The organism is Catellatospora tritici, from assembly GCF_019083965.1.
GTDB lineage: Bacteria > Actinomycetota > Actinomycetes > Mycobacteriales > Micromonosporaceae > Catellatospora > Catellatospora tritici.
Genome location: NZ_JAHRCY010000005.1, coordinates 115,343 through 171,723, shown reverse-complemented (window position 1 = coordinate 171,723; position 56,381 = coordinate 115,343). Strand labels below are relative to the sequence as shown.

Sequence of the window (56,381 nt, the reverse complement as noted above, 5' to 3'; positions counted from 1 at the left end):
GTGCCCCGGCTTCGTCGACACCCCCATGCTCAACGTCCTACGACCCACCCTCGCCGAACAGGGCTACCCCCTCATCACCCCCGACGACGTCGCCACCGCCATGGACCACGTCATCGACACCGGCACCACCGGCGGCGCCTGGGCCCTCATCCCCGGCCAACCACCCCTGCGCTACGAATACCCGCCACTGCCGCCATCGCTGATGCCCGACGGCAGCCCCGCCCCCGACCTCAAACTGCCCCCACCGCTCATGCCCACCGGCAGCCCACACACCCGGGGTTGATCCACCCGGCAACGGGGTACGACACCCGTATGCCCGACAGTGTCATGGTGTTCGCCCCATCGCCGCAGCTCACCGTCACCATCGAGAAAACCGGCGACGACGACGAGATCCACCTCCACGCAGGCGGCCAAGGCGTCTGGGTCGCCCGCATGATCCGCTCCCTCGGCGTGCCCGTCCGGCTCGTCTCCGCCTTCGGCGACGAGACCGGACACGTCGTACGCACCCTCATCACCGCCGAAGGCCTCGAACTCGCCGCCACCGACACCACCGGCGGCAACGGTGCCTACGTCCACGACCGACGCGACGGACAACGCAACGAACTCGCCCAAGCCCCCGGCCACACCCTCACCCGCCACGAACAGGACGAGCTCTACGGACTCGCGCTCGCCGAAGGCCTACGCGCCCGCGTATGCGTCCTGGCCGGCGTCGCCGACCCCCGCGTGCTACCCCCCGACACCTACCGGCGCCTGGCCATCGACCTGCGCCGCAACGGTGCCCTCGTCATCGCCGACCTGTCCGGCGACTACCTCGACGCCGCCCTGGCCGGCGGCCTGGACGTGCTCAAGGTCTCCCACGAGGAACTCCTGCACGACGGCCGTGCCGCCGACGACAGCACCCCCGCCCTACTGGCCGCCATGCGGCAACTGCAGGCCGAAGGCGCCGCCGCGATCGTGCTCAGCCGCGCCGACCTACCCGCCCTCACCCTGCTCGACCACCACCTGCTCGAAGTCAGGCTCCCCCGACTCGAACCCGCCGACCACCGCGGCGCCGGCGACTCCATGACCGCGGGCCTGGCCGCCGTCCTGGCCCAGGGCGGCGACATGCGCACCGCCGTACGCACCGGCGCCGCCGCAGGCGCCCTCAACGTCACCCGCCACGGCCTGGGCACCGGCCGCGCCGACGCCATCAACCGCTTCCTCGACACCGTCCAGCTCAGAGACCTGCCCGACGAACCCGCCACCGGACACCACCCCGACAGCGGCCGCACCACCCCACAGGAACTCGCCGGAAAGGTCAAAAAAGCATGAAGCGGACACTGATCACCAACGACGACGGCATCGACGCCCCCGGCCTACACCAACTCGCCGCCACCGCCGCCGACCACGGACTCGACGTCATCATCGCCGCCCCCGCCCGCGACTCCAGCGGCGCCAGCGCCGCCATGAGCGCTGTCGCCCAAGACGGCCGCGTCATCATCGAAGAACGCGTCCTGCCCGGCCTACCCGGCATCCCCGCCTACGCCGTCACCGGCACACCCGCACTCGCTGCCCTACTCGCCGGCAACGGCGCCTTCGGCGACCCCCCACAGATCGTCCTGTCCGGCATCAACCGCGGCGCCAACGCCGGACACGCCGTCCTACACTCCGGCACCGTCGGCGCCGCCCTCACCGCCGCCGCCAACGGCTGCCGCGGCCTGGCCATATCCCTCGACATCACCGACGGCGACGACACCACCCGCCACTGGGACACCGCCGCCCGACTCGCCCTCGCCCTCGTCCCCATCCTCGACGACCTACCCGACAGCACCATCCTCAACCTCAACGTCCCCGACCGCCCCACCAGCGACATCAACGGCCTCTGCCGCGCCCGCTTCGGCCGCTTCGGCCAAGTCCAGATGCGCATCGCCGAACGCGGCAGCGGCTACGTCCGCACCGCCCTCGAAGACACCGGCGCACGCCTCGAACCTGGCACCGACATGGCCCTGCTCGCCGACGGCTACGCCACCGTCACACCCATCCAGCCACTGGGCGAAGCACCCGTCCAACTACCCGGACTGGCACACCTGCTCGCCACCGCCAGCTGAACCCGAGCCGCCAGAGACCCCTCGTCCGCCACGTCCCCGGGACGCGGCGGCGGCCACGGCCGCGCCGCCGGGCGCACCGGCGAAGGCAACGGACTCGGCGCCGGAGTCGGCACCCCCGCGCCCGGCACGACCGCCAACACAACCACGGCGGTCAGCGGCACCCACAGCACAGCACCATCGTCGCGCGCCCACCCACCCGCCCGCCACAAAAGCCGGATTCCGCCCCCCGCCACCCCGACATTGGGAGGATGAGAAACAACCAGCCCCGCGCCGCAGGGGGGAACCGCACATGACCGACCCCACCGAACAGTTCTTCACCGAACTGGTCGCCCATGGCCGCCACCCGCTGCTGGAGACCACCACCGGCACCATCCGCTTCGACCTCACCAGCACCGGCCGCACCGAACACTGGCACACCCGCATCGACAACGGCCACGTCCAGGTCACCCGCGGCAGCGACACCGCCGACTGCGTCGTGCGCGTCGAACGGACCCTGTTCGACGGCATCGTCACCGGACGCGTCAACACCATGGCCGCCACCCTGCGCGGCCAGGTCGAAGTCGAAGGCGAACTCCACCTCGTCGTCATGCTGCAACGGCTGTTCCCCGGCCGCCCCGACAAACAGCCACCCGCCAACACCGGCAGCCGGAGGGAAACCCGATGAGCATCGGCAGCGTACGCACCCTCGACGGCAACACCTTCGTCGTCAGCGACACCCGCGGCGACATCGAAGCCCACCCAGACGAACCCACCGGCCTGTTCTCCTGGGACACCCGCTTCCTGTCCCGGTGGATCCTCACCGTCAACGGCCGACGCCTCACCCCGCTGTCAACCGACGACCTGCACTACTTCGAAAGCCGGTTCTTCCTCGTCCCCGCCACCGGCACCGTCTACGTCGACGCCACCCTGTCCGTCATCCGCCAACGCGCCGTCGTCGACGGCCTACGCGAAACCCTCACCATCCTCAACCACGCCGGACAAGCCGCCGACCTCACCGTACGCATCGACGCCGGATCCGACTTCGCCGACCTGTTCGAAGTCAAGGACCACCTCAAGAAGAAAGGCAAGTACTACACCCGTATCACCGACAACCAGCTACTGCTCGGCTACGAACGCGAAACCTTCCGCCGCGAGACCGTCATCGTCACCGACGGCGCCGACCTCGACGACCAGGGCCTCACCTACACCGTCCACCTCGACCCACACGGCATGTGGACCACCGAGATCCAGGTCTCCCACAGCATGTGGGGCTGGGCCGAACACCAGCGCGTCGTCTCCAGCAGCCAACAGGCCCACTCCCGCCGCGGCATGGAAGACGACCTCGCCGCCTGGATGGAGGACGCCCCCAAACTCGAATGCGACTGGGAACCGCTCAAACACACCTACCGGCGCAGCCTCATCGACCTCGCCGCACTGCGCTTCGCCCCCATGACCTCCGGCGTACGCTGCCTACCCGCCGCCGGCCTGCCCTGGTTCATGACCATGTTCGGCCGCGACAGCATCCTCACCAGCCTGCAGGCCCTGCCGTTCGTACCGTCCCTGGCCGCCACCACCCTGCTCGAACTCGGCGCCCGCCAAGGCAGCCGCCTCGACGACTTCCGCGACGAGGACCCCGGCAAGATCCTGCACGAGATGCGGTACGGCGAACTCACCGCCTTCGAGGAACGCCCCCACTCGCCCTACTACGGCTCGGCCGACTCCACCCCGCTGTTCCTCATCCTGCTCGACGAGTACGAACGCTGGACCGGCGACACCGCACTGGTCCGACAGCTCGAATACGAAGCCCGCGCCGCCCTCAACTGGATCGACGAATACGCCGACCTCACCGGCACCGGCTACATCTGGTACGAACGCCGCAACCCCGAAACCGGCCTGGAGAACCAGTGCTGGAAAGACTCCTGGGACTCCATCTCCTACCACGACGGCCGCCTACCCGGCTTCCCCCGCGCCACCTGCGAACTACAGGGCTACGCCTACGACGCCAAGATCCGCACCGCTCGCCTGGCCCGCACCGTCTGGAAGGACCCGGCCCTGGCCGACCGGCTCGAACAGGAGGCCGCCGACCTCAAACAACGCTTCAACCGCGACTTCTGGATCGAAGACGGCCAGTACTACGCCCTCGCCCTCGACGCCGACGGCACCAAGGTCGACACCCTGTCGTCCAACATCGGCCACCTGCTGTGGAGCGGCATCGTCGACCGCGGCCGCGCAAAGGCCGTCGTCGGCCACCTCATGGGGCCCCGCCTGTACTCCGGCTGGGGCATCCGCACCCTGGCCGAGGGCGAGGAACGCTACAACCCCGTCGGCTACCACGTCGGCACCGTCTGGCCCTTCGACAACTCGTTCATCGCCTGGGGCCTGCGCCGGTACGGCTACCGGAACGAAGCCGCCCGCCTGGCCGCCGGAATGCTCGACGCCGCCGAATACTTCGACGGACGCCTGCCCGAAGCGTTCTGCGGCTACCCCCGCGACGTCACCAAATACCCCGTGCCGTACCCGACCGCGTGCAGCCCGCAGGCCTGGTCCACCGGCACGCCGCTGCTGCTGCTCGGCACGATGCTCGGCCTGCAGGCCGTCGGCAACCACCTCGTCGTCGACCCCGCCCTGCCCATCGGCATCGGCCACCTGGCACTGCTCGACGTGCCCGGCCGCTGGGGCCGCCGCGACGCGTACGGCCGCGGCCGCGTCCAGGTCCGCGCCACCGACCGCCGCAAACTGCGCCCACAACTGTCGGGCCTGGAAGACGTCGTCGCCCGCCGCGAGCAGTGAGCCGAACTCGGCTCCGCACCCGCGGCGGCTCCGCGCCACGTTGATCGTCAACCGTGGTCGTCTTGTCGGCCACCGGCCCGCGTTCCAGCCGCAGAGCCTGTTCAACGCCGCCTGATCGGCACTTCCGGCGGTGTGCGGCGGAGTTCGGCGGGCCGTCCGGCCCCCCTGATATGTCGTCGCCCGAAGGGCGTCCTCATCTGGTTTAGATGTTTGGGCCGCTCCCCTGGACCGTCACAACCCCTACGGCATCCTAGGATTGTCGAACGGGGTTGTGCCCAGCGGCGGGATCGCGCGTCAGCGTTTCTGCGCGCGGTAGAACCTGAGCAGGGCCGTGATCCGGCTGTGGTCGGCGGCGCGGTTGAGTTCGTCGAGCAGTCGATCGGGACACAATTCGTAGAGTTCGCCCCACCAACGGCGCGCCCTGTTGTCCCAGATGCGGTAGCCGCCGGGCACTCCCCGGGCCACGTATCGCCTCCGGCTCATGCCGAAGGAGCTCAGGGCGGCCAGCCCGGTGGTGGCGAGCGCATTCGGGACCTTTCGGCAGGACGTCTTTTGGCATGTCGTCGCCCGAAGGGCGTCCGAACATGGGTTGATCTGCGAGGGCCCCGAAACGCCACTCCCTGTATCGCATCCTAGGAATCTGGGATCATCTTGAGCCTTGGCAGGAAGCATCCGGCCCGACACACTCTCTGGGTGCAGCTGCTTACGGGGCGCCCATGGTGGTGGTTGGCCGGTGCGACCGGGCTCGCGCTCGGCCTTGTCGCGTTCGGAGTCGACGAGATCCCGCAGCCCGGTGACCGCTTCGCCGAGATGCTGTTCAGCACCACGTTCGTATGGGGTGCGGCCGCGCTGGTGTGCGGCTACCTGTCGCACGATGCCCTACGAGCGGTCGCCACGGCCACCGGCGCGCTCGCCCTGGCCACGGTCAGCTACTACCTGCTCGTGCTGCTGGTGTCCCGCCGATGGGCGGGCGGGATGCTGGAGGATGGCAGCTCGGCAGACCTGTACGGGATCATGTCGATCGGCCGGGCCACCGTCGTATGGCTGGCCGTCGCCGCCGTCGTGGGTCCGGTCATGGGCTGGTTGGGTCACCTCGTGGCCGGCGGATCGCGGCGCACCGGCGCGCTCGCGGCCGGGGTGGCGTTCGGTGCGCTCGCGGCGGAGAGCGCCCACCTGCTGTGGACGTACCCCATGTGGCTCACGGTCGGGCGGGAATACCAGGTGCAGTACGCGATCGCGGCGCTGGGCCTGTGCCTGGCCGTGCTGACAACGGTCGTGTTGCTGCGGCGACGCCCCGGTGGTGTGGCCTGGCCACTGTTCCTGGTATGCGCAGTGGTCACCCTCGTCGGGGCGGTGCTGGCGTGGCAGGTGCTCGAGGCCTGGCGCAACGTCGGGTTCGAGGCACTGGACGCGCCGGTGCCGCGCCTGCTCGGCAGGTGACGGCGCGGCAGGCTACGCTGCGCTGCGATGTCCACTGCGAACGCCGAACCCGAGCTCACCCGGCCCTGCGCCCACTGCGGCAAGTCCGTGCCGCAGCGCGCCGCCGCCGGGCGTCCCTTCCGCTACTGCCGCGACAACGACGGTGCCTGCCAGGCCGCCGCCCGCAACTCACGGCTGCGCCACCGCAACTCCCCCGGCCTGGCCGGGCAGGTCGCCAAGGCGTACGAAGTGGTCGAACGGCTCGAACAGGTCGCCGAGACGCTGGTGGAAGCCCTGGAGATCGAGCTCTCCCCCGCCGGGGTGGAGCGTCAGCTCGCCGAGGTGCGCGCCGAGGCCGCCAACCAGGTCGCCGTCGCGCACACCGAACGGGACGAGGCCCGCGGCGACGCCGACCGCGCCGCCAAACAGGTCCACGAGGCCGTCGACGCCGCCGAGAAGACCCGCCGGCAGGCTGAGCAGCAGGTCCGCGAAGCCCGTACCGCCGCCGAGGCGGAAGTCGCCGCCGCCCGCGCGAAAGCTGAGGAGCAGCGCGAACTCGCCGAGCGGGCCGCCACCGCGGCCACGGCCGCCAATGATGCCGCGCAGGTCGCCAAGACCGACCGCGACCAGGCCCGCCGCGACCTCGCCGCCGCCGAGGCGCTGCGGCAGGAGGCCTACCGCGACCGTGACGCCACCCGCGCCGCCGCCGACCAGGTCCAGGCCGCGTTCGACCTGGCCCGCGCCGCCGCCGAGGAGGCCGGCCGCGAGGCCGAGGGGCTGAAGGTCGAACTGACCCGGGCGCAGCAGCAGACAGCCGCCGCCGAGGCGCAGACCGCCACGGTGCGGCAGGAGTCCGGGCGCCAGGTGGAGGAGCTGCGGACCGAGCTGGCCCACCTGCGGGCCGCGCTCGCGGCGCAGCAGTCGGCGACCGCGCTCGCCGAGCAGCAGGTGCAGCAGCGGCTGACCGACATCACCGTGCTCACCGCGCAGCGCGACGGCACGCAGGCCGAGGCGGCCGCGCTGCGGGCCCGCGTCGACGAGCTGACCGGCCAGGTCGGACAGCTGGCAAGTACGCTCACCCAGCTCACCGCCAAGCTGACCATGCCCGCCCAGGCCACTCCGGCCGCCGAGCCCGCCACGGCCTGAGCAACGCAACACCGATCTCAGTTGGTACCTGGCCCAGTTTGCCGCGATCATGGGTCGGTGAGTCGGTACTTCCAGATCGGTGCGCGGGTTCTGTGGAATCCGTCGAACAACGTGGCCGAGTTGTTCGCTCGTACGGCCGAGGTGATGTCCGCGCTGGTGGACAAGCCGACCGGCATGCATGACCTGGGCCAGGACGAGTACGAGATCGACCTGCCGGTGTTCGAGGCCTTCGTGGACACGCTGGCGCGCCGGTATCTCGGCAGCAGCCACCTGGTGCTCCGCTCGCTGGTGGAGGGATTCCTGGCCACCGCCATCGTCATGGTGGAGCGGGCCGAGGGCGGCCTGCCCGCGCTGACGCAGTCGCACGAACTGTTCCCGCGGGACATACAGGTAGGACCGACGGGAACGATGCCGCTGGGGGACGTGCGGCGGCTCCGGGACCTGGCCGACGACGTCGCGCGGGCGATGCCGCGCTGACCGCGCTCACCTGCGCCGGAACGTCGTGATGAGCCGGAGCAGCACGAAGAACAGCAGCGAACCGGCGAGCCGAGGTAGGCGAGCACGAACCGGTCCTGGGGGACGGGCCACGCACGGCGTCCCAGTCGGCAGCGGCCGGGAGGCGCTGCCCGGCTTCGCGGGCGAGCCAGGCCAGGTCGGTGGCGGCGGTGCGCAGTTCGGTGTTCGACGAGCTTGGCCACCCGCTGACCCGCACCCGCGTCGCGCAGGACGCGGTCCAGCTCATCCCCGCCATCCTCCCCCGCGACACGAAAGGCGTTCACGGTAGCGGTACGAGTCATCAGCGGGCAGCCGGACCCGGGGCGCGCGTACCGCCTACAGTGGGCGGATGCGTGTTCCTCCGCTGCCGCGGCCGAGTGCTCCGATCACCGAACAGGAGCTGGCGAAGGTGATGATCGGGGCGCCGAACAGACTCACCGGCCCGGTCGTGATCCACGACTATGACCCGTCGTGGCCTCTGCTGTACGAGCGTGAGCAGGAGCGGATCCGGGCCGCGCTGGGTCCGCTGGCGCTGGCGGTGGAGCACGTCGGGTCGACCTCGGTGCCGGGGCTCGCGGCCAAGTTCCTGATCGACGTGGACCTGATCGTGGCCGACCCGACCGACGAGGACGCGTACGTGCCCGCGTTGGTGGCCGCCGGATACGTGCTGCGGGTGCGCGAACCGGACTGGTACGAGCACCGGCTGCTGAAGGGCTTCGCCCCGGAGGTGAACCTGCACGTGTTCGGCCCGGACTGCGACGAGCACCTGCGGCATCTGATCTTCCGGGACTGGCTGCGGTCGCATCCGGAGGACCGGGACCGCTACGCGGCCGAGAAGCGGCGCATCGCCGCACTGCCGCTGGAGTTCATGGCGCAGTACGCCGACCAGAAGACCGACGTGGTCGTGGACATTCTGCGCCGGGCAGGGCTCACGGCCCGCTGACCGTCGGTCGCCGTGGGTTCAGCCGGGCCGCGGGGGCAGGGCCGTCGATGCGGTATCAGTCGGCCAGGCGGAAGGCGAGTTCGGTCTGCCACTGGCTCATGTCGGGCTGCTCCATCGGGTTGGTGTGGTAGAGCTCCAGGCGGGCGGTCCAGCGCTCGCCGTCGGGGGTCGCGGTGGTGTCCCAGCGCAGGCCCTGCTGCTCGGCCCAGGCGAGCACGGCACCCGTGACGCCCTCCAGTTCACTGGGGTGTCCCCGATGGGTCACGGTGACGTACCGCCCGGCGGGCAGGACCGCGCCGAACACGTCCCCGTCCCCGGTGATCTGCTCCGCGACCGGGACGCCCGCCTCCATCTGCAGCTCACGGTCCATGTCGATGACGTTGTACTTGAGGAACGGCGCCCCGGCCGGGGCGATGCCCCGGGCGGCCAGCCAGCCGATGAGCTGAGGGATGCGGTCGGCGATCTCCGGGATGGTGTTCATGGTGACGGTCCGCTTGATTCCCGCGTACGGCTGGGCGGCCCGGTCGGTGATGGCCGGGTGCACCGGCGGCGTCGAGGTCATGGCTCGATTGTGGCGGCTGGGCCCGGCCCACGCAGGGCTGCGGGCAGCGTGGCGCGCAGGTCGGCGATCACTGCGAGGACTTCTTCGCGGTAGCGGTCGGTGGACATCCAGCCCGGCACGCGGCCGTACGGTCCCGGCCAGGCGTCGTCGACTGGACCGCTGCCGCTGCGTGCCCGCACGCACCGTTCGATGGTGTCGAGGTGTCGGGCATGGAACGCCCACACCGTCCGCCCGTCGCGGCAGCGTCGCTGCAACCACAGCGGAAGCCCGAAGTCAGCGTCGACCTCTGGGTCTTCGCCGCGTGTGTACACATAGCCGGGGGCGGGCTCCTCGAACGGCGGGCAGCTGCCGGTGCAGACGAGGCGGCGCCGGTCATACGGATCGGCGGACGGTTGCCTGCTCGTGAGTGCCGGGGCGGCGCAGTCCGGACGCGGGCAGACGACCACGGTGCCGGCCAGGTAGGCACGCCAGCCGTTGGAGTCGGGCTGGGCCGCCTGGTGGGGATGCTCGGTGCGGCCGTGGTGTTCGCGCAGGTAGCGGCGCCACTGCGACAGTTTCGGCGCGGCCTGGAGCGGATCGTCCAACAGCCAGATCAGGTATCCGGCGCGTTCCCGGGTGGTGGGATCGCCGGACTCGTGCAACTGGACCAGTCGGCTGTACAGCGGTTCGCGGGGCAGGCGGCGCGCCAGTCTGGCGTAGTACTGGTCGCGTACCCGCTGCGGACGTGCGGCGGCCAGCACGACCAGCTCGGCCAGTTGCGGCAGCAGGTGCGCCGGCAGCTCGTGGATGTGCCAGGCGAGTCTGCGCAGCCAGGCTTTCTTGTACCCCCAGCGCTTGGCGTGCCAGGTCCACTCGTTCGGGTAGAGCGCCTCCCAACGCAGGTAGATGACCAGATATTCGAGCAGGGCGCTGGATGTGCGCGAAGCGAACTCGGTCAACCCGTTGGCCGCGTACGGCATGAGCTGCGACTCGGCCTCGTCGAGACGGGCGCGGACCGTCCTGTGGTCGGGGGCGGCGTGGAAGTGGCCGAGAACCTCGTGGTAGCGCGTCTCGGCCACGTTGTAGCGCAGCAGCGCCCGCTCGCGAATGGCCGGGTCGTCGCTGATCAGGTCTCGGGTCCAGCCGAGGCGCCGGTCGATGTCGTCGTGCACGCGGCAGAGTGGATCACCAATGGTCGCGGGGCGGCAAGTCGTTTGCGGGTTCCCAGACGGCGGCGTCGTGGGCGAACAGGACGCGGCGCGGGTCGAAGGCGAGGATGCGGTCGAGCCACGCGGGGTGCTCCAGCCCGGCGGTGCGGTTCAGGACGCTGGTGCTGTAGTCGGAGGCGAAGTCATGGGCCTGCCCGGCGAGCACGACGGTGCCGTCGGGTCGGCGTAGGACCAGGGACTGGTGTCCGGCGGTGTGGCCGGGGGTGGCGATGAGCCATACGTCCGACCAGATCTCGGTGTCGCCGTCCAGGCGGCGGTAGTCGGCGCCGGTGAAGTCGACCAGGTCGGGCAGGGTGTGTCCGGGTCCGGCGGCGAGGTCGAGTTCGGCGGCCTGGGCCATGATCGGCACGCGGGGGAAGTGCGGGTTGCCGCCGCTGTGGTCGAAGTGCAGGTGGCAGTTGGCCACGACGTCGATGTCGGCGGTGGTGAGTCCGGCGTCGGCGAGCGCCTGTTCGATCGGGCGGGGTCGTGGCTGGTAGTGGTCGTCGGTCCAGGGGTGGCGGCCGATGCCGGTGTCGAACAGCAGGACACGGCCGTCGTGTTCGACGAGGTAGCCCAGGACGGCCTCGGCGCGGGGCTGGGGACCGCCGGTCTCGGCGGCGGGGCGGACGAAGTAGCCGAGGTCGAGGCGGCGGATGCGCATCCGCCACGATAACCGGTGGTATGTCGGGCCTGGACGGTAGCGTCGCGGGCATGGCAGCGAACTTTCAGATCTCAGTCGACAGCGCCGACCCGCACGCCCTGGCCCGGTTCTGGGCGCAGGCGCTGGAGTGGGAGGTCGAGCGGCATGGCGAATTCATCAAGCAGATGCTGGAGGCCGGGCACGCCAAGCCCGACGACGTGATGACCCTGGACGGTGAGCTGGTGTGGAGCACGGCCGAGGCCATCCGTGATCCGCAGGCGGCCGTCAATGGTCGGGGGTCCCCCATCCGGTCCCGGATGATCTTCCAGGTGGTGCCCGAGGGCAAGACGGCCAAGAACCGGATGCACCTGGACGTGACTTTCGAAGGCGTCGACAAGGAGGTCACCGCGGCGCGGCTGGAGCAGTTGGGCGCCAAGCGGCTGTGGGAGGGGCAGCAGGGTCCGCACTCATGGATCGCGATGACCGACCCGGAGGGCAACGAGTTCTGCGTGTCCTGACCACCGGCCGGTGACAGGGCGTACGACCGAACGGTGGAGTCGAGCGTACGCCCTTGTCGCGTCCGGTTCGGCGTGTCGCGTCGATGAAATCGATCGGTTCCATCGGCGAGCGCGCGGTGCCTCGTCAGCTCGAATTCAGCTTGGCCACAACGGACGGAGGTCCTGAGCGGTTCTTTCTTCGTCAAGGTTGCCCTCGGCATCCAGGCCAGTAGCATGCCGTAGCTATGACCCTCATCCGGCCCGCGCGCCCGGCCGAGATCCCCGCCCTGTGCGTGGTCGACGGTGACGACGAGCGCAACGCCGCCACTGCCGCGTACCTGATGCGCCTGCTCGAGGCCGGATGCACCTGTGCGGACTGGTGCTTGGTCGCCGAGGCCGACGACGGCCGCCTGGCCGGCAGCGTGGTGCTGTGGGCACCCCCCGGCGGCGCGACGCCAGTGGACTTCGTCTTGTTCGAGCCCGGCGATACACACGTCGGCAAGGCACTGCTGGATGCGGCTGGCGCGCTGGCCCGTGCGCTTGGCGCTGCGACGCGGGGCCACGTCCTGGACACTCCAGGGCAGGCCCCGCAGTTCCAGCGCGACCCGCAGCTGCGCCAGGAGTTGCTCGCCGCGGCTGGGTTTGGCGTAGAACGCGACGGTAGGCGCTATCTGTGGCAGGCCGGGGACTCGGCGCCCTTCCCGACTCCGGACCTCAGCTGGCGCAATCTGGCGGAGGTGGGCGAAGGTCCTTTCGTCGACCTGCTCGAGGACGTGCTCGAGGACACCGCCGACGCGCTACTGCGGGCTGAGGTCGCCCGGCACGGCCAGCGCGATGCCGCCGCCCGCCATTTCAAGGACTGCCTGCAGTATGAGCATCAGCCGCAGTGGTACGAGGTCGGCTACGCCCCTGATGGTTCGCCGGCGGCGCTGAGTTTGCCCGCCCGCACCGCCGCGTCGGCCATCATCAGCATGGTCGGAGTCTCCAAAGCCCACCGGGGCAAGGGCTACGCCGCGGCGGTGGTCGCCCGCGGCACGCAGATCCTGGCGGGTGCCGGAGCAACCGAGATCCGCGGTGACTGCGACGCGGCCAACATTGCCATGACCAAGGCCTTCGAGCGGTGCGGCTACACCAACTTCGCCAATCGCCGGATGTTTCGCCGCGCGCTCTGACCGCGGCGGAGACCCAGCGAAGACCGTCAAGAACCGGGTCCACATCTGCGTGGCCCCGACGACGCCGGCGATCTGCACCAGATACGGCGGAGTATGCCGCTCGTAGCGCACGCTCAACCCATCGACCTGCTCGACGAACGTGACCTTCGGACAGAACCGGTTCCTTCACCAGGACCACCAAGCAACCGCCGCTCAGTGCATCAGCGCGGTGTCCGGAATCAGCTGCGTGGCAGTGCGAATCAGGCTCGCGAGGGCGAGCGAGCGGCTGTGCGGGGGCCAGGCGATGTGGGTGTGGACGGGGGGTGCGTCGGTCAGGGGTACGGCGGCGTGCTCATGCCATAGCCAGGTGCGGGCGGAGTCGGGGACGACGGCCATGGTGCGCCCGAGGGCGATCAGCTGGGCCAGCTGCGTGTGGTCGTGGACCTCCGGGCCCGGACCGGGTGCGTAGATGCCATGTCGTGGCCAGCGGGCGATCGGGAGATCGGGGACGTCGCTGATGTCGGCCATGGACAGAACCTTGCGGGCCGCGAGTGGGTGCCTTGCGGGCAGGACGGCGATCCGCCCTTCGGTCAGCAGTTCCTCGCTGTCGAACCCGGCCAGGGAGTTGAACGGGACGATGAGGAGCGCGACATCGGCGCGGCCGTCACGCAGCATCTGCTCCTGCCCGTTGAAACCGCCGGCCAGCACCTCGATCTCGGCGGCGTTGGGCTCGGCGGCGTAGGCGTCGAGCAGACGCTGCAACAGATCGTGGGATGCGGCGGCCTTCACCCCGATGACCAGGCGTTCTCGGAGGCCGTTCGGACGGTCTGTACTGCCGGAGCGGCGGGTGCGTCGAGCTGCGGCGGTGGTCGCGTCCAGGGCCGCGCGGCCCTCGTGCAGCAGCACCTGGCCGGCGCCGGTCAGGCGCACGCCGCGGCGGTCGCGTTCCAGCAGACAGACCCCGAGGCGTCTCTCGAGCTGCTGGATGGCTCTGGAGAGCGGCGGCTGGGCCATACCCAAGCGTTCGGCGGCGCGGCCGAAGTGCAGCTCCTCGGCGACGGCGATGAAGTACCTGAGCTCGCGGGTCTCCAAGGCGTCCATGGCTATTGCCCTCCCGGGGTTGATACCTGTCCCTCCCGGGGCTGATACCTGGCGGGTATTACAGAATACCGTTTCGGTGTTGGACGCTCTGCTCGGCTGAGGGCGAGCATCAGCGGCATGAGTAAAGCGAAGATCGCGCTGGTGACCGGTGCGAACAAAGGCATTGGGTACGCAATCGCGGCCGGTCTCGGCGCCTTGGGGTACCGCGTGGGCGTGGGAGCCCGTGACGAAGCCCGGCTTGGGGCTGCTGTCGAGAAGCTGCGCGCCGCCGGGGTCGACGCGTTCGGCGTGCCGCTGGACGTGACGAGCCGACGCAGCGTCATCGAGGCCGCCGAACTGGTCGAGCTGGCGGCCGGGCGTCTCGACGTCCTGGTCAACAACGCCGGCGTCTCGGGGGAGATGGGGCCGGGGTGGGTCCAGGATCCGACCAGCCTCGATCTTGACGTGGTCCGGACGGTGGTGGAGACCAACGTGCTGGGCGTCATCCAGGTGACCAACGCGATGCTGCCGCTGCTGCGGCGCTCCAGGTCGCCCCGCATTGTCAACGTCTCCAGCGCCGTGGGCTCCCTGACCCGGCAGGCGGACCCGGACATCGACATCGGCCCCGTCATGGCGGCCTACGCGCCGTCGAAGACGTTCCTCAACGCCGTCACCGTGCAGTACGCCCGCCAACTCGCCGGCACGGGCGTCTTGATCAACGCCGCCTGCCCGGGCCTGGTCGCGACCGACTTCACCGGCTTCCACGGACCCCGCACCCCCGAGCAGGGCGCAGTCACGGCGATCCGGCTCGCCACGCTGCCGGACGGCGGCCCGACCGGTTCGTTCTTCGAGGACGGCGGAGCCATCCCCTGGTAACCCCGCGAGTGGTACGGCCTTCCTCCCTCTTGAACCCGACCGCAAGGTCCGACTCGTGGATCGCGATGGCCGACCCGGAGGGCAGCGAGTTCTGCGTGTCCTGACGACCGGCCGGTGACAGGGCGTACGACCGAACGGTGGAGTCGGGCGTACGCCTTCGTCGCGTCCGGCCGTACCCGAGGCTGAGCTTTGGCGGCGTCGCACTGGCGGTGCGATGTCGGTGAGGGGCCCGTTGCTATTACTCGTGCGACGTTCATTCACGTCAGGTGTCGGACCGGTTGCTCTTCGCAGGCACACGCAGGCGCGGGGCAAGTAGTGAAGGCGTCTGCCCTGGGGGTCAGGCGTGTGCGTGTCGTCAGCCGAGTATGAGCGGGTGCCATGAACAGACCGCGCAACCCCGGTCTCCGGAACAAGATCGTCGCCGTGCTGGCGTCGCTGGTGGCGCTGTGGGCGTTCGCCGCGTACGTCACCGTCGGCGAAGGCGTCAGCCTGGTGTGGCTGGCCACGTTGGAGCAGCAGGTCGCCAAGCCGACCGAGGCGCTGATCGCGGCGGTGCAGGAGGAGCGGCGCGAGTCGGTCGCCTACGCCGCGGCGGGCGCGGCGGCGTCGCGTACCGCGATGGACGCCGCCCGCGCCACCACCGACCAGGCCGCGGCGAAGCTGCGCGGGGCGCTGGAGGGCACCGCCGCACAATGGTCGACCAGCGCCGCCAGCGACGCCCGGCTGGCCGACCTGCTCGCGGGTCTGGACACGCTGGGGTCGCACCGCACCGCCCTGGACGGCGGACAGGTGGACCGGGTCGGCGCCAACGACTACTTCACCGGCCTGGCCCAGCTCGGCTTCGACGTGTACGACACCTACACCGCCTGGGACGACTCCGAGGTCATCTACCACACCTCGACGCTGGTGCTGCTCACCCACAGCCAGGAGATGATCTCCCGGGAGGACGCCGTGGTCTCCGGCGTCCTGGGCGCCGAACGCCTGACCGACGCCGACCGGGCCACGCTCACCCAGCTCGTCGGCGCCCAGCGGTACCTGTCCCGGCAGGTCGCCGACCGGCTGCCGCAACCGGACCGGGGCGAGTATCAGAAGCTGCTGGCCGGGCCCGAGCTGACCGCGCTGCGCGCCCTGGAGGAGCAGCTGATGGCGGTCAGGCCGGGGGTGGCCCCGGGCGTCGACGCGGCCGGGTGGCGTGCCACGGCGACCGGTGCGATCGAGGCGCTGCGCACGCTGGTGCTGACCCTGGCGGACCTGACCGTGGTGCGGTTCCGGGGCGCCGCGATCTGGATCGTCATCCGGCTGGTGCTGGCCGCCGGGCTGGGCCTGGTCGCGGTCGTGGCGTCGATCCGGTTCACCATCCGGACCCTGCGCAACCTGCAGAACCAGCTCGCCGAGCTGCGCGTGGCCGCGCTCGATCTGGCGCAGCAGCGGCTGCCGCGGGTGGTGGAGCGGCTGCGGCTGGGCGAGGACGTGGACGTCGCCGGGGCCGCGCCACCGCTGGCGTACGGCGCCGACGACATCGGGCAGGTCGGGCACGCGTTCAACGAGGTGCAGCAGACGGCGATCCAGGCCACCGTCGACCAGGCGGCACTGCGCCGGGGCGTACGCGACGTGTTCCTCAGTCTGGCCCATCGCATCCAGGCGCTGGTGCACCGGCAGCTCAAGCTCATCGACCACATGGAACGGCAGGCCGTCACCGACGAGGAACTGGCCGACCTGTTCCGGATCGACCACCTCGCCACCCGGATGCGCCGCAACGCCGAGAACCTGGTCGTCCTGGCCGGGGTGCCCGCCAGCCGCACCTGGCGCGGGCCGGTGCCGCTGATCGACGTCATCCGCGCCGCGCTGGCCGAGGTCGAGGACTATCCCCGGGTGCGGCTGCGCTCGGCCGACACCGCGGCGGTGGCCGGACGGGCCGTCGGTGACCTGATCCACCTGCTGGCCGAGCTGATGGAGAACGCGTTGTCGTTCTCACCGCCGCAGACCGTCGTGGTGGTCACCGGACGCGCCGTGCCCGTCGGATACCTCATCGAGATCGAGGACCGGGGCCTGGGCATGACCGACCCCGACCTGGCCGAGGCCAACCGGCAACTGGCCGACCCGCCCGAGTTTCAGCTGACCGGAGCGGCCCGGCTCGGGTTCTACGTGGTCGGCCGGTTGGCCGCCCGGCACCGCATCGAGGTGCGGCTGCGGCGCTCGGCCGACGCCGGGGTGGTGGCCTCGGTGCTCGTGCCCGAGGCGTTCCTCGACGACGAGACGACCGGCGCGCAGCGCCCGTACGAGCGGCTGCTGGCCACCGTCGCCGCCGCGACCGCGGTGGCCCCGGCCCGGGGGCCGTCGACCGGATGGGACAGCCCCACCCCGCCGCAGGGCATCAGCGCCGACACCCCGCCCACGGGCGTGCCCGCCCTGCCTGCGGCCGACACCCTACAGACTCCCGCCGGACTGCCCTGGCGGGAGAAGCGGCCCAAGGCCCCGGCCACGCCGCCGGTTCCGGTTCCGGTTCCGGTTCCGCGACCACGGGACCTGCAGGAGCTGGAGCAGGCCGATGCCGCGTGCCCGAACGGGCGCACCCCCGAAGAGGTGGGCCGATTCCTGGCCGCCTACGTCAACGCGGTCCACCAGGGCCGCGAGCGAGCCGACCGGTCCGGTCCCGCCGCCGGTTGATCCATTCCCCTCCCCGACAGGAAGCCGAGCATGTCCGACAAGACAGCCACCGCCAACGCCGACCTGACCTGGCTGGTCGACGACCTCGTCCACCGGGTCGTGGAGGCCCGCTACGCCGTGATCCTGTCCACCGACGGGCTGCTGGTCGCCGCCTCGCGCGGGTTGGTGCGCGGCGACGCCGAGCACCTGGCCGCCGCCGCGTCCGGGCTGAGCAGCCTCGCCCGGGGCGCGGGGCGCCACTTCGGCGACAGCGTCGTACGCCGCACGATGATCGAGTTCGGGACGGGGTACCTGTTCGTCACCGCGGCGGGCAACGGCGCCTGCCTGGCGGTCGTCACCGGCACCGGCATCGACGTCGGCGTCGCCGCGTACGAGATGGAGATGCTGGTCGTCCGGGTCGGGCAGTACATCACCACACCGCTGCGCGCCCCCGCGGTGCCCGCCCACTGAGCCGCGTATGGACGACAGCATCGCCTCCGCCGGCGGCGGGTGGGCCCAGGAGGACGCCGGACCGACCGTCCGGCCGTACGCCGTGACCTCCGGCCGCACCCGCCCGGTGCGGGGCGCGTTCGACCTGATCTCCATCGTGATGGCGCTGCGGTCCCCCGCGGCGCCCGACGGCACCTCGCCGGAGGTCGAGCAGATCCTGCGCTGCTGTCGGCTGCCGGTGTCGGTGGCCGAACTGGCCGCTCGCCTGGACCTGCCGTCAGGCACCGTCAAAGTGCTGCTGGGCGACCTGCTGGAACAGCGGCTCATCGCCACCAGATCCCCCGCGCCGGAGCTCGGCACGCCGAACCGGCCCGTCCTCGAGGCGGTCATCCATGGACTCCGTGCTCTCTGACACCGCGGCCGACACCGCGGTGTTCACCCTGCCCACCGCCGTGAAGATCCTGATCGCGGGGCACTTCGGGGTCGGCAAGACCACGATGGTCGGCTCGGTCAGCGAGATCCTGCCGCTGCGCACCGAGGAGGTCCTGACCGACGCCAGCGTCGGCGTCGACGACCTGTCCGGCGTCGAGGCCAAGAACACCACCACCGTCGCCATGGACTTCGGGCGGATCACCATCAGCGACGACCTGGTGCTGTACCTGTTCGGCACCCCGGGCCAGGAACGGTTCTCGTTCGTGTGGGACGAACTGGCACTCGGGGCGTTGGGGGCGGTCGTGCTGGCCGACACGCGGCGGCTGAAGGACAGCTGGGCCAGCATCGGCTACTTCGAGGACCGGATGACCCCGTTCGTGGTGGCGGTCAACTGCTTCGACGACGGCGAGCGGTACACCACCGCCGACGTGCGGCTGGCGCTGAACCTGGAACCGGACGTGCCGGTGCTGCTGTGCGACGCCCGCCGCCGCGACTCTTCCAAGCAGGTCCTCATCCGGCTGGTCGAACACGTGCTGACCGGCGCCTGAGCCACGGCCGCGCCGTCACGGGTACGGACGGTCGTCGGGCCAGATCCACGGCTGGATGCACGGCGGCGGGGTGCCTTTCACCGCCGCCGGTGGGCAGGGCTGCTCCTCGGTGTCGGCGTAGGAGGGCGCGACCGCCCACACCGCCAGCGCTGTGACGACGGCGAGCACCAGCCCGGCCAGTAACGCCAGCAAGCCCGTACGCCGTTGTCCCGGCATCGTCCCTCCCCAGTCCTGAACCGCCCGTCGAGTATGGGCATCCGGCGGCTGGTCACTCCACGCCTGCGGGGGTGCTGGAAGTGGCCATGTCCACTTGTGGCCATACTTAGGTATCGTTCAATGGATCATCGGTGCGGTCGACGGAGTTGAGACGGCATGTTCGAGACGTTCGGCGTTTCCCGGCCCGCCGAATCGGCGTACCGGATGCTGCTGACCGAACCCGGCCTGACCCGCGCGGACCTGGACCGGCTGCTCGACGCAGACGCCGGGGCGAGCCTGGCCGAACTGACCGAACGCGGGCTGGTCGCGGCCCGCGCTGACGGCACGTTGCGGATCGAGCCGCCGGAGCGGGCGATGGACCTGCTCATCGCCGCCGAGGAGGCCGCCATCGAGGCCCGGCGGGCGGCGCTGGCCGGGCTGCGCGACGGCGTCGGCGACCTGGTCGCCGAGTTCGTCGGGGGCCGCAGCGAAACGTTCGGTGACCTGATCGAGCACGTCACCGGCGACGACGCGGTGCGTTCGCGGCTCTATCAGATCGCCACCGGGGCCAGGCGGCAGGTGTGGACCGTCAATCCCGGACCGGCACCGTCGGCGCGGGCGCTGGCCGCGAGCCGGGCCATGGACCAGGTGAGCCGGGCCAGACAGGTGCGCAGCCGGTCCGTCTTCGGCACCGAGGCCGCCACCGACGCCGGAATGCGCGCCTACCTGACCGAGACGGTCGCCGCCCTGGACGAGGTGCGGCTGCACCCGGATCCGCCGCTGCTGCTGTTCATCGTCGACGGCGAGCTGGCGGTGCTGCCCGCCGACGTGGACCGGCCGGGCCGGGGTGCGCTGGTGCTCAAGAGCCCCGCGCTGGTCCAGCCGCTGATCGTGCTCTACCAGCAGCTGTGGCGGGTGTCGCGGCCGTTCGAACCCGACGCGGGCGGGGAGTCCGACACCGAGCGGCTGCACCGGATCGTGGCGCTGCTCGGCGAGGGGCAGAAGGACGAGGCGATCGCGCGGCGGCTGGGCCTGTCGGTGCGTACCGTCCGGCGCCTGATCTCGGTCGCGGTCGAGGGCCTGGGCGCCGAGAGCCGGTTCCAGGCCGGAGTGCACGCGGTACGTCGCGGCTGGGTGCCCGCCGCCGAGTGACAGCAACCGGCCATCGCCGGTTCGTGCAGCGCCGGACGCCTTACCGGCGGCCACCGGCGGTGCTTGGCTTCGGGTCACCAACGATCTCGATCCTGATGGGAGAGACCATGCGGAACCTGACCCGCCTCGGCGCCGGTGTCGCGGCGACCGTGCTCGCCGCGACCGCCGTGCTGGCCATGGCGTCACCGGCCAGTGCCCGGCTCAACCCGGCCGGGCTGCTGGACTGCGAGTCCGGCGGCTACTACCACTACACCTGCCACATCGAGGACCAGCTGCCGCTGAGCAACGAGGTGTGGAAGTACAACGGGTCGCACGTGGTCGCCTTCGACGGACTCAGCGGCGTGTACGGCGCCTGCGCGGCGAACCTGCGGTTCTCGATCGGGGTCACCTACACCCGGTCCAACGGCACAATCGTCAACACCGGCATGACGCTGAACTGCCTCTACGCCTGGCAGTGAGCACATCGGCATGGGTTCGGCGCCGCCGGACCCATGCCGATGGGTACGGTGTGACCGTGAGCAGCAGCGCCGACCTGACGATCCGGCTCGCGGGAGCGGAGGTCGTGGACGCGCTCGAACCGCTGTGGATCGGCCTGCACGAGCATCACCGCACCGTCGCGCCCCACCTGGCCATGTACGACGACGCCCGCTCCTGGCAGCTGCGGCGCGAGCTGTACCTGCGCTGGATCGCCGAGCCGGGATCGTTCGTGCTGCTGGCCCTCGACGGGGACAAGCCGGTCGGGTACGCGTTCGTGCACGTGTTCGACGGCCCCGACGACAGCTGGGTCTCCGGCGACCGGATGGCCGAGCTGGAGACCTTGTCGGTCGCGCCCGCCTACCGAGGTCGGGGCCTGGGCACACGATTGCTGGACGCGGTCGACGCCCGCCTGGACGAGCTGGGCATCGGTGACCTCTACATCGGCGTGCTGGCCACCAACCTCGCCGCCCAGCGCGTGTACGAGCGCCGCGGCCTGCGCCCCTTGATGATCAAATACGCCCGCCTGGCCGCCTCGCCACCGGCGGCTTCCGCCTAGCCGCAGTGTGGCGCGGGCGCGCCCCAGCCGACCAGCTGTTATCCACCCGTCCACGACCGCGCCGACGCCGCCTGATGCTAAAATTATTCCGCTTTGTGTGGTGGCACCCCCGGTGTCCCGTTCGCGAGCAACTCGCCGCGGGCAGAGGGCTGGGGGTCGACGATGAGGGTTCTACGGGCAGGAGCACAACCGGCCGCGCATCGTGGAAGGGGCTGTCGCGGCGGCCCGAAGCCGTCTCGCCTGGCCGCGATCGCCTCTTGCGCGTTACTGGTCGCCGCGAGTTGCGCGGTGGTCGGCGACGCGGCGTCCGCCGTACCCGCGCGGCCGACGGCCGGGTCGGCACCGGCCGCGCAGGCGTGCGCGACGAGCACGACCGCGCCGAAGGGATCGGCCTTGAAGCCCATCGACCAGGCCGCGTTCCAGGCCGCCGTGGCCGCCGCCGCCGAGCAGATGATGATCCCGGGGGCGGTGGTCCTGCTGTGCACCCCGCAGGGCAGGTTCGAAGCGCTGACGGGCACCACCCAGCTGGGCACGCAGGCACCACCGGCGGGTGACACCCACTTCCGGATCGCCTCGAACACCAAGACCATGACCGCCGCGCTGATCACGCTGCTGGCCCAGGACGGCAAACTCAAGTTCAGCGACCCGGTGTCGGCCTACGTGCCCGGTGTGCCCAACGGCGACAACATCACCGTCGAGCAGCTGCTGAAGATGCGCAGCGGGCTGTACAACTACACCTCCGACCCCCAGTTCTCGGCCACACTGGACGCCGACCCGCAGAAGGCCTGGACGCCACAGGAGGTCCTGGCGATCGCGTTCGGCCACCCGCCGAACTTCGCACCCGGCACGTCCTACGAGTACAGCAACACCAACTACGCGCTGCTGGGCCTGATCGCCGAGAAGGTCGGCGGCAGCGGGCTGGCCCAGCAGCTGCAGGACCGGCTGTTCGGCCCGCTCGGGCTGACTCAGACGTCGCTGCCCGCCACCACCGACACCGAACTGCCGCAGCCCTTCTCGCACGGGTACATGTACGGCGGGTCGATCTACGCGCTGCGCGACGATCCGTACCCCGCCGACCTGCAGGCCGCGGCCCGCGCCGGCACGCTGCAGCCGACCGACTACACCAACCAGAACTCCTCGTACGCCACCGCCGCCGGAGGTGCCGTCTCCACCGCCGACGACCTGGCCGCATGGATCCGGGCACTGGCCTCGGGCAAGGTGCTCGACGCCGACCACCAGCGGCAGTGGCTGCGCAGCCTGCAGGTCGAGGACCCGGCCAACCCCGACGGACAGCAGTACGGGTACGGCATCACCTACCAGCGCTTCGGGCCCGAGGCCGCGATGCACTACCACGGCGGTGAGCTGCCAGGCTTCAACTCGTTCATCGGCTACGACACCGACAACGACGTGACGCTGGTGGTGTGGGCCAACCTGACCCTGACCCCCGAGGGCATGACCACGGCCAACGCGCTGCTGCCGACGGTCCTGAACCAGATCTACGCGGGGATGGCGCTGCCTACCGCGCCGGCACCGGCACCGGCGCCCACCCCGACCAGGTGAAGCGTCACAACTGCCGCAGCGCGGGCACCACGTGGGCGCCGAGGCCCTCGATATAGCCGACCGGGTCGGTGCCGAACGGCATCAGGTGCACCTGGTCGATGCCGATCTCGGCGAAGGCCGCCATCTGGCGCAGGAACTCCGGCGTCGAAGCGGCGTCCGGGGTGAACGGAGCCCAGGTGATGGTCTTGCGGATGCGGGCGTAGTCGGTGCCCTCCCTGGCGCAGTGGGCGGCCAGGATGGCCAACTTGGCCGCGATCACGTCGGGTCCGGCCTGCGGCCCGGCGAACAGGTTGCAGGCGTCGGCGTACTTGGCGACCAGGCGCAGGGTCTTCTTCTCCCCCATCCCGCCGATCATGATGGGCGGGTGCGGACGCGCCAGCGGCTGCGGCGAGTTGACCGTCCCGGCGAGCCGGTAGTGGGCACCCTCGAACGGGCCGGTGTCCTCGCTCCACATCTGGCGGACGATCCGCAGCGTCTCCTCAAGCCGCTCGAACCGCTCGGACAGGGGCGGGAACGGCACACCGAAGGCGGCGTGCTCGCGGTCGTACCAGGCGGCGCCGATGCCGAGCACGGCCCGGCCGCCCGACAGCACGTCCAGCGTGGTCACGATCTTGGCGAGCAGCCCCGGGTGCCGGTAGGTGACCCCGGTGACCAGCAGCTGCAACTCGACCGTGCTGGTCTGTCCGGCCAGGAATCCGAGCGTGGTGTAGCCCTCCAGCATCGGCGCGTCGGGTTCGCCCAGGCCCATGCCCTCCATCTGCAGGTAGTGGTCCATCACCGAGATGTTGTCCACCCCGGCCGCCTCGGCCGCCTGCCCGGCCTGGGCCAGCGTCGGCCCGATCGCCGAGGGGCCGCCCGGGAAGGCGAAGTTGACGATGTGTACACCGAGCCGCATGCGAATGTCCCCCTGTGCAGTGTCGTGGATGCGCGGTCGCCGAGGTCACCGTACCGGTGCCGACGGCGCGACGACGGCCGTTCCCGGGCCGCGCCGCGATACGAGCGGTCAGGCCCGCGCTACCGGCGCCGGTCCTGCCGCGATGTCTCGTCAGATGCGGTACTGCGGTGCGTCGGGGTCGTCCGGCAGGGGACGGGTGAGCGTCGCGTAGGTGAAGCGCGCGATGGACTGCTCCCACCGGAACAGGCACACCTCGGCCCCGACCCGCACGAGCCGCGGCCCCGCCGACACGTCGTGGCCGTCCGCGCGCAGGCACTCCACGACCTCGTCGGCGTCCCAGCCGAACACGTCCACCCCCGCGAACACGACCGGCTGATGCGCGGCCAACCCCTCGCGGCCGGCGTGCTGGAAGACCGTCCGCCGGTCGACCTGGAAGGCGAAAGCCAGCCGGTCCGGACCGCCACCGGCCCGCACGCTCACGCCGTCGAGGTCCCAGGCCCACGTCCAGGTGAGCCCGCAACCCCAGGCATGTCGGTGCGGCTTGGCGCGTCGCTCGACCACGGCCCGCACGTCGTCGAGGGTCATGCCGTAGGTCAGGTCGGGCCAGTCCTCGATCCTGACCCCGTGGTCGGGGACCAGTTCGACGGTCACGCGAACAGGGCGCTGACCGACTCGCCGTTGTGGATGCGGCGCATCGCCTCGGCCAGGGCGGGGGCGATCGAAAGGATCTTCAGCTTTGGTACGCGCTTGTCCTCGGCGATCGGCACCGAGTTGGTGCACACGACCTCCAGCACCCCGGGCTGCTCGCTCAACCGGTCCAGCGCGCCGCTGGAGAACAGCCCGTGCGTACACGCCAGCCGGATCGAGCGCACGTCCAGCGCCCGCAGGTGCTCCATCAGCTCGATGACCGTGCTGCCCTTGGCGATCTCGTCGTCGAGCACGATCACGTGCTTGCCCGCGACGTCGCCGATGATCGCGCTGATCTGCACCCGGTCGTCGCTGTAGCGCTGCTTGGCCCCGGCGGCCACGGGCGTGCCGAGCAGCCGGGCGAACGCGGCGGCCTCCTTGGCGTTGCCGAGGTCGGGCGAGACCACGACCGTGTCGGTCAGGTCGTACTGGCCGAAGTAGCCCGCCAACTCGCGCAGCGCGTGCAGGTGGTCCACCGGCATGCTGAAGAAGCCGTGCACCTGCGGCGAGTGCAGCGTCAACGCCAGCAGCCGGTCGGCTCCGGCGGTCTTGAGCAGGTCGGCGACCAGGCGTCCGCCGATCGAGATGCGCGGGCCGTCCTTCTTGTCCGACCGGGCGTACGCGTAGTGCGGCATCACGACGGTGATGCGGGCCGCCGAGGCGCCACGGGCCGCGTCGAGCATCAGCAGGAGCTCGACCAGGTGCTCCTGCACCGGCGGGACCAGCGGCTGCACCAGGTACACGTCACGCTCACGGCAGTTGGCGCCCAGCTGCACCTCGAGGCAGTCGTTGGCGAAACGCGACACCCGCACCGGATGCAGCGGCACCCCGAGATGGGCGCAGATCTCCGCCGCGAGTTCCGGATGGGCACTGCCACTGAAGACCGCGATGTCGCGCACGAGTGGCATGGTAGATGATCGAGTGTCGCGACTGGCCGGTAGGCTCGGCGAGGTGAGCGGCGAGATGGTGGTGCCCCGGCAGACAGCGGCGCTGGCCGCCTCGGTCCAGGAGTATGTGGACTTCACCGAGGCGTGGCTGAACAACCGGCGGCTGTCGGCCAACACCCGCGAGGCGTACCGGCGGGACGTGGCGGCATACCTGGGCTGGTGCGGCGAGCACGGGGTCGAGCCGCTGCGAGCCATGTTCACGCACGTCAACGACTACGCGCGGGCACTGGAGAGCACCGTGGACCCGCGTAGCGGCCGGACGCTGGCCGCCACGACCGTGGCCCGGAAGATGTCGGGGCTGTCCAGCTGGTACGACTTCCTGGTCAAGCTCGGCGTGGTGACGGCCAACCCGGTACACGGCGCCGACCGGCCACACGTGTCGCGCGACCACTCCGCCACCATCGGGATGAGCCCGGCCGAGGTCGACGCGCTGCTGCGGGCCGCCGAGGCGGATTCGGCCCGCAGCTTCGCCCTGATCACGCTGCTGGCCGACCTGGGTCTGCGGGTCGGCGAGGCGGTGCGGCTGGACCTGGCCGACCTCGGACACGAGCGCGGGCACCGTACCGTGCGGTTCTCCGGCAAGGGCGGCAAGCCGCGCCGCCGCGCTCTGGCGCCGGGCACCGCGGCGGCGCTGGACGGGTATCTGGGACAGCGCGCCGACACGGCGGGCGTGTCGCCCGAGCAGCTGAGTGGGCCGGTGTTCGTCACCCGCCACGGCCGCCCACTAGACCGGCACGCGGTGTTCCTGCTGGTGCGGCGCCTGGCCGAGCAGGCGGGCATCCCGAGCGCGGCGCACCTGTCGCCGCACTCGCTGCGGCACGCGTTCGCGACCACCGCGCGGGCCGAGGGGGTGCCGCTGGAGGACGTGCAGGACGCGATGGGCCACGCCGACCCGCGCACCACCCGCCGCTACGACCGCGACCGGCACAACCTCGACCGCGACCCGTCGTACGCGATCTGGGCCGCCCGCGCTCGCCGCGGCTCGGGCCGCTGACCAAGCTCGGAAACGGCTGGGAATCGGCGGTTCATCCGGCTGAGCGCACTATCTGCACCACTTTGCCCAGTTACCGTGGGTATTCACACACGGGGAGGGCACGATGGCGATGCGTAGCTGGCTGGCGGGGGCCACGGTCGTGGCGCTGCTCGGCGCCGGGGCGTGCGGTTCACCCGCGACCAAGCCGCTGTTCAAAACCGACCCGCGCCTGCCCGCACCCGAGACGGCCGCCTTCGACCCGGCCGGAGTCGGTGACCCCTACTTCCCCACCGCGGGCAACGGCGGCTACGACGTGTCGTCCTACGACCTCAAGCTCAGATACGACCCGGCCACCGGCCGCCTCGACGGCACCGCCGCGATAACCGCCACCACCGCCCGCGACCTCACCGACTTCCACCTCGACCTGCACGCCCTGCCCGCGACCAAAGCCGACGTCGACGGCACCGCCGCCGCGACCAGGCACGACGGCGACGAACTGGTCGTCACCCCGGTCGCGCCGCTGACCGCCGGCCAGACGTTCGTCGCCACCATCGCCTACGGCGGCACGCCCAGCCCGATCGAGGACCGCCGGTTCGGCAGCGGCGGATTCTTCCGCACCCGCGACGGCGCCATCGCCATGGGCGAACCCGCGTCGGCCAGCACCTGGTTCCCCGTCAACGACCACCCTCGCGACAAGGCCCACTACACCATCGAGGTGACCGTGCCCGACGGCCTGGCCGCGATCAGCAACGGCGTGCCGTCCGGACAGTCCAGCCAGGGTGGCTGGACCAGCTGGCGCTGGGAGGTCACCGCGCCGATGGCGCCCTACCTGGCGATGCTCGCGATCGGAAAATACCGGGTGGTCACCAGCGAGCACGATGGCAAGCCGGTGGTCAGCGTCGTCGCCGACACGGTACGCGGCGACGACGCGCAGACCGCGCTGGCCCGCACCCCGGAGATCACCGACTTCCTGGCCCAGTGGTTCGGGCCGTACCCGTTCGACGCCTACGGCGGCGTGGTGGTCGACGACGAACGGGTCGACGAGGCCCTGGAGACCCAGACCCGGCCCGTGTATCCAGCCTCGACGTTCCGGCGCGGACCCGACACCGTCACCGTCGCGCACGAACTGGCCCACCAGTGGTTCGGCGACAGCGTGTCGCTGACCCGGTGGCGCGACATCTGGCTCAACGAGGGCTTTGCCACCTACGCCGAGTGGCTGTGGCAGGAGCACGAGGGCACCAGCACCGTGCGGGAACGGTTCGACCGGCTCTACCGCAACCCCGACAACCGCATCTGGTCGGTGCCGCCGGGCGACCCCGGCCGCGGCGGCCTGTTCTCCGACAGCGTCTACCAGCGCGGCGCGATGACCCTGCAGGCCCTGCGCGACCAGGTCGGCGACGACGCGTTCTTGACCATCCTGCGCACCTGGGCCACCACCCACCGCGACGGCAACGCCACCACCGGCGACTTCACCGCCCTGGCCGAGAAGGTCGCCGGGCGGTCGCTGGCCGGGTTCTTCGACGCATGGCTGTTCCAGACCGGGCGCCCGCAGCTGTGATCAGCCCAACGGGTCGCTGGTCCGGGTGCCGTCACCCGGGCTGACCTGGGCGGTCCAGGCCCGGCCGTCCCAGTAGCGGTAGTAGTGCCGTCCGGTCGGATCGGTGTACCAGCCGGCGGGCGCGGCCGGGGCGGGCAGCAGCGCGGCCTCGGGCCGGTCGGCGGGCACGGCCGGCAGCAGCCGGTCCAGCTCACCCACCGCGAGCTCGGACAGGCCCAGCTCCCGGGCGCGGCGCACCCGCGGGTCGTCGGTGTCGCCGTCGGCGACCACCACCGTGGCCAGTCCCCGGGTCAGGTTGGTGGCCAGCCGGTAGCCCGCCTGCCCGATCCGGCGCCGCACCTGCGCGGGCACCGCCGGGCTGCACCACACCCGCGGGCCGGTCGCCCGCGCCGCACCGGCCTGCACGGGCACGGTGACCAGGTCGGCGAAGTAGTCGGGCAGGTCCAGCAACCTTGCCACGGCCACCAGTTGCCGCTGCTCGTCGGCGCTGAGGGAGGGCTGGGCCATCGCGGCGTCGCGCAGCCCGTCCAGGAACCGGCGGTGCAGCGCCGCGACCTGCGACGCCCCCATCCCGGCCCGACCGGCCAGCCGACCCAGGTGCCGGGTCTTGCGGCCGGTCAGCCTCCCGTCGATCAGCGCGTCGGCCAGCGCGTCCAGATACGGCTGGGCGCCGACCGGGTCGTGGTCGGCCATCGAGTACGGCAGCTTCGTCAGCAGTGAACGCATCCACCCGCCGGTGCCCTTGCGTAGGTTGGTGACCCGGGTGCGGGGCGTGGCGCCGGTCCGCTGCCGCGGCAGCACCGCCGCGGGCACCGGGTAGGTGATCTCCGGCGACTGGGCGAGCAGCCGCGGCAGCAGCATCGCCGTGGCCCGCACATCCCCGAGGGCGGTGTGCGCGTCGTACAGGGTGATGCCGGAGATCTCGCAGCAGGTGGACAGCTTGTAGTTCGGGCAGGCCAGCACCGCGCGGGCCAGCCGCAGCGTGCACAGCGCCGGGATGACCGGGGTCGCCACCCCGGCGCGGGCGAACTCGTAGGCCAGGAACCGTTCCTCGAACGGGGCGTGGTGGGCCACCACGACCGCGCCGTCGAGCCGGGCCAGGATTTCCGGCGCCATCTGCGCGAACGTCGGCGCGCCGAGCACCATGTCGGCGGAGATGTGGTGCAGGTACGTCGGACCCGGGTCACGGCCCGGGTCGATGAGGGTGGCCCACTCGTCCACGACGACACCGTCCTCGACTCGGGCCATGGCGATCTCGACGATGCGGTCGTCGTCGGCCAAGCCGGTGGTCTCCAGGTCGATCACGACGTAGGTGGATGGGAGCCGGTGACCGTCGGGATCGGTGGTGCCGTAACCGAACAGCGCAGGTGCCTGACCGTACATGGCACAGAGTCTGCGGTCGCGGTACGACACGTCGACATCGGACGGTCGGCCGGTCCTGCGATCAAGGCCGGATGGGACGGTGGGTCAGCCCAGGTCAGCCCAGGTCGGCGCGGGAGCCCTCCCGGGTGCGCTGCGGATCGATCTCGCGCTGCGGGAACCGGCGCAGGTACTCGTGCTCCAACTCGCGGGAGCGCTCGGTGTGCGTGTGCAGCGCGTCGTCGGAGCCGTGGCGCAGGGTCTGCACCCGGGTGCGGCCCAGGCTCTCCAGCTCACGCAACAGATCCTCGTCGGCCAGTTCGTCGGCCGGAATGCCTTCGATGATCTCCATGTGAGAGGTTTACCCAGTTCCGGGCACCGCCAATCGGTACCCGGAACGTTTGGGTACTTTCGAACGTGTTCGACGGTTTCGACGTCAGGTGTTGGCGCCGCGGGCGGCCACCCGCCACCGGTCCACGACCTGACCCGCCGAGCTGACCACCAGTTCGTCGGCGAGGTTGACCGCCGCGCACACGTGGTTGGGCATGACCCGAACCCGGGTGCCGACCGGCGGCAGCTCGGCCGGATCCGGCAGGACCACGGTCGCGTGGTGCTCCGACACGGTGACGATCCGCGCATCGGGCAGGCCGACCAGACGTCCGAATCCGGTGGTCCACGCGGGGCGGTCGGCGCCCAGGACCTTGTTGCCCGAGTCGAGGATGACATGCCCCGGGCGGCGGCTGACCACCGTCGCGGTCACGGTGAGCGCCACGTCCCCGGGGTCGCAGACGCCCAGTTCGACCTGCTGGGCGTCGTTGAAGGCGTAGACGCCGGGACGCAGTTCGGTCACGCCGGAGCCGGTGAGCGGGGCGGTGGGGGTCGAGCCCCCGCTGACCACCCGCGGGTCGACGCCCATCGCGCGCAGGGCGTCGGCGGCCGCGGCCAGGGCCGCCGACTCGTCGGCCGCGGCGGTCGGCGGCTGCCCCGGCCCGTACCCATGGCCGGGGAAGGTGAACACGCCGCGGACCCGCAGCCCGGCCCGCAGCGCCGCCGCCGCGACCGCCCCGGCCTCGTCCGGCCGCACGCCGCTGCGGTGATGACCACTGTCGATCTCGATCACCACCTCGATGGCGGTACCCGCGTACCGGGCCAACGCCGCGACGCTCTCGGCGGAGTCCGCCCCGACCGCGACGCGGCCGCGTTCGGCCAGGGCCGCCAGCCGGGCGCCGCGCGCGGCGTCGACCCACAGCGGGTACGCCAGGAACAGGTCGGTGAAGCCGGCGGCGGCGAAGATCTCCGCCTCACCGACCGTGGCCACGGTCAGTCCGGTCGCGCCGGCACCGACCTGGCGCTTGGCGATCTGCAGGCATTTGTGGGTCTTGGCATGGGGTCGCAGCGTCAGGCCGTGCGCGGCGGCGTGGGCCGCCATGCGGGCGATGTTGCGGTCGAGCACGTCGACGTCGACGCTGACGTACGGAGTGGGCAGCTCGGGCACCAGCCCATCCTGCCACCGCCGGCCCGGCGACGCCCGTGCGTGAATCGGTATCGAGCTCCGGTTCGGTACGCAGACGGCCAGCCGCCAAAGATCCGTACCAGCGCTGAGGCGCCCGGCCTGGTCCGGGGCCTACCGTGGAGAGATCGGCATACCACGTACAGCCCTTGGAGGAACCGCGATGCGCAGGCCCGCCACTCTCACGGCGATCATGGTCGGGCTGGCCGTCCTGGCCGCCGGATGCGGCAGCAAACCCGCCGCCACGCCCGGCGCGGTCGCGACGGCCAGCACCACGCTGTCGCCCGAACCCGCGGCCACGACCGCGGCCAGTCCCAGCGCGACCGGGACGGGCTCGGGTTCTGGCTGCGGCATGAGCGGCACGGTCACCGGCGGCGACGGCGCCGCGCTGGACGTGATGAAGGCCTGGCTGCAGTGCGACACCGCCAAGCTGCACACGCTCATGCAGAACGACGCCTACCAGCAGCTGCACGCGGTCGGCGCGCCGAACATCGACGGGCACTGGACGTTCGTGAACTGCGACGGGGCGATGGGGTCGAGCTACTGCACCTTCCGCAACAAGCTCGGCTCGGACGTGATCATCCGGCTGCAGAACGGGGCCACCGACCACCCGGTCACCGAGTTCAAACTCGACCGGACCGTCTACCACAACGACCCCGAGAAGTACGCCCGCGAGTTCCTCGACGCGTTCATCAACCACAACAAGCCGCGCATGGTGACGCTGGCCTCGCAGTCCATCGTCGACTCGATCGTCGTGGACGCGCCGCCCGCCGGCTACGACCTGACCCTGTCGCCCGACCCGCACTGGGTCTACAACGCGCACTTCGACACCGGCGAGTACTGGGTCGTGACCATCCACGGCACGCTGGGCAAGGCCCACGCGATCACCGCGTTCGGCAACGCCGGCTGACCCTCTCCCCGATCCGGTCCGGGACGCAGGCACCACGTCCCGGACCTTCGGCGTGCTGTGACAGCCTGTATGGATGATCAAAGCGGTGGTCTTCGACTGTGACGGGGTGCTGGTCGACTCCGAGCGCATCAACAACGAGGTGTTCGCCCGGCTGGCCACCCGCGCCGGGGTTCCGACGACGTTCGAGCAGAGCGTGGCCCGCCACATGGGCCGGTCCACCGTCGAGTGCGTCGCCGAACTGGCGGCCGAACTGGGCCGTCCGCTCGATTTCGACCTGCCCACCGAGTACGAGCACGAGGTACTGGCCCGCCAGCACGAGGGCCTGGTCGCGGTCGACGGCGTACGGGACCTGCTCGACCTGCTGCGCGCGGCCGGGGTGCCGGTGTGTGTGGCCTCCAGCGGCACCCCGCGCGAGATCGCCTTCCGGCTGGGGCGCACGGGGCTGGACGGGTATTTCGGCGAACACTGCTACAGCGCCTCGATGGTGTCCCGGGGCAAGCCCGAGCCGGACCTGTTCCTGCTGGCCGCCGCCGGAATCGGGGTGGACCCGGCCGCCTGCGTGCTGATCGAGGACAGTCCGTACGGCGTACGCGGCGGCAGGGCCGCGGGCATGACCGTGGTCGGGTACGCCGCCCTGGCCTCCCCCGAGGTGTTACGCGGTGCGGGCGCCGACCACGTCGTGGCGGCGATGGCGCAGGTGCCGCCGCTGCTCGGCCTGGGCTGACGCCGTTCTCGTCGTGGCCATGTCAGGGGCCGCACACCGCCTACGGCATCCTAGGAGGATGGGCAGCGGCTTGGGTGTCGGCGTCAGCGGGGCGCCCGCGCCGCTGACGGGCTGAGATCAGGGGTAGCCGGTCAGGGGCAGCCGGTCAGGCTGGCACCGTCGGCCCCGGGGGCACAGCTGTCGGTGCCGGAACCGCCGTCGAGCGCGTCGAACCCGGCATCGCCGTACAGCGAGTCGTCGTCGTCCCCACCGAAGATCTCGTCCGCGCCGGGGCCGCCCTCGGCTATGTCGGCGCCCGCCTGGCCGTACAGGACGTCGTCGCCGTCGGCACCGGCGAGGTAGTCGGCGTCGTCACCACCGTAGAGGCGATCGGCACCTGCCTGGCCGTAGAGCTTGTCGCTGCCCGCGCCGGTGGCCAGCTTGTCGTCACCGGACTCGCCGTAGACCAGCTTGGCCCCGCCGGACAGGGCATACACCAGGTCGTCGCCCTCCCCCGCGCCGATGAAGGCGGTCAGCGAGGTGCTGTCGGTCACAGTGTCGGCACCGTCGTAGGTCTTGATGCTCAAGTCCGTGATCTTCGCGGTGCACAGCACCGAGGTCGGGGTGAGCGCCGCGCAGCCGGAACCGGGCAGCACCGGCCAGCTGTCGTCGACCCGTATGCCGCCGGAGACGGGCGAGACCACCAGCGTGTTGGCGACGCCCTGTCCGGCCTGCACCACAAGGGTGGTGCCGGTGACGTAGGCATGGCCCTCGACGGCGGCGTACGCCGGGACGGCGGTGGCGAGCACGGTCGCGGCCAGCACCGTCGTGGCGCAGCCGAAGGCGAGATGGCGCGGGGACATGCGGTAATGATGGGCGTCGGCGGACCCGTCGGGCCCGGTCGCGTCCGGAATCCGTCCGTGCCACCGCGTCGCCCCCCGACGAGGGGGCGGAAAACTCCTGGCCGGTGTCGCAGCCGGCTGGCATGCTGCCCGCCGTGACCACACTCTCGATCATCAAGGGGGACGCGACCAGCCCCCAGGCCAAAGGGCCGAAGGTGGTCGCGCACGTGTGCAACGACAGCGGCGGCTGGGGCAAGGGGTTCGTGCTGGCCGTGTCGCGGCGCTGGCCGGAGCCCGAGCGTGACTTCCGGGCCTGGCACCGCCAGCGGGCGGCCAACGACTTCGGGCTGGGCGCGGTGCGGCTGGTGCAGGTGGCCCCGGAGTTGTGGGTGGCGAACATGGTCGGCCAGCGCGGCACCAGGACCGGCAGCAACGGGCCGCCGATCCGATACGAGGCGGTGGAGCGCTGCCTGACCACCCTGGCCGAGCACGCGGTGCGGCTCGGCGCGTCGGTGCACCTGCCGCGCATCGGCTGCGGGCTGGCGGGCGGCAAGTGGCCGCGGATCGAACCGATCATCGTGCGTACGCTGTGCGCCCGGGGTGTCGCCACGACCGTGTACGACCACGATTGACCAGGCAAGGCGGGTGCCGCCCCCCAGGCCGGAGGTGGCGGCACCCGCCCCGCGTCGCGCGCCGGGTCGCCGGCGCCGTCTCAGAACACCGACCAGCCGGTCAGGGTCGCGAAGTGTTCGAGGGCGAGCATCCCGGTGACGGAGTTGCCGGAGGGATCCAGGCCGGGGCCCCACACGCAGACCGTGCCCACCCTGGGCGCCACGGCCAGGATCCCTCCCCCCACCCCGGTCTTGAGCGGCAGGCCGACCCGGTGCGCGACCTCGGCGCTGGCGTCGTACGCCCCGCAGGTGAGCATGGTGGCGTTGACGCGTTTGGTGTCGGCGGGGCTGAGCAGGCGGCGGCCGTCGGCGCGGACACCCGCCCGCGCCAGGTACAGCCCGGCCAGGGCGAGGTCGCGGCAGCTCGCGGCGATGGCGCACTGCCACTGGTAGTGGGCCAGCACGGTCTCCACCGGCAGGCTGAGGTTGCCGTACTCCGCCATCAGGTGCGCGATGGCCATGTTGCGTTCGGACCGGTCGCGCTCGTCCTTGACGGTGACCGGGTCCATCTCGATGGAGTGGTTGGCCGACTCGACCCGGACCAGCTCCAGCACCCGGTGGCAGCCCTGTCCCTCGGACAGTTCCAGCAGCCGGTCGGTGACGACCAGCGCGCCCGCGTTGAGCAGCGGGTTGCGCGGAATGCCGTGTTCGATGTCGAGTTCGGAGACGGCGTTGTACAGGCGGCTGGAGGGGCGACGGCCGACCCGGGTCCACAGCCGGTCGCCGTCCAGGGACAGCACCAGGGTGAGGGCGAAGACCTTGGCGATGCTCTGCATCGGGAACGGTTCGCGCCAGTCCCCCGCGCCATGCAGGTGCCCGTCGACGGTGGCCACGGCGAGGCCGAGGCCGGTGTCGGGTGCGGCGCTCAGGCGGGCGGCCGCGTACACGGTGTCGACGACGACGTCGAGGTCCATGCTGCGCTCCGGGGTCAGGGGCGGCTGCGCTGCCGCGGTCGGTGCCAGCATGTCCGGCGCCGCTGCCGCGCCGAAACAGGGAAAGCCCTTGTCCTACCCTTGCGCGCCCCTTGCCCGCCCACAGCTCAGCCGTTCGGGCAGGTCAGCACGGTACGGTGCGCACCCGCCGATTACACCGCGCTGGCTCCGCACTTCGCCGAGACCTTCCTCGCTGGGGACGCCACCGGGATCCGGCCGGTGCCCCGGGCCGCGTTCCTGGCGATGCTGCCCGCACGGGCGGCGGCGTTCGCCCGCGCGGGAATCGGCTCACCGGTGCTGGAGCACAGGCGACTGCACCCGCTCGACGACCATTACACCCTCGTGTACACCCGGTGGCGGGCGCCACGCACCGACGGAGGAACGCAGCAGCTCATGTCGTCCTATCTGGTGCACCATCGCGACGGTGCGGCACAGATCGTGGTGTACCTCAACCACCAGGGAATCGGCGGCTGACCGCATCGATGAACAGCCGTATCACTCGCCATTCGCTCACGAATGGCGACGTTTGATTCACACGTTCCGGGGAAAGAGCGACGCACTCAACGCCTCATTCAAGTAAAGCGATTGTTCGATGGGTTACGGTCGCCGCCCCGACTCCGTGCTGGAGCGGGGCGGTTACTCATGCCGATTCAGATCGCGGCCACCGCCGGATCACGACGGAAAGAGGCGACATCGTGCGACGATCACCAAGGCTGCGGCACTGGCCCTATGCGGCCGCGCTCGCGGCACTGTCACTGATGCTGGCTCCGGCCGGTACGGCGGCAGGCGTCCCGACCGCGCAGTCGGCACCTTCACTCGCGGCCAGTTCCCTGACCAAGAGCGCGCAGAACGTGAGCCACCCGGGCGCCGACCCGGCCTCGCACGGCGATGTCCTCAACTGGACCGTGTCCTACGCCGACGGCGGCACCGGTGGTCCGGTCACCGTCACCGACCCGATCAGCGGCGGGCACGGCTACGTCAACGGATCGCTGCGCGTGCCGCCGGACTGGACCCCGCAGTGGTCCACCGACGGCACCACCTTCAGCGACACCGAACCGGCCTCCGGCACGGTCGCGGTGCGCGCGACCATCCCGGACCGCAACCCCGGCGGCACCAGCCTCACCCGGATCCTGCTGCCGCCGGTACGGGTCATCACCAGCCCGACCGGTGGCGACGGCTTCACCCCGGTGCTGTACCGGTCGGACAGCGGCGCCGTCGAGGCGTGGAACACCTACCACCACCTCGGGGCGGCCGCACCGAAGGTCGTCTGCACCGACCTGCTGACCGCGCAGCCGTGCGCGGGCGGCCCCTGGCCGCGGCCGCTCAACACGACACCGGGCCCGCTGGGCACCGGCAACACCGGCGACATCGCCAGTGGCATGGCGCCGCAGTTCGTGTTCGACCCCGAGCGTCCCGGCATCCTCTACTACCCGGCCATCACCGCCGCATCGATCGGCGTCGGCTGCCTAGACCTGGACGCCCGCGCCAACTGCGGCTTCTTCCCCCTCATCGACTACGGCAACACCCCCGGGGCGTACAGCGTCGGCGGGTTCGTCGAGCACGGCGGCAACCTCTACGGCGTGGCCAGCACCGGGCGCGTGCTGTGCCTGACCATGGCGACGCAGACCCCGTGTGCGGGCCAACCGTACGCGGCGATCCTGCCCAACCGGCCCAACGTCAACTTCCTCGGCTCGCTGACCATGGTCGGCGACAAGATCTTCGCCTCCTCGTCACAGAGCGGCCCGGCCCCCACGATGGGCTGCTTCGACCCGGCGACCGTCGGCGCCTGCGACGGCTGGTCCAGCTACCGCACCCTGGGCAACACCTCGATGTCCACGTACGGCATCTTCACGTCGTACACCACCTCCGGCCAGCCCAACGGCGCCTGCATCCCGATGGTGTCCAACCCGTACCAGGTGTTCTGCGCCGCCACTGACGGCTCCGCGCTGGCCGCACCGAACCTGGGCGCGCTGCCTGCCAACGCGTTGACGTTCCGGCCGGAGACGATCACCGCGCCCGACGGTCACCTGCGCAGCTACCTCCCGCTCTGGAGCGGCGGGCTGCCGGGCTCCACCGGCTGCTACGACTGGACCACCGCGGCGGTCTGCGCGAACATCCCGTTCCCCAACAACCACCCCACCGTCAACCACGGCGACACCCGCGACTACGGGTACGCCTACGACGCGGTCACCCAGTGCCTGCTCGGCCTCGGTGACGCCGGGATGCTGTTCTCCGAGGACCCCATCACCGGGGCGTCGCCGTGCTTCCACGCGGGCGCGTCGATCACCCTGGCCACGCCGGACTTCTACTGCGACGGCGGCACCGACCACGTCAAGGGCTACCAGAACGCCCGGCTGGACGACATCACGCTGACCAACGTCGACCTGGCCAACAGCTCGGCGACGATCAGCACCCCGGACGGCACCGTCATCGACACCGTCGGGTTCGCCGCCGACGGCACCGTCGACCTGTCCGGCGTCTCGACCACGACATACCCGAAGATCGTCGTCGACGCGGCCCTGCGCCTGCACAACGTCGACGACTTCACCAGCACCAACCAGCCGCACCTGATCGCCGGATTCATCGGCGACCCGCCGCAGGTGTGCTTCCAGACGAAGATCGACACCGCGTGCGCCGTGACCGGGGTCGACAACACCGCCGGTGGCACCGACGCCGCCGGTGCACTCGCCTCGAACACCATCAAGATCGGTGTCGCGGCGGGTGCGGCGTGCAGCCCGCATGTCAGCATCGAGAAGGAGATCTGCCGTGACGGCCGGGCTTCCCGGTGCGGCCCCGGCGGGGTCGGGCCGTGGGGCAAGACCAGCCCGGCCGGGCTGCTCGGGATCCTGGGCACGGCGTACTGGCGGATCACCGTCACCAACGCCGGGCCGGTCGACGCGGAAGGGGTGACCATCAACGACCCGGTGGCATCCTCGTGTGCCACCGCGGCGGGCACGTTCAAGCTGGCGGCCGGGGCGAGCAAGCAGATCTACTGCTCGTCGTTCCTGCTCCTGCTGCCGCTGACGAACACGGCCACCGCGTCGTACTCGGCGCCGAACGCCCCGCCGGGCACTCCGCCGTCGGTCACCGCGCCGTCGTCGGCGACGGCCTGCTCACTGATCTGCATTCTGGCCGCGCCCAACCGGGTCCCGGAATACGGCAGCAAGCAGCTGCCGTAGCGCGGCGCGGGGCGGCGGACCGCCCGGGTCCGCCGCCCCGTCCGGAGTTCGTGCTCGGCACCGGCCCGCCGGCGGCAGCAGCCGCGGCGGGCCGGTTGCGCGTCAGTGCACCGCCGCGACCGCAGGACGATGCCGCGTCGGGAAAGGACCTCTTGTCGACCGTGGTTCGAGCGACGACACGATGTCCACACGGGACGCGACCGAGCTCCCGCTGGTTTGCTTCCGCTACGCTCCCCGGGTAGCAGACATGAGCTTTCCTTCGCCTCGCGCGATGCTCATCTGCGTACCGATCAATCGATCATGCCTGCCATCGGTCGAGACTCTCACTTCGGAGGGAAACGTGCGCAGAAATCCGCCTACCGACCCGCTGCCCGACAACAGTGGTGGGGCGACCGGTCCGGCCGACGACTCCGACGAAACCGGCCAGTATCAGATCCACCGGCGCGACACCTTTCCCGCGTCCGGCCGCAATGTCGCCTTCTCCCTGAACTCCGGCCCCAAGCTCACCGGAAGCTTCGAGGCCCGGCTCTCCTGGGACGTCGCGGCGAGCCCCGACGACATCGTCATCCACCTCAGCGCGTTTCTACTCGACTCTTCGGCAAGGGTTCCGGTCGGCAATCCGTACTACTGCGTGAACCATGACAATGACCGCTCGAAAGACGGTTCCACGCTGCGCCGAGGCCGCCGACGCCACGGCAGCAACATCAGCGATGAGACGATCTCGGTCGACCTCGACTACGTCGACGAGGACGTTATGAAGATCGCCTTTGTCGCCTATATCCAGGACGCCGAGCCGCTCGATCATTCTTTCGAGAAGCTCGTCGGTGGCAAGGTCACTTTCAAGAACACCCCCAAGGTCGACCGGACGGGATCCACCGTCACTCCTCAGATCGAGCCGCACCTGCTCGACAGCGACTATTTCAAGACCGACACGGCGGTGATCATCGGCGAACTCGTGCGGCGCCGCGAGGCATGGACCTGGCGAGAGGTGGGCAAGGGATTCGCCGACCTCGTCGACGTCGGTGAAGAGTTCGGAGTCGTCTTCATCGCCGAGTGACCTGACCAGCCGACACTGGAATCGAGGTGAGCATGCGGCTGTTTCTCTCCTTCGCGCCGGAGGACGCCGGTCTCGCCGGCCTGATCGCCGCATACCTGGCCGGCGCCCGCCACGAGGTCGAGCCCGACCTCGCCCTGCCGAACGGGCGCGCGGACGCCACCCGGACGCCGCGTGAACTCATCCAGGCCAACCGTATGGTCGTGGTGTTGTCACGGGCGTATCTGGACAGCCCGTTCCGGCGCGAACTCGACTGGTGGCTCGCCCAGCCCGGGGGCGAGGAACGGCTGACCCTGCTCCGGATCGACGACGTGCGACCGACCGGTGCGCTGCGCCTGATCGGCCATACCGATCTGGCCGGACTGCGGGTGGAGAAGCTGCGCAAGAGGGTCGTCGAGTCGCTGGTGCACGGCCCGGCGGCCCCTGACCGGCGCGATGAGCGCGGCAGGCAGACCGCCGTGCCGTCCTCGACGGCAGCCACCCACCATCGGCTTCCGGCACGCAATCCCGACTTCGTCGGGCGCGGCGACACGCTGACCGGCGTCGCCGAGGGCCTACGGTCGCGCAGCCGGTGTGTGCTGGGTTCGGCCGACCGTCTCGCCGGTGTGGGAAAATCCCAGCTGGCCATCGAATACGCACACCGGCATGGCGCCGCCGCCCGGGCCGAGGACCGTGACTACGACCTGGTGGTCTGGATCGACGCGGAGCATCCGGACCTGATCGCCGACCAGCTCGCCCAGGCCGCGGTGACCGCGGGACTGTGCGATCCCGGACTGCCCGCGGCCGACGCCAGGCTGGCCCTGGCCGAACTACTGCGGGCCAGGCACCGGTGGCTGGTCATCTTCGACAACGCCGAGGACGTGGCGGTGGCGAAGTGGTTTCCCAAAGGGCGCGGACACGTCCTGGTCACGTCACGACACCTCGTCTGGCAGAACCTGGCCTTCACCGTGGAGGTCGGCGTCTTCGCCCGGACCGAAGCGGTCGCCTTCCTGCGCCACGTGATCCGCCGTCCGATCGCGCCGCGTGACGCGGAAGGTCTCGCGGCGGAACTGGACGACCTCCCGCTGGCCCTGTCGCAGGCAGCCGGTGTGATCAACGAGACCGCGATGAGCGTCGCCGATTACCTGCACAGTCTGACGAGCTACGCCGACCGCACCGGACCACCCGCGCGCAGCGCGGTCGCCATCCCGGTCGGCATCTCCCTGGCGAAACTGCGCGAGATCGACGAGGCCGCCCTGGCGCTGGTCCGGTTGTGCGCCGTGCTCGCGCCGGTCGGCATCCCGTTCGACCTGTTCAGCAACGCACCCGCGCGAGCGCTGCCCGCCGCGCTGGCCAACTCGATCTCCCGGCTCGCGACGATAGCCAAGGCACTGTTCCGGGTCAACGTGGCGACCCTGGCCGCCGACGGTCTGATCCTGCACCACGAAACCCGCGCGGCGATCATCGACGAGATGTCGGCCGAACAACTGGCCGCCGTCCGCAGGTCCGCCGAAGCGGTCCTGGTGGCCGCCAGACCCGACGACGGGCGGAATCCTCGCCGCTGGCCGCTGTGGCAGCGGCTGATGCCCCACCTCGTCGCGCTCGAGCCGTCCACCAGCCCCAATCCCGAACTCCACGACATGACGAACGCGGCGCTGCTCAGCCTCGTCGAACGCGGTGACGCCGAGTCTGCGCGCCCGTACGCGGCGGCGTTCGCCACGGCTCTGACGGAGTCCTTCGGCGCCACCTACGAGCACACGTTGCGAGCCGTACGGGTGCTGGCGGAGTGCCTGTCGGCGACCGGCGATCACACCGGCGCGCTGCTGAACGACGAGCAGGTGTACCAGGTGCTGCTGAAACTGTATGGGGACGACGACCCGACGACCCTCGACGCCGCGACCGCGGTCGCCCGCGACCTGCACCACCTCCAGCGGTACGACGAGGCGCGCAGGCTGAACGAACAGGTGCTGAGGATCCGCCAGCAGCTGCACGGAGGCGAACACCACCAGTCCCTGGTCTCGCAGGACCAGCTCGCGCTCAACCTGCTCGCGCTCAACCTGCCCGGGGACGCGCTTCGACTGAACGAGATCACCTGGGCTGCCCGCCGGCGCCAACTGGGCGAGTCGCACCGCGACACGCTGCTGTCGGAATACCACCTCGCCCTCAGTCTGGCCGAGGTGGCCAGTTGGGAGGACGCCCGAGACCACCTCGCCCACGTCCTGTCCGCCCTGTCCACGTTCCTGCACAGCGAGCACCCTGACCTCGTCGCGGCCACCCAGGCCTACGACCGGTGCCTGCGCGTGATCGAGGCACCGTCGCGTCACTCGGCCAGACCGGCGGCACAGGATCCGCGCACCCGGGAGCCGATCGTCCGGCTGGCCGAGCCGCCGGTCACCCGGACGGTCCTGTCCATCGCAACCGAGTGGCCGTCGTCGCGCGGTGGCCTCAGCACCTTCAACCGGCAGCTCTGTCTCGCCCTCACGGCGGCCGGACAGCGGGTGTTCTGCGTGGTGGACTCGATGACCGAGGAGGACCACCGGCAGGCCGAACTCGGCGGGGTCACCCTGCTGGCCACGGACACCACCGGTCCGCTGTCCGAGCAGACGGCCCAGAGCCGTCTGCTCGACCTGATGGGCGCCAACACACCGGACGTGGTCCTGGGCCACTCCCGCATCACCGGCCCGACCGCGCAGGCGGTCATGCACGCGTTCCCCGAGGCGCTGCGAGCGCACTTCATCCACATGGCGCCGTCCGAGATCGACGTCTACAAGCCCGAGCGCCGCGACGGTATCCACGCCGAACGGCACCACACCGAGCTGACGCTCGGGCGGGAGGCAGACCTGATCGTGGCCGTGGGGCCACGCCTGTTCGCGCGGTACGAACTGGACTTCCACCCGTACCGGCGCCGGGTCATCCGCCTGGATCCGGGTTTCGACTCGGCGGACACCTCGCTCACCGAACCACCGCCGGGGCAGTCGCTGCGCCGGGTGCTGTTCACCGGACGCGTCGACGACGCCGCTCTCAAGGGCATCGACATCGCCGCGGCGGCCCTCGGTCAGATGGTCCGGCGACAGGCCGGACTGGCCACCCGCATCGAGTTCATGGTCCGGGGCGCACCCTTCGGGCAGACCGGCGAGCTGCGTGAACGTATTCTCGAGTGGGCCGGGCTGCCCAGCCTCGAGGTCTTCGTCGAGCCGTACGTGACGGACACGGCGATGCTCGAGCACGAGATGCTCACCGCGAGCGTCGTGGTCATGCCCTCCCGGGCGGAAGGCTTCGGCCTCGCCGGGCTGGAAGCGATCACCCATGGCGTGCCGGTCCTGATCAGCCATGTGAGCGGCCTGGCCGAGCTGCTGCGCGACACCGCAGCGGTCGACGACGACACCGTCGAGCGCATGGTCGTACGGATGACCAACGACCACGCGGAGGATGTGGCCGCCTGGACCACGTCCATCACCGGGGTGCTGCGCTTCCGGGATGACGCCTTCCGCCGCGCCGCCGAGCTGCGTGACGTGCTCGCCGCCGAGTTTCCCTGGGCGAAGGCGGCGCAGGTGCTCCTGGAAGGCCTCCGCGGCGCCGACGCCGACCGCCGTTCCCGACGTCGCTGAGGCTCGGGTTTACCAGCCACCATGGTGAATGGATGGCACCGTCGATAGTGGAACAGGTGGTCCGTGGCACTGGTGTGGATCGGATAGAGTGTCCGCCGGTGCCGGTCTTCGGATGCCATGCGGAGGCCGAAGTCCGAAGCTGACGGGACCGTGCCCGACGAGCCGAGGGAACCCATGCAGGACCTTCTCATCAACCTGCTCGCGAGCGTCATAGCCGGTGCGGCGGTGTGGTTCGCCCAGCGGCTGGTGCGGTATCGGAGCGTGGAGCGCCGGCGGCGGTTCTTCGGCATCCGGCCGAACGAGGAAGTCCACTTCCATGTGTCCCGGCACTTCTCCTCGCCCCGCGAGAAGAGCGTCCATCGCGACGACATGGCCGCGCTGGTCGAGCTGGCGATCGTGACCAAGGAGTGCGGTGGCCGCCCGACCCTGGTGACCGCGGTCGACACCGCGGCCGCGTCACGCACGGGGACCGAGTTCTGCGTCGGCGGCCCGGCCGCGAACGAGCGGACCGCGGCGTACCTGCGCTCGCTGTTGCCCGGCGTCGCCTTCGACATCGTCGACTCCGCGCAGATGTCCATCCGGGTGGGTGGCAGGACCTTCGACCACACGCCGGGCCGGGCCGAGTACGCGCTGGTGGTCCGGCTGCTCGGGCAGAAAACCGGCCACCCCGTGTTCCTGCTGATGGGCCAGAAGGCCTACACGAATCTCGCCGCCGCGCGCTATCTGGCCACACAACACCGGGAGCTGGGTCGCCGGTTTCCCGACCAGCGTGACTTCTGCCTGCTGCTGCTTGTCCGCGAACCCGCCGTGCTGGGTTCGGACCACGTCGAACTCGTCGCGGATCTGACCGCCGAGGCGGCCACCGCGCCGGTGGCCGCGCCTGCGGTCACCGGCGACGCCGACGACCACACCGCTCAGCGCTGATCTGTCGGTGGGCCGTGCCAGAATCCGGCCATGACCAATGATGTTCTGGGCACAGGCCGCGCCTTTCTCGACCTGGAGGGGCGGCTGGTCGAGCGCCGCCTGACCGCGGTGCTGTTCGACGGCGACGACCCGACCTGGGTGGTCGACGCGGTCCGGGCCTACCGCAACGGCGACGGCGGGTTCGGGCACGGTTTCGAGCCGGACAAGCGCTGCCCGGCGAGTCTGCCCATCGACGTGGAATGCGCCCTCGACGTGCTGCTCGCGGCCGGGGAAGGGCGACCAGGCTGGTTCGCCGAACCCGCCGTGGCCACGCTGATCGACGACGCGTGCGACTGGCTCGGCTCGGTGGCCGCGCCCGACGGCGCGTTGCCGCTGGCCTTCCCGGTGATGGAGGGCTACCCGCGGGCGGAGCACTGGTCGGACTGGACCTACGTGCCGGGCCTGAACCCGACGGCCGGTCTGGCGGGTCGTCTGCACCGCATCGGCGTAACCCACCCCTGGCTGGACCGGGCCACCGAGTGGACCTGGACCAGCCTCGAGTCCGGGATCGGCGAGGACGCGCACACCCTGCTGGAGGTGCTGCAGTTCCTGGCCAACGTGCCCGACCGCGAGCGGGCCGCCGCCGTCGGCGCCCATGTCGCCGACTGGCTCGGCAAGCTCCGCTACTTCCGCGCCGACCCGGCCGACCCCGAGTACGGTGTCACGCCGCTGCACCTGGCTTCGACCCCGGACAGCCCGTGGCGTGGCCTGTTCGACGACGCCGCGATCGAGGGGCACCTGGACCGGCTCACCCGTGACCAGCAGGCCGACGGAGGCTGGACCATCACCTGGCAGCCGCCGGGGCAGGCGTCCACCCTGGAATACCGCGGGATCGAGACCCTGCGCGCCCTACGCACGCTGCGCGCCTACGGTCGGATCTGACGCCACGTGACCGGTCCCCGAGACACCTGGGTGAACACCACACACGACTGGGCCGCCGAGGTCGACCTGGAGCACCTCGAACTGGTGCGCCGCGATCCCGGTCGGTACGCGCCCGGCGGCGTGACCCACCTGGTCCTGGAGGTGGTCGCATACGCCGACGACGAGGCCGAGGCGGCCGGTCGCCGGGGCTCGTGCACGGTGGCGTCGCATCCTGACGGGTCGGTGTCGGTGACCGACGACGGCCGCGGCACCGACACCCGCCGTGACGAGCACGGCCGACCGGTCCGCAAGCCCGTCATGGCCACCAAGGACCTGCGGTTCTTCGACGGGCCACCGGCGGTATACCTGCCGGACGGGGCGCCCCGGCGCGGCATGTCCGTCGTCGCGGCGCTCAGCGAATGGCTCGCGCACACCAACCGGCGGGCCGACGGCGCGTGGACGCAGCGGTACGAGCACGGAATACCCGTCACCGACCTGGTCGGCCACCCGGGCGACGGCACGACGGGCACGACCGTGCGGTTCCGGCCCGACCCGGCGCTGACCGGCGTGCAGGCAGCCGATCTACGCCGGATGCTGTCGGCCTTCGGCCACCTGGAGGTCGACGTCCGCACGGCTGACTGAGGCGGTGTCAGGCGGCCGAGCGCGCCTCGACGAGTCGGGCGAGGTTGGCCAGGGCCATCCGGGTGCCGGTCTCGTTGTCGGCTGGGGAGACGGCGTCGGAGACGCCCTCGTGCACGATCGTGACATCCGTGCCGCCGTCGGCGTCGACCAGTGTCGTGGTCATGGTCATGGCGCCGCCGAACGCCGGGTCGGTGGTCTCGAACTCGATCTCCTCGACGACCCGTTCGTCGGGCACCAGGGTTCGGAACCGGCCGTGGTAGGTGTCGGTGTGGCCGGAGGTCTTGCCGGTGGCGTCGGGCGCGTCGTAGGTGAGCGAGACCCGGAAGGCGCCGCCCTCGCGGGCCTCGAACTCGTGCACCCGGCTGGTCATCCCGGCGGGTACGCGCCATCCGGCGATCGCGTCGGGGTCGAGCAGGGCGCGGTAGACCGCGGCGCGGGATGCCCTGACGTGTCCGGTGATGCGAGTGGAGTACATGCGGTGAACCTACGCTCGGGCGGGCACGGGTTTGCGATGGCGCGGGTGACGCGCGGTCACGGCGTACCCGGCTTTGGTGTACAGGCCCACGGTGTCGTTGGCGTTCTCGGCGACGGTGCGCAGCCGCACCTTCGTGACGCCCGCCGCGGCGAGGTGGTGGTGGGTCCGGTCCAGCAGGCTCAGCGCCAGGCCACGGCGTCGCCACGCCGGACGCACGGCCACCCAGGGGACCTCGGCCGCGTCGCCGTCGAGTTCGCACAGCACCAGTCCGGCGAGCTGGTCGCCGTCCCAGGCCACCGACCACAGGTCCGGCCGGTAGGGGCTGCCACGCAGGTCGTCCAGGTACTGCTCGAACGTGCGGACGACATGGCCGTGGCCCGGCTCGTCGAAGCATTCCTCACGGGCAGCGCGGCGCCCGGCCACGCTCTAGCATGTGCGTCGCGACGACGTCGAGGAGACCGTGATGCCGATACTGATCCGGATACGACCGGAGGCGCGGTATCTGATGCTGCTCGGGCTCGCCTGTGTCCCGGTGGTGCTCGGCGTGCTCATGGGCGGTGGCACCGGTACGGCTGTGGCCGTCGCGGGCGCGGCGTTCCTGGTCCTGCTCGGCTATCCGGTCGTGGTGAGTACGCTGCTGCGGGTGCCGGTCCTCGTGATCTCCGATGAGGGCCTCCGGATGCCGCTGATGGGGCCGGCGTTGGGCTGGGACGAAATCGCCGACGTGCGCGAGGATGTGAAGGCCACCGGGTCACGTCCGGTGCCGGTGCTGCTGATCGTCCCGACCGAACCGCAGGACGCGGTCTGGCGGATGCGGCCGTGGTTGCGCGGCGAGGGGCGGGCCAACCTGGCGCGGTTCGGCACCCCGTTCGTGATCCAGGGCGGGTCTCTGAGTTGGTCGCTGGATGACATCCGCGCGGCCATCCGGGACCGAATAGACCCGTCCTGACCTGGGCGGAAGTCGGCGCGTCGCCGGTGCCGAGGCACACGGGGACCGGGACAATCTCGGTGCGGCCCGGCGGTGTGCCGCCCGGCGCGCGAGGAGCCCCCTGATGACCCAGCGGTTGATCACCCACTTGCGCCATGTCGATCTCGCGGTGCCCGATTTCGACCGTCAGGTGAGGTTCTTCACCGGCACCTGGGGGTTGACCGAGGTCGCCGCCGACACGGGCGTGGCGTTCCTGGCGGCGGCGGGTTCGCCGGAGCAGTACGCCGTGCGGGTGCGACAGGCCCCGGACAAGCGGCTGGACCTGATCGCGTTCGGGGCGGCGTTCCCGGCCGACGTGGACACCCTCGCCGAGCGGCTGGGCCGTGCCGGGGTGCGGCTGGTCGGCGAGCCAGGCCCGCTGGCGACCCCGGGCGAGGGCTACGGGTTCCGGTTCTTCGATGTCGACGGCCGTACCGTGGAGGTCTCCGCCGACGTGCGGCCGCGGGCCCACCGGCGGATCGAGGCGCGCGAGTCGGTGCCGGTGCGGCTGTCGCACGTGGTGGTGAACTCCCCCGACCCGCAGGCCACGGCCGCGTTCTATATCCGGCACCTGGGTTTCGCGCTGTCGGACCGGCTGAGCCACCCGCATCGCGGCGACCTGATGTGGTTCCTGCGGTGCAACACCTGGCACCACAGTTTCGCCGTGTCACGCGGCCCGCACGTGGCGCTGCACCACGCGTCGTTCGAGCTGCGCGGGCTGGACGAGTTCATGCGCGGCTGCGGCCGGATGATCCGGGCCGGGGTCGAGAAGGTGTGGGGGCCGGGACGGCACACCGCGGGCGACAACACGTTCAGCTACTTCCGCGACCCGCACGGCAACGTGGTGGAGTACACCACCGAGTTGGAGCAGCTCGACGAGGATCGCTGGCACCCGCATGTGTACGACTCGTCCGACCCGCACATCTCCGACCAGTGGGGCACCGCGAACCCGATGAGCGAGCTGGTGGCCCGGCAGACGTTCAACGACCCCGACCGCGGCCTGTTCACGGCTCCACCGCTGTAGACGGCGGCCGCCGGGGCTGCGGCGAGAGATGATGGCTGCAGGAGGCAGCCGATGCGACCGACGCTGCGGTTGGGCACCATCGCCGGCATTCCCGTCGGCGTGCACTGGTCCGCGCTCGCGATCATGCTGCTGCTCGGGCACGGTCTGGCCACCGGAGTGCTGCCGCTGGGCGCGCCGGGCGGGGCGCCGGTGGCGTACTGGGTCGTCGCGGTGGCGGTGACGGTGCTGTTCCTGGGCTCGCTGTTGGCGCATGAGCTGTGCCACGCGGTGGTGGCCAGGCATTTCGGGGTGGGCGTACGCCGGATCACGCTGTGGCTGCTGGGTGGGGTCGCCGAGCTGGAGTCCGAGCCGCCGCACGCGCGAGCCGACCTCCTGGTGGCCCTGGCCGGGCCGGCGGCGAGCTTCGGCGTGGCGGTGGTGTTCGGTGTGCTGGCGGCCGGGGTGTACCTGGTCGGGCTGTGGGCGTTGGCGTGGGTGGCGTTGGCGTGGCTGGCGCTGGTCAACGCGGTGCTGGCGGTGTTCAACCTGCTGCCGGGCGCGCCGCTGGACGGCGGGCGGGTGCTGCGGGCGGCGGTGTGGTGGTGGCGCGGGGACCGGGCCGTGGCGCAGCGGGTGGCCGCGTTCGCGGGGATGGTGGTCAGCCTGCTGCTGGTGCTCTGCGGCACCCTGCAGGTGGTCTACCTGCACAGTGTGGGCGGGTTGTGGCTGGTGCTGCTGGGCTGGTTCCTGCTGTTCGCGGCGCAGGCCGAGCAGACCGACTTCCAGCTGCGTACGGCGATGGCCGGGCTGACCGTCGCCGACGCGATGACCGCCCCGCCGGTATGCGGGTACGTCAGCCAGCGGATCTCCGACTTCGTGGCGCTGGCCCGGCAGCACCGCCCGGCCGACGCCTACCCGGTGCTGGATCCGGACGGCAACGCGGCGGGTCTGGTGACCCTGTCCGCCCTGGCGCGGGCCACGCCGCAGCAGCGTGCCGAGCAGACGCTGCGCGACGTGCGGGTGCCACCGGACCGGCTGGTGGTGCTGGCGCCGGACGTGCCGCTGGCCGACGCGGCCCGTCAGATCATGGCTGGGCGCCTGCCCGCGCTGGTGGTCGTCGGAGGTGTGCTGGTGGGCCTGGTCGGCACCGCCGATCTCGCCCGCGCCGTCGACATGAACTCGCTGCGGGGCGACTGAGCTCAGCGGCCGCGCCAGTCCAGCAGCCGGTGGGTAAGCACCAGCAGGGCCGCGGTGAGCCCACCCATCACCGCCAGGTCGACCCAGAACGGCACGAGGACCGGCCCGGCGTGGAACACGTGCCGGAACGCGTCGGCGACGTAGGTGGTGGGGATGGCGTAGGCGACCGGTTTGAGCAGTGCCGGGTACGCGTCGAGCCGGGTCATCAGCGGGGACAGGAACAGCGCCACGGCCAGCACCAGGTTGCCGATGAGGTTGCCGACGATGCTGTTGGGCGCCCGCGACCCGAGGAACGCGCCCAGGCCCGCCAGGGTCAGCGCGGCCAGCGGCACCAGCGGCAACGCCGCCAGCACGCCGGTGCCGGGGATGCCGAGCAGGAACCAGCCCAGGGCCAGCATCGCCGCGACGCCGGGTAGCGAGAACAGCAGGTGCCCGGTGCACAGGGCCAACACCAGGCTGACCTTGGGCACGGGCAGGGTGGCCCAGTAGTCGAACTCGTGGTGTTCGCGGGCCAGGCCCAGACGGGCGCAGAGCATCACGGCCGGGCCCATCGCCAGCGACGCGGCCAGCGCGCCCCCGGCGAGGTAGCGCAGGTCGACGTCGCCGCCGCTGGTGTTGACGAAGAACAGGATGCCGGCGGGCAGCAGCACGCTGAAGAAGACGTAGAACGGGCCGGTGGTGCGGAACTCGGCCAGCACCACCGGCAGCAGCCGCAGGTACGCGGACAGCGCCGAGGGCCGGGCCGGGCCGGTGGTGTCAGCCAAGACGGTCCCTTCCGCCGAGCTGAAGGTAGACGTCCTCCAGCGAGGGTCCCTGCACGCGCAGGTCGGACAGGCCGGTCGGCCCGATGCGGTCGGCGACGGCGTCGAGCACGTCCCGGACGCGGTCGCGGGCCACCAGCAGCAGGGCCCGGTCGCCGTCGCGGACGAGTTGGTCGCCCGCGTCGGCGAGCAGTTCGTCCAGGACCGGGTCGGTGTGCTCGGGCAGGGCGATGTCGAGACGGACCCGCTGGTCGACGCGGCGGCGCAGCTCGGCGGTGGGGCCGAGGGCCAGCAGGCGGCCGTGGTTGACCAGCCCGACCCGGTCGATGACCCGCTCGGCTTCGGCGACGTCGTGGGTGACCAGGATGATGGTGCGGCCCTCGGCGTTGAGTTTGCGCAGGTGGTCCCAGACGAGGCGGCGGGCGGCGGGGTCGAGGTCGTTGGTGGGCTCGTCGAGGATGAGCACGGGCCGGTCGGCCACCAGCGTGACGGCCAGTGACACCAGTCGTTTCTCGCCGCCGGACAGAGTGCGTACGCGGCGGGCGGCGAGCTGGTCGATGCCGAGCAGGGCGAGCAGGGCGGCGGTCTGGGCGCGGGCGGCCACGGTGGTCAGGCCGCGCAGGCGGCCGGTGTGGTGCACCGCCTCGGCGGCCGTGAGGTCGAGCAGGGCGGCGGGGCTCTGTGGCTGCAGCGCGACGTGCTCGGCGACGACGTGCGGGTGGGCGGTGACATCGGTGCCGAAGAGGGTGATGCGGCCGCTGGTGGGGCGGAGCAGCCCGGACAGTTGCCGGACGAGGGTGGTCTTGCCCGCGCCGTTGGGGCCGAGCAGGCCGAAGATCTCGCCGCGGGCGACCGTGAAGGTGATCTCGTCGTTGGCCGGGGCCGCGGCGCCGGGGTAGTGCTTGGTGACGGCTTCGATGTCGTACACCACGCTCATCGGTGCCCCTCTCCCCCGCTGCGGCCTGCGCGACTCTCGCATCGATTACTTTCAGAGTCAAGGACTTGCAATCATCGAATCGACGAAGTAGACCTGTAGCGCAGTTACCGGGGGACTGCTTGGGGGATGTCGTGTCCGAAGTCGTCACACAGGTGGGGGTCGTCCTCGCGGTCAGGGCCGAGCTGACACCTGGGGCGACGGCGTTCCGGTTCGTGCGCGCCGGCGCCGACCCGGTCGAGCTGACCTACCGCGCGCTGCACGAGCGGGCCGGACGGGTCGCGGCGATGCTGGCCGAGGCCGGGGTGGGCCGGGGCGACCGGGTGCTGCTGGCGGCGCCCGCGGGGCTGGACTATGTCGCGGCGTTCTTCGGCTGCCTGTACGCGGGGGTGGTCGCGGTGCCCGCGTACCCGCCGCGCGGGTCGCGCCACGACCAGCGGCTGGCGGCGGTGGCCGCCGACGCCCGGCCCGCGCTGGCGCTGGGCACCGAGGAGTCGCGCGAGCGGGCGGCCCGCAGCGGCGCGCTGCCGCTGCCGTGGCGCACGGTCACGCGGGCCGACGGGTACGCGCCGCTGCCACCCGTCGCGGCCGGACCGGACGAGGTGGCGTTCCTGCAGTACACGTCCGGGTCGACCGGGGCGCCCAAGGGTGTGGTGGTGCCGCACCGGGCGTTGTCGGCCAACCTGCGGATGATCCGGGACAACTTCGCGCTGCGCGACGACGACGTGGCGGCGAGCTGGCTGCCGCCATACCACGACATGGGCCTGGTCGGCGGCCTGCTCACCCCGGTGTCCGCGGGGATCCCGTGCGTGCTGCTGGCCTCGACCGCGTTCGCGCAGGACCCGGTGTTCTGGCTGGAGACGGTGACGCGGCACGGGGTGACCGTGACCGGCGGCCCGGACTTCGGCTATCGGCTGTGCGCCGAACGCGTCACCGACGCGCGGTTGTCCGGGCTGGACCTGAGCCGGTGGCGGCTGGCGTTCACCGGCGCCGAGCCGGTACGCGCCCAGACCGTGGACCGGTTCACCCGGCGGTTCGCCGCCGCCGGTTTCGACCCCGCCGCGATGCACCCGTGCTACGGCCTGGCCGAGGCGACGCTGATCGTGTCGGGCGCGACCGCGGGCACCGGGCCGCGGAGGTGTCACGTCGATCGCGACGCGCTGGCCGCGGGCGTGGTCGTGCCGACCGGCGACGGTCAGGCGCTGGTGTCCAGCGGGCGCCCGCTGTGCCCGGTGCGGGTGGTCGACGAGCAGGGTGCCGACCGGGCCGCTGGGCAGGTCGGTCACCTCCTGGTGGGTGGGGACGGGGTCGCCGCCGGGTACTGGGGGGCGTCCAGCGTCGACTTCGACGGCGGCTGGCTGCGCACCGGTGACCTCGGCTTCCTCGACGGTGGGGAGCTGTTCGTCACCGGCCGGGCCAAGGAGCTGGTGATCGTACGCGGCCGCAACGTCTATCCGGCCGATGTGGAGGAGCAGGCGCTCGCGGCGCATCCGGCGCTGGCCGGGTCCGCGGCCGGAGCGTTCGCGGTGGCCGACGGCGGCGGCGAAAGCCTCGGCGTGGCGGTGGAGACCGACCGGCATCTGGCCCCGGAGCTGCTGCGCGAGGTGCTCGACGCGGTGCGGGCGGCGGTGGCCGAGAGCACCGGCGTCACCCCGGCGGTGCTGGTGGCGGTGCGCCGCGGCGGGCTGCCGCGCACCTCCAGCGGCAAGCTGCAACGCGCCGAGCTGCGCCGAGGCTACGAGCAGGGCACCCTGCCCCGGCTCGATCCGGCCGCGCCCGCGCCGGTGGCGACGTTGGCCGGTCTGGTGGCCGAGCTCGCCGCGCTGCTGCCGCCGTCGATCGGACCGGTCGGCGCCGACACCGCGCTGACCGCGGTGGGCCTGGACTCGCTCGGCGCGGCCGACCTCACCGCAGCCGCCCGGCGCACCGGCTGGGAACTGGACCTGGAGCTGCTGCTGGGCGGGGCGACGCTGGCCGAGGTGGCGGCCGTCGCCGTGCCGGTGACGCCGCCGCGGCTGGGCGCTCGGCCGCCCGCCGAGCGACCGTTCTGGCTGCACGAGCAGCTGGTGCCGGGCACGCCCGCGTACACGATGGCCGTCGCGGCGCGGTGTGCGGACGGAGTGGACCCCGATCGGCTCGACGCGGCGCTGCGCGAGGTGCTGCGACGCCATCCGGTGCTGCGTGGCCGCGTCGTGCCGGGGGGTGAGCCCGGCACCGTGGCCGTCGAGACCGACCCGGTTCCCGACCGGGTGCTGAGGGTGCTCGACGCGGTGCCCGTGGGCTTTCTCGACGCGCACCTGACCGCCCTGTGCTGGCCCCCGCCGCAGCTGACCCAGGGGCACCTGGTGCGCGCGACGCTGCTGCCGGTGACCGGCGGCGAGCCGGTGCTGCTGCTGGTGGCCCACCACGCCGTGGCCGACCAGCGGTCGGCTCGGGTGCTACTGGCGGAGATCGACGCCTGCTACGCCGGGCGCGAACTGGCGCCGCCCCCGGAACCGGGTCCGGTACCGGTACCGGACGATGAGGACCGGCGGTGGTGGCACGAGCAGTTGGCCGGGGTCGCCGAGCGGGCCGAACTGCCCGCCGACCAGCCCGCCCCGGCCGTCGCGACCCACCGAGGCCGAACGCTGCACCGCCGGCTGGCCACCGACGTGGCGAGGTTGGCCGAGGCGACCGCGTCGACCCGGTTCGCGGTGCTGCTGGCCGCGACGGCGGTGCTGGTGGCACGGCACACCGGCGAGCCGGAGGCGGTGCTCGGCGTGCCGGTCGACACCCGCGACGCCGGTGCGCGCGAGGCCGTGGGCTGCCTGGTGACGCTGGTGCCGGTACGGGTCGACCTGCGCCGAGCGGTCAGCACCGCCGACGCGATCGCGGCGGCACGGACCGCCCTCGCGGCGGTGCTGGCTCGGCCGATGCTGCCGGTGGATGAGCTCGCCGCCCTGGCCGGACGCGGCGTCCCGGGACGGCATCCGCTGTTCGACGTCGTCGTCGCCGACGAGTCCGCCACACCCGACGGGCTGGTGCCGGTGGACCGGGGCGGGGCCGCGTTCGACCTGTCGCTGCTGTTCGCTCCCGGCGAGGTCACGGTGGAGTACGCGCTGGACCGGTTCGCACCCGGCACCGCCGAACGGCTGGCCGACCGGCTGGAGACGCTGCTGGCGGCGATGGCCGCCGACCCGGCCCGCCCCTGGTACGCGCAGCCGCTGGACCCTGCCGCACCGCCGCACCTGCACACCCCGGCCCCCGCCGCGCCATCGGGTGCCGGGCTGCTGCACGAGATGGTGTGGGCGCAGGTCGACCGCACCCCCGACGCGCTCGCGGTGCATGACCGTGACACCCGCTGGAGCTACCGCGAGCTGCGGGAAAGGGCTGAGGCGGTGGCCGGGGGCCTGCGCTCGCGCGGGATCGGTCCGGGCGATGTGGTGGCGCTGCGGCTGCCCCGGTCGGCCGCGCTCATCGCGGCGATGCTCGGGGTGCTGGAGACCGGGGCGGCATACCTGCCGCTGGACCCCGGCTACCCGCCGGAACGCCTGGCCGCGATCCTCGCCGACGCCGCCCCGGCGGCCGTCCTGGGCGACCTCGAAGACGCCGAGCCGATCACCGGTACGGGTCCGTCACCGCAGGACGCGGCGTACGTCGTCTACACCTCCGGGTCGACGGGACGGCCCAAGGGCGTGGTCGTCGAGCACCGCCACATCGCCGCCTCGACCGCGGCCCGGCACGCCTGGTACGGACCACCGCCGCGCCGGTTCCTGCTGCTGTCCTCTCCCGCGTTCGACAGCTCCGTCGCCGGGATCTACTGGACCCTGACCGGTGGCGGCACCCTGCACCTGGCCGAGCCGGGCCTGGAACGCGACTCCGCGGCGGCCTGGCGGGTGCTGGCCGAGATCGGCGCCACGCACACACTGACCCTGCCGACGCTGTGGGCGGCGATGCTGGAAGCCGGAAGGGACCTACCACTGCCCGAACTGGACACCGTCGTGGTGGCCGGGGAGGAGTGCCGGGCCGACGTCGTGGCCCGGCACCACGCGGCGCTGCCGGACTGCAGGCTGGTCAACGAGTACGGGCCGACCGAGGCCGCGGTGTGGGCGACCGTGCAGGAGCTGCGTCCCGGCGGGTCCGGGGTGGTGCCGATCGGGTCGCCGGTGCCCGGCATGACCTGCCGGGTCCTGGACCGGTGGGGTGCGCCGGTGCCCGCCGGGATCGCCGGTGAGCTGCACCTGTCGGGGCCACAGGTGGCTCGCGGCTACCTGCGGCGGCCGGAGGAGACGGCCGTGTCCTTCTACGACGACCCCTGCTTCGGCCGTACCTACCGCACCGGTGACCGGGTAAGCGTCACCGGCGACGGGGTGCTGCGGTTCCACGGGCGCGTCGACGCCCAGGTCAAGATCCGAGGGCAGCGGGTGGAGCCGGGTGAGGTCGAGGCGGTGCTGGCCGGGCACCCGGCGGTGGCCGACTGCGCGGTCACCGCGTACGGCACCGGCGTGGGGGTACGGCTGGCCGCCTACGTGGTGCTCCGCCACGACCCGGGCCCTGACCTGCTCGGCTGGCTGGGCGAGCGGCTGCCTCCGGCGTACCTGCCGCAGGCGGTGCTGGCGGTGCCCGCGCTGCCGCGTACGCCCAATGGCAAGGTCGACCGGCGGGCCCTGCCCGACCCGGCCCCGGCCACGCGCGGCGGCCGCGGCCCGGACGGCCCGGCCGAGCGGGCGGTGGCCGAGGCGTTCGCCGCCGTGCTGGCGTGCGGGCCGGTCGGCGCCGACGACGACTTCTTCGCCCTCGGTGGCCATTCGCTGGCCGCCGCGCAGCTGTCCGCCCGGCTGGGCGCCTCGCTCGGGGTCGCGGTGCGGCTCGGCGACGTGTTCGAGGCGCCGACGGTGGCGCAGCTGGCCGCTCGACTCGGTCCCCGGCAGGCGACCGCCGCGGCGGTGCCGATCCAGCGCCAGCCCCGGACCGCGGCGACCGGCGCCGGGCGGAGCGGCGACCGGTGAACGGATACGACGAGTTTCCCGCCTCGGCGCAGCAGCGGGCCATGTGGTTCGTCGAGTCGCTGACCCCGGGCACGGCGCGTCACCACGTGCCCGCCGCCATGGACCTGTCCGGGCCGCTGGACGCCGCCGCGCTGCACCGGGCGCTGCGCGCGGTCGTGGCCCGGCACGAGGCGCTACGGACCGGCTTCGCGACCGTCGCCGGGCAGCCGGTACAGCGGGTGTTCGGCGCGGTCGACGTCGACCTGCCGGTGCGCGACGTCGCCTCGGCCGCCGAGGCCGACCTGGCCGAGGCCGACGTCGCGGTCGCGCCGTTCGACCTGGCCGGACCGTCGCTGCTGCGCGCCGAACTGCTGCGGCTGGGCCCCACCGAGCACCGGCTCGTCGTGGTGGCCCACCACCTGGTCTGCGACGCCTGGTCCAGCGCCCTGGTGCTGCGCGACCTCGCCATCGCCTACCGTGGCCGACAGCTGCCGCCCGGCCCGATCGAGTACGCCGACTACGCCGTCTGGCAGCGCGAACAGCTCACCCCCGACGTGGTCGCCGGGCACCTGGACCACTGGGGTGCGGTGCTGCGGCCGCTGCCCGAACCGGTGGCGCTGCCCGTCGACCGGCCCCGCCCGCCCGTACGCGGCGGCACGGGCGACACCCGCACCGCCCGCATCCCGGCGCGAACTCCGTTCCCGGTGCTGCTCGCCGCGCTGGCCGGGGCGGTATACCGGCTCACCGGCCAGTCCGACCTGGCCTTCGGCGTAGTCGCCGCGCAGCGTGACCGGGCCGAACTCGCCGAGATGGTCGGTTTCCTGGTCAACACCGTGCCGGTGCGGATACGTCCGGCGGGGGCGCGGCCGCTACGCGAGCTGCGGGAGCAGGCCGCGAAGGCCCTGGTCGACGCACTCGACCACCGTGACCTGC

General features: G+C 71.8%; 55 protein-coding genes (2 of these 55 running past the window's edge). 37 read left to right on the top strand and 18 right to left on the bottom strand.

What is annotated here, in order from left to right; translation table 11 throughout:
• The 5 genes from KUA19_RS13000 to KUA19_RS12980 form a co-directional block, all read left to right on the top strand.
• A protein-coding gene (locus KUA19_RS13000) for an SDR family NAD(P)-dependent oxidoreductase (RefSeq protein ID WP_217396215.1) crosses the window boundary here: on the top strand, positions 1–283 show its end. Its footprint begins 527 nt before the window's first position; only the last 283 of its 810 coding nucleotides appear in the window; the start codon falls outside the window, past its left edge; its stop codon occupies positions 281–283.
• Between the two features lie 29 nt (positions 284–312).
• The gene (locus KUA19_RS12995) at positions 313–1,311 is read left to right on the top strand and encodes a 1-phosphofructokinase family hexose kinase (RefSeq protein ID WP_254549196.1); all 999 of its coding nucleotides are present in this window, start codon (positions 313–315) and stop codon (positions 1,309–1,311) included.
• Positions 1,308–2,087: a 5'/3'-nucleotidase SurE gene (surE, locus tag KUA19_RS12990; protein WP_217396214.1), complete on the top strand. Its 780-nt coding sequence runs from the start codon at positions 1,308–1,310 to the stop codon at positions 2,085–2,087. The genes KUA19_RS12995 and surE overlap by 4 nt, the downstream gene beginning before the upstream one ends.
• A gap of 289 nt (positions 2,088–2,376) precedes the next feature.
• Complete coding sequence (locus tag KUA19_RS12985; RefSeq protein ID WP_217396213.1) at positions 2,377–2,751, top strand: SCP2 sterol-binding domain-containing protein; 375 nt, start codon at positions 2,377–2,379, stop codon at positions 2,749–2,751.
• Positions 2,748–4,856, top strand: coding sequence for an amylo-alpha-1,6-glucosidase (locus KUA19_RS12980; RefSeq protein WP_217396212.1), 2,109 nt, complete (start codon positions 2,748–2,750; stop codon positions 4,854–4,856). The genes KUA19_RS12985 and KUA19_RS12980 overlap by 4 nt, the downstream gene beginning before the upstream one ends.
• A 294-nt stretch (positions 4,857–5,150) precedes the next feature.
• On the opposite strand, the gene KUA19_RS12975 is transcribed toward KUA19_RS12980, so the two are convergent.
• Positions 5,151–5,339 (bottom strand): hypothetical protein, encoded by a 189-nt coding sequence (locus KUA19_RS12975; protein ID WP_217396211.1) that lies wholly within the window; start codon positions 5,337–5,339, stop codon positions 5,151–5,153.
• Between the two features lie 210 nt (positions 5,340–5,549).
• Between KUA19_RS12975 and KUA19_RS12970 the strand changes: the two genes are divergently transcribed.
• From KUA19_RS12970 to KUA19_RS12955, 4 genes are all read left to right on the top strand, one after another.
• Positions 5,550–6,296, top strand: coding sequence for a hypothetical protein (locus KUA19_RS12970; protein ID WP_217396210.1), 747 nt, complete (start codon positions 5,550–5,552; stop codon positions 6,294–6,296).
• Between the two features lie 27 nt (positions 6,297–6,323).
• Positions 6,324–7,421 carry a coiled-coil domain-containing protein gene (locus KUA19_RS12965; RefSeq protein WP_217396209.1) on the top strand — a complete coding sequence of 366 codons (1,098 nt, stop codon included), beginning with the start codon at positions 6,324–6,326 and terminating at the stop codon, positions 7,419–7,421.
• 57 nt (positions 7,422–7,478) lie between these two features.
• Positions 7,479–7,898 carry a DUF6086 family protein gene (locus KUA19_RS12960; RefSeq protein WP_217396208.1) on the top strand — a complete coding sequence of 140 codons (420 nt, stop codon included), beginning with the start codon at positions 7,479–7,481 and terminating at the stop codon, positions 7,896–7,898.
• Between the two features lie 367 nt (positions 7,899–8,265).
• Positions 8,266–8,859 (top strand): GrpB family protein, encoded by a 594-nt coding sequence (locus KUA19_RS12955; protein ID WP_217396207.1) that lies wholly within the window; start codon positions 8,266–8,268, stop codon positions 8,857–8,859.
• A gap of 55 nt (positions 8,860–8,914) precedes the next feature.
• Here KUA19_RS12955 and KUA19_RS12950 read toward each other — a convergent pair whose 3' ends face one another.
• Genes KUA19_RS12950 through KUA19_RS12940 form a run of 3 tightly spaced genes read right to left on the bottom strand, consistent with a single transcriptional unit; the run spans position 8,915 to position 11,272 of the window.
• The gene (locus KUA19_RS12950) at positions 8,915–9,421 is read right to left on the bottom strand and encodes a GyrI-like domain-containing protein (protein WP_217396206.1); all 507 of its coding nucleotides are present in this window, start codon (positions 9,419–9,421) and stop codon (positions 8,915–8,917) included.
• On the bottom strand, positions 9,418–10,572 hold the full coding sequence (locus tag KUA19_RS12945) for a hypothetical protein (protein ID WP_217396205.1): 1,155 nt from the start codon (positions 10,570–10,572) through the stop codon (positions 9,418–9,420). The genes KUA19_RS12950 and KUA19_RS12945 overlap by 4 nt, the downstream gene beginning before the upstream one ends.
• Positions 10,573–10,585: 13 nt before the next feature.
• Positions 10,586–11,272 carry an N-acyl homoserine lactonase family protein gene (locus KUA19_RS12940; protein WP_217396204.1) on the bottom strand — a complete coding sequence of 229 codons (687 nt, stop codon included), beginning with the start codon at positions 11,270–11,272 and terminating at the stop codon, positions 10,586–10,588.
• 50 nt (positions 11,273–11,322) lie between these two features.
• Here KUA19_RS12940 and KUA19_RS12935 point away from each other — a divergent pair, with 50 nt between their 5' ends.
• Complete coding sequence (locus KUA19_RS12935) at positions 11,323–11,769, top strand: VOC family protein (protein ID WP_217396203.1); 447 nt, start codon at positions 11,323–11,325, stop codon at positions 11,767–11,769.
• A 224-nt stretch (positions 11,770–11,993) separates the two neighbouring features.
• Positions 11,994–12,920, top strand: coding sequence for a GNAT family N-acetyltransferase (locus tag KUA19_RS12930; protein ID WP_217396202.1), 927 nt, complete (start codon positions 11,994–11,996; stop codon positions 12,918–12,920).
• Positions 12,921–13,112: 192 nt separating this feature from the next.
• Here the strand turns inward: KUA19_RS12930 and KUA19_RS12925 are convergent, their stop codons facing one another.
• On the bottom strand, positions 13,113–14,000 hold the full coding sequence (locus KUA19_RS12925; protein WP_217396201.1) for a LysR family transcriptional regulator: 888 nt from the start codon (positions 13,998–14,000) through the stop codon (positions 13,113–13,115).
• A gap of 117 nt (positions 14,001–14,117) precedes the next feature.
• On the opposite strand from KUA19_RS12925, the gene KUA19_RS12920 reads away from it, so the two are divergent.
• From KUA19_RS12920 to KUA19_RS12900, 5 genes are all read left to right on the top strand, one after another.
• Entirely contained in the window at positions 14,118–14,855 is a 738-nt protein-coding gene (locus tag KUA19_RS12920) for an SDR family oxidoreductase (RefSeq protein ID WP_217396200.1), read from the top strand.
• Between the two features lie 378 nt (positions 14,856–15,233).
• Complete coding sequence (locus KUA19_RS12915; RefSeq protein ID WP_217396199.1) at positions 15,234–17,522, top strand: sensor histidine kinase; 2,289 nt, start codon at positions 15,234–15,236, stop codon at positions 17,520–17,522.
• Between the two features lie 30 nt (positions 17,523–17,552).
• Entirely contained in the window at positions 17,553–17,972 is a 420-nt protein-coding gene (locus tag KUA19_RS12910; RefSeq protein ID WP_217396198.1) for a roadblock/LC7 domain-containing protein, read from the top strand.
• 7 nt (positions 17,973–17,979) lie between these two features.
• Positions 17,980–18,363 carry a DUF742 domain-containing protein gene (locus KUA19_RS12905; RefSeq protein ID WP_217396197.1) on the top strand — a complete coding sequence of 128 codons (384 nt, stop codon included), beginning with the start codon at positions 17,980–17,982 and terminating at the stop codon, positions 18,361–18,363.
• Positions 18,344–18,931 (top strand): GTP-binding protein, encoded by a 588-nt coding sequence (locus KUA19_RS12900; protein ID WP_217396196.1) that lies wholly within the window; start codon positions 18,344–18,346, stop codon positions 18,929–18,931. Before KUA19_RS12905 ends, KUA19_RS12900 begins: the two co-directional genes overlap by 20 nt.
• Positions 18,932–18,946: 15 nt before the next feature.
• On the opposite strand, the gene KUA19_RS12895 is transcribed toward KUA19_RS12900, so the two are convergent.
• Positions 18,947–19,147 (bottom strand): hypothetical protein, encoded by a 201-nt coding sequence (locus KUA19_RS12895; RefSeq protein ID WP_217396195.1) that lies wholly within the window; start codon positions 19,145–19,147, stop codon positions 18,947–18,949.
• 156 nt (positions 19,148–19,303) lie between these two features.
• On the opposite strand from KUA19_RS12895, the gene KUA19_RS12890 reads away from it, so the two are divergent.
• The 4 genes from KUA19_RS12890 (at position 19,304) to KUA19_RS12875 (ending at position 22,871) form a co-directional block, all read left to right on the top strand.
• On the top strand, positions 19,304–20,278 hold the full coding sequence (locus tag KUA19_RS12890) for a helix-turn-helix transcriptional regulator (protein ID WP_217396194.1): 975 nt from the start codon (positions 19,304–19,306) through the stop codon (positions 20,276–20,278).
• Positions 20,279–20,385: 107 nt separating this feature from the next.
• Positions 20,386–20,736: a hypothetical protein gene (locus KUA19_RS12885; protein ID WP_217396193.1), complete on the top strand. Its 351-nt coding sequence runs from the start codon at positions 20,386–20,388 to the stop codon at positions 20,734–20,736.
• A 56-nt stretch (positions 20,737–20,792) separates the two neighbouring features.
• A complete protein-coding gene (locus tag KUA19_RS12880) occupies positions 20,793–21,311 on the top strand; it encodes a GNAT family N-acetyltransferase (RefSeq protein WP_372451790.1) in 519 nt (172 codons plus the stop codon).
• Positions 21,312–21,704: 393 nt separating this feature from the next.
• Positions 21,705–22,871 (top strand): serine hydrolase domain-containing protein, encoded by a 1,167-nt coding sequence (locus KUA19_RS12875; RefSeq protein WP_217396192.1) that lies wholly within the window; start codon positions 21,705–21,707, stop codon positions 22,869–22,871.
• Positions 22,872–22,875: 4 nt separating this feature from the next.
• Here the strand turns inward: KUA19_RS12875 and KUA19_RS12870 are convergent, their stop codons facing one another.
• The 3 genes from KUA19_RS12870 to KUA19_RS12860 all read right to left on the bottom strand — a co-directional run bounded on the left by KUA19_RS12870 (position 22,876) and on the right by KUA19_RS12860 (position 25,352).
• Entirely contained in the window at positions 22,876–23,766 is an 891-nt protein-coding gene (locus KUA19_RS12870; RefSeq protein ID WP_217396191.1) for an LLM class F420-dependent oxidoreductase, read from the bottom strand.
• Between the two features lie 150 nt (positions 23,767–23,916).
• Positions 23,917–24,417, bottom strand: coding sequence for a hypothetical protein (locus KUA19_RS12865; RefSeq protein WP_217396190.1), 501 nt, complete (start codon positions 24,415–24,417; stop codon positions 23,917–23,919).
• Positions 24,414–25,352, bottom strand: a complete 939-nt coding sequence (locus KUA19_RS12860) for a ribose-phosphate diphosphokinase (protein WP_217396189.1) — start codon at positions 25,350–25,352, stop codon at positions 24,414–24,416. Before KUA19_RS12860 ends, KUA19_RS12865 begins: the two co-directional genes overlap by 4 nt.
• Positions 25,353–25,416: 64 nt before the next feature.
• Between KUA19_RS12860 and KUA19_RS12855 the strand changes: the two genes are divergently transcribed.
• A complete protein-coding gene (locus tag KUA19_RS12855; protein WP_217396343.1) occupies positions 25,417–26,394 on the top strand; it encodes a tyrosine-type recombinase/integrase in 978 nt (325 codons plus the stop codon).
• A gap of 103 nt (positions 26,395–26,497) precedes the next feature.
• Positions 26,498–27,931 carry a M1 family metallopeptidase gene (locus tag KUA19_RS12850; protein ID WP_217396188.1) on the top strand — a complete coding sequence of 478 codons (1,434 nt, stop codon included), beginning with the start codon at positions 26,498–26,500 and terminating at the stop codon, positions 27,929–27,931.
• Here the strand turns inward: KUA19_RS12850 and KUA19_RS12845 are convergent, their stop codons facing one another.
• From KUA19_RS12845 to KUA19_RS12835, 3 genes are all read right to left on the bottom strand, one after another.
• The gene (locus tag KUA19_RS12845) at positions 27,932–29,314 is read right to left on the bottom strand and encodes an exonuclease domain-containing protein (RefSeq protein ID WP_217396342.1); all 1,383 of its coding nucleotides are present in this window, start codon (positions 29,312–29,314) and stop codon (positions 27,932–27,934) included.
• A 94-nt stretch (positions 29,315–29,408) separates the two neighbouring features.
• Positions 29,409–29,642: a DUF6158 family protein gene (locus tag KUA19_RS12840; RefSeq protein WP_254549193.1), complete on the bottom strand. Its 234-nt coding sequence runs from the start codon at positions 29,640–29,642 to the stop codon at positions 29,409–29,411.
• Positions 29,643–29,726: 84 nt separating this feature from the next.
• Entirely contained in the window at positions 29,727–30,785 is a 1,059-nt protein-coding gene (locus KUA19_RS12835) for an alanine racemase (RefSeq protein WP_308167421.1), read from the bottom strand.
• A gap of 178 nt (positions 30,786–30,963) precedes the next feature.
• On the opposite strand from KUA19_RS12835, the gene KUA19_RS12830 reads away from it, so the two are divergent.
• A complete protein-coding gene (locus tag KUA19_RS12830; protein ID WP_217396187.1) occupies positions 30,964–31,710 on the top strand; it encodes a hypothetical protein in 747 nt (248 codons plus the stop codon).
• Between the two features lie 73 nt (positions 31,711–31,783).
• Positions 31,784–32,434, top strand: coding sequence for an HAD family hydrolase (locus KUA19_RS12825; protein WP_217396186.1), 651 nt, complete (start codon positions 31,784–31,786; stop codon positions 32,432–32,434).
• 131 nt (positions 32,435–32,565) lie between these two features.
• Here KUA19_RS12825 and KUA19_RS12820 read toward each other — a convergent pair whose 3' ends face one another.
• A complete protein-coding gene (locus KUA19_RS12820; protein ID WP_217396185.1) occupies positions 32,566–33,276 on the bottom strand; it encodes a calcium-binding protein in 711 nt (236 codons plus the stop codon).
• Positions 33,277–33,410: 134 nt separating this feature from the next.
• Here KUA19_RS12820 and KUA19_RS12815 point away from each other — a divergent pair, with 134 nt between their 5' ends.
• A complete protein-coding gene (locus tag KUA19_RS12815) occupies positions 33,411–33,887 on the top strand; it encodes a macro domain-containing protein (protein WP_308167420.1) in 477 nt (158 codons plus the stop codon).
• A gap of 80 nt (positions 33,888–33,967) precedes the next feature.
• Here KUA19_RS12815 and glsA read toward each other — a convergent pair whose 3' ends face one another.
• Entirely contained in the window at positions 33,968–34,891 is a 924-nt protein-coding gene (gene glsA, locus KUA19_RS12810; RefSeq protein ID WP_254549192.1) for a glutaminase A, read from the bottom strand.
• Between the two features lie 48 nt (positions 34,892–34,939).
• Between glsA and KUA19_RS12805 the strand changes: the two genes are divergently transcribed.
• The 7 genes from KUA19_RS12805 to KUA19_RS12775 all read left to right on the top strand — a co-directional run bounded on the left by KUA19_RS12805 (position 34,940) and on the right by KUA19_RS12775 (position 45,144).
• Positions 34,940–35,332 (top strand): hypothetical protein, encoded by a 393-nt coding sequence (locus KUA19_RS12805; RefSeq protein WP_217396184.1) that lies wholly within the window; start codon positions 34,940–34,942, stop codon positions 35,330–35,332.
• Positions 35,333–35,553: 221 nt separating this feature from the next.
• A complete protein-coding gene (locus KUA19_RS12800) occupies positions 35,554–38,037 on the top strand; it encodes a DUF7617 domain-containing protein (RefSeq protein WP_217396183.1) in 2,484 nt (827 codons plus the stop codon).
• Positions 38,038–38,377: 340 nt separating this feature from the next.
• Positions 38,378–39,094, top strand: a complete 717-nt coding sequence (locus KUA19_RS12795) for a TerD family protein (RefSeq protein WP_217396182.1) — start codon at positions 38,378–38,380, stop codon at positions 39,092–39,094.
• Between the two features lie 32 nt (positions 39,095–39,126).
• Positions 39,127–42,678 carry an FxSxx-COOH system tetratricopeptide repeat protein gene (gene fxsT, locus KUA19_RS12790; RefSeq protein WP_217396181.1) on the top strand — a complete coding sequence of 1,184 codons (3,552 nt, stop codon included), beginning with the start codon at positions 39,127–39,129 and terminating at the stop codon, positions 42,676–42,678.
• Between the two features lie 174 nt (positions 42,679–42,852).
• A complete protein-coding gene (locus KUA19_RS12785; RefSeq protein ID WP_217396180.1) occupies positions 42,853–43,602 on the top strand; it encodes a hypothetical protein in 750 nt (249 codons plus the stop codon).
• A gap of 30 nt (positions 43,603–43,632) precedes the next feature.
• Positions 43,633–44,523 carry a hypothetical protein gene (locus KUA19_RS12780; protein WP_217396179.1) on the top strand — a complete coding sequence of 297 codons (891 nt, stop codon included), beginning with the start codon at positions 43,633–43,635 and terminating at the stop codon, positions 44,521–44,523.
• A 6-nt stretch (positions 44,524–44,529) separates the two neighbouring features.
• Complete coding sequence (locus KUA19_RS12775; protein ID WP_217396178.1) at positions 44,530–45,144, top strand: hypothetical protein; 615 nt, start codon at positions 44,530–44,532, stop codon at positions 45,142–45,144.
• 7 nt (positions 45,145–45,151) lie between these two features.
• On the opposite strand, the gene KUA19_RS12770 is transcribed toward KUA19_RS12775, so the two are convergent.
• Together KUA19_RS12770 and KUA19_RS42680 are read right to left on the bottom strand one after the other, a co-directional pair.
• Complete coding sequence (locus KUA19_RS12770; RefSeq protein WP_217396177.1) at positions 45,152–45,619, bottom strand: SRPBCC family protein; 468 nt, start codon at positions 45,617–45,619, stop codon at positions 45,152–45,154.
• A gap of 9 nt (positions 45,620–45,628) precedes the next feature.
• Positions 45,629–46,042, bottom strand: coding sequence for a GNAT family N-acetyltransferase (locus KUA19_RS42680; protein WP_217396176.1), 414 nt, complete (start codon positions 46,040–46,042; stop codon positions 45,629–45,631).
• A gap of 10 nt (positions 46,043–46,052) precedes the next feature.
• On the opposite strand from KUA19_RS42680, the gene KUA19_RS12760 reads away from it, so the two are divergent.
• From KUA19_RS12760 to KUA19_RS12750, 3 genes are all read left to right on the top strand, one after another.
• Positions 46,053–46,568: a hypothetical protein gene (locus tag KUA19_RS12760; RefSeq protein WP_217396175.1), complete on the top strand. Its 516-nt coding sequence runs from the start codon at positions 46,053–46,055 to the stop codon at positions 46,566–46,568.
• Positions 46,569–46,671: 103 nt separating this feature from the next.
• Positions 46,672–47,610 (top strand): VOC family protein, encoded by a 939-nt coding sequence (locus KUA19_RS12755; RefSeq protein WP_217396174.1) that lies wholly within the window; start codon positions 46,672–46,674, stop codon positions 47,608–47,610.
• 51 nt (positions 47,611–47,661) lie between these two features.
• Positions 47,662–48,786 carry a site-2 protease family protein gene (locus KUA19_RS12750; RefSeq protein WP_217396173.1) on the top strand — a complete coding sequence of 375 codons (1,125 nt, stop codon included), beginning with the start codon at positions 47,662–47,664 and terminating at the stop codon, positions 48,784–48,786.
• A gap of 2 nt (positions 48,787–48,788) precedes the next feature.
• Here KUA19_RS12750 and KUA19_RS12745 read toward each other — a convergent pair whose 3' ends face one another.
• On the bottom strand, positions 48,789–49,550 hold the full coding sequence (locus tag KUA19_RS12745; protein WP_217396172.1) for an ABC transporter permease: 762 nt from the start codon (positions 49,548–49,550) through the stop codon (positions 48,789–48,791).
• Positions 49,543–50,484, bottom strand: a complete 942-nt coding sequence (locus KUA19_RS12740; RefSeq protein ID WP_217396171.1) for an ABC transporter ATP-binding protein — start codon at positions 50,482–50,484, stop codon at positions 49,543–49,545. Before KUA19_RS12740 ends, KUA19_RS12745 begins: the two co-directional genes overlap by 8 nt.
• Before the next feature lie 131 nt (positions 50,485–50,615).
• Here KUA19_RS12740 and KUA19_RS12735 point away from each other — a divergent pair, with 131 nt between their 5' ends.
• Together KUA19_RS12735 and KUA19_RS44525 are read left to right on the top strand one after the other, a co-directional pair.
• Positions 50,616–55,469 (top strand): non-ribosomal peptide synthetase, encoded by a 4,854-nt coding sequence (locus tag KUA19_RS12735; protein WP_217396170.1) that lies wholly within the window; start codon positions 50,616–50,618, stop codon positions 55,467–55,469.
• Positions 55,466–56,381, top strand: partial view of a non-ribosomal peptide synthetase gene (locus KUA19_RS44525; protein WP_217396169.1) — the 5' portion only. Its footprint extends 2,111 nt past the window's final position; 916 of the gene's 3,027 nt are visible here — the first part of the coding sequence; it begins with the start codon at positions 55,466–55,468; its stop codon lies beyond the right edge, outside the window. The genes KUA19_RS12735 and KUA19_RS44525 overlap by 4 nt, the downstream gene beginning before the upstream one ends.

Excerpts from the sequence above, each read along its gene's own strand:
- KUA19_RS12995 (WP_254549196.1), top strand. The coding sequence starts at position 313 with ATGCCCGACAGTGTCATGGTGTTCGCCCCATCGCCGCAGCTCACCGTC.
- surE (WP_217396214.1), top strand. The coding sequence starts at position 1,308 with ATGAAGCGGACACTGATCACCAACGACGACGGCATCGACGCCCCCGGC.
- KUA19_RS12985 (WP_217396213.1), top strand. The coding sequence starts at position 2,377 with ATGACCGACCCCACCGAACAGTTCTTCACCGAACTGGTCGCCCATGGC.
- KUA19_RS12980 (WP_217396212.1), top strand. The coding sequence starts at position 2,748 with ATGAGCATCGGCAGCGTACGCACCCTCGACGGCAACACCTTCGTCGTC.
- KUA19_RS12975 (WP_217396211.1), bottom strand. The coding sequence starts at position 5,339 with ATGAGCCGGAGGCGATACGTGGCCCGGGGAGTGCCCGGCGGCTACCGC.
- KUA19_RS12965 (WP_217396209.1), top strand. The coding sequence starts at position 6,324 with ATGTCCACTGCGAACGCCGAACCCGAGCTCACCCGGCCCTGCGCCCAC.
- KUA19_RS12955 (WP_217396207.1), top strand. The coding sequence starts at position 8,266 with ATGCGTGTTCCTCCGCTGCCGCGGCCGAGTGCTCCGATCACCGAACAG.
- KUA19_RS12950 (WP_217396206.1), bottom strand. The coding sequence starts at position 9,421 with ATGACCTCGACGCCGCCGGTGCACCCGGCCATCACCGACCGGGCCGCC.
- KUA19_RS12940 (WP_217396204.1), bottom strand. The coding sequence starts at position 11,272 with ATGCGCATCCGCCGCCTCGACCTCGGCTACTTCGTCCGCCCCGCCGCC.
- KUA19_RS12935 (WP_217396203.1), top strand. The coding sequence starts at position 11,323 with ATGGCAGCGAACTTTCAGATCTCAGTCGACAGCGCCGACCCGCACGCC.
- KUA19_RS12930 (WP_217396202.1), top strand. The coding sequence starts at position 11,994 with ATGACCCTCATCCGGCCCGCGCGCCCGGCCGAGATCCCCGCCCTGTGC.
- KUA19_RS12925 (WP_217396201.1), bottom strand. The coding sequence starts at position 14,000 with ATGGACGCCTTGGAGACCCGCGAGCTCAGGTACTTCATCGCCGTCGCC.
- KUA19_RS12920 (WP_217396200.1), top strand. The coding sequence starts at position 14,118 with ATGAGTAAAGCGAAGATCGCGCTGGTGACCGGTGCGAACAAAGGCATT.
- KUA19_RS12915 (WP_217396199.1), top strand. The coding sequence starts at position 15,234 with ATGAACAGACCGCGCAACCCCGGTCTCCGGAACAAGATCGTCGCCGTG.
- KUA19_RS12910 (WP_217396198.1), top strand. The coding sequence starts at position 17,553 with ATGTCCGACAAGACAGCCACCGCCAACGCCGACCTGACCTGGCTGGTC.
- KUA19_RS12905 (WP_217396197.1), top strand. The coding sequence starts at position 17,980 with ATGGACGACAGCATCGCCTCCGCCGGCGGCGGGTGGGCCCAGGAGGAC.
- KUA19_RS12900 (WP_217396196.1), top strand. The coding sequence starts at position 18,344 with ATGGACTCCGTGCTCTCTGACACCGCGGCCGACACCGCGGTGTTCACC.
- KUA19_RS12895 (WP_217396195.1), bottom strand. The coding sequence starts at position 19,147 with ATGCCGGGACAACGGCGTACGGGCTTGCTGGCGTTACTGGCCGGGCTG.
- KUA19_RS12890 (WP_217396194.1), top strand. The coding sequence starts at position 19,304 with ATGTTCGAGACGTTCGGCGTTTCCCGGCCCGCCGAATCGGCGTACCGG.
- KUA19_RS12885 (WP_217396193.1), top strand. The coding sequence starts at position 20,386 with ATGCGGAACCTGACCCGCCTCGGCGCCGGTGTCGCGGCGACCGTGCTC.
- KUA19_RS12870 (WP_217396191.1), bottom strand. The coding sequence starts at position 23,766 with ATGCGGCTCGGTGTACACATCGTCAACTTCGCCTTCCCGGGCGGCCCC.
- KUA19_RS12855 (WP_217396343.1), top strand. The coding sequence starts at position 25,417 with ATGGTGGTGCCCCGGCAGACAGCGGCGCTGGCCGCCTCGGTCCAGGAG.
- KUA19_RS12850 (WP_217396188.1), top strand. The coding sequence starts at position 26,498 with ATGGCGATGCGTAGCTGGCTGGCGGGGGCCACGGTCGTGGCGCTGCTC.
- KUA19_RS12845 (WP_217396342.1), bottom strand. The coding sequence starts at position 29,314 with ATGTACGGTCAGGCACCTGCGCTGTTCGGTTACGGCACCACCGATCCC.
- KUA19_RS12840 (WP_254549193.1), bottom strand. The coding sequence starts at position 29,642 with ATGGAGATCATCGAAGGCATTCCGGCCGACGAACTGGCCGACGAGGAT.
- KUA19_RS12830 (WP_217396187.1), top strand. The coding sequence starts at position 30,964 with ATGCGCAGGCCCGCCACTCTCACGGCGATCATGGTCGGGCTGGCCGTC.
- KUA19_RS12825 (WP_217396186.1), top strand. The coding sequence starts at position 31,784 with ATGATCAAAGCGGTGGTCTTCGACTGTGACGGGGTGCTGGTCGACTCC.
- KUA19_RS12820 (WP_217396185.1), bottom strand. The coding sequence starts at position 33,276 with ATGTCCCCGCGCCATCTCGCCTTCGGCTGCGCCACGACGGTGCTGGCC.
- glsA (WP_254549192.1), bottom strand. The coding sequence starts at position 34,891 with ATGCTGGCACCGACCGCGGCAGCGCAGCCGCCCCTGACCCCGGAGCGC.
- fxsT (WP_217396181.1), top strand. The coding sequence starts at position 39,127 with ATGCGGCTGTTTCTCTCCTTCGCGCCGGAGGACGCCGGTCTCGCCGGC.
- KUA19_RS12785 (WP_217396180.1), top strand. The coding sequence starts at position 42,853 with ATGCAGGACCTTCTCATCAACCTGCTCGCGAGCGTCATAGCCGGTGCG.
- KUA19_RS12780 (WP_217396179.1), top strand. The coding sequence starts at position 43,633 with ATGACCAATGATGTTCTGGGCACAGGCCGCGCCTTTCTCGACCTGGAG.
- KUA19_RS12770 (WP_217396177.1), bottom strand. The coding sequence starts at position 45,619 with ATGTACTCCACTCGCATCACCGGACACGTCAGGGCATCCCGCGCCGCG.
- KUA19_RS12755 (WP_217396174.1), top strand. The coding sequence starts at position 46,672 with ATGACCCAGCGGTTGATCACCCACTTGCGCCATGTCGATCTCGCGGTG.
- KUA19_RS12750 (WP_217396173.1), top strand. The coding sequence starts at position 47,662 with ATGCGACCGACGCTGCGGTTGGGCACCATCGCCGGCATTCCCGTCGGC.
- KUA19_RS12740 (WP_217396171.1), bottom strand. The coding sequence starts at position 50,484 with ATGAGCGTGGTGTACGACATCGAAGCCGTCACCAAGCACTACCCCGGC.